The 55,119-nt window shown below is 71.8% G+C and carries 51 protein-coding genes, 1 tRNA gene and 2 pseudogenes (1 of these 54 cut by a window edge); 22 read left to right on the forward strand and 32 right to left on the reverse strand.

The window, feature by feature from the left end:
• A protein-coding gene (locus LQ326_RS29620; protein WP_234542118.1) for a S8 family serine peptidase crosses the window boundary here: on the reverse strand, positions 1 to 729 show its beginning. 1,017 nt of this gene lie to the left of the window's left edge; 729 of the gene's 1,746 nt are visible here — the first part of the coding sequence; it begins with the start codon at positions 727 to 729; the stop codon falls past the left edge of the window.
• 133 nt (positions 730 to 862) lie between these two features.
• Entirely contained in the window at positions 863 to 1,354 is a 492-nt protein-coding gene (locus LQ326_RS29625) for a hypothetical protein (protein WP_234542119.1), read from the reverse strand.
• 383 nt (positions 1,355 to 1,737) lie between these two features.
• On the opposite strand from LQ326_RS29625, the gene LQ326_RS29630 reads away from it, so the two are divergent.
• A tRNA-Gln gene (locus tag LQ326_RS29630) sits at positions 1,738 to 1,809 on the forward strand.
• An 84-nt stretch (positions 1,810 to 1,893) separates the two neighbouring features.
• Here the strand turns inward: LQ326_RS29630 and LQ326_RS29635 are convergent.
• The 5 genes from LQ326_RS29635 to LQ326_RS29655 form a co-directional block, all read right to left on the reverse strand.
• Entirely contained in the window at positions 1,894 to 2,508 is a 615-nt protein-coding gene (locus tag LQ326_RS29635; RefSeq protein WP_234542120.1) for a Uma2 family endonuclease, read from the reverse strand.
• Between the two features lie 158 nt (positions 2,509 to 2,666).
• The gene (locus tag LQ326_RS29640) at positions 2,667 to 3,890 is read right to left on the reverse strand and encodes an MFS transporter (protein WP_234542121.1); all 1,224 of its coding nucleotides are present in this window, start codon (positions 3,888 to 3,890) and stop codon (positions 2,667 to 2,669) included.
• Between the two features lie 148 nt (positions 3,891 to 4,038).
• Positions 4,039 to 5,091, reverse strand: a complete 1,053-nt coding sequence (locus LQ326_RS29645; RefSeq protein ID WP_234542122.1) for an endonuclease/exonuclease/phosphatase family protein — start codon at positions 5,089 to 5,091, stop codon at positions 4,039 to 4,041.
• Positions 5,092 to 5,275: 184 nt separating this feature from the next.
• Entirely contained in the window at positions 5,276 to 5,905 is a 630-nt protein-coding gene (locus tag LQ326_RS29650; RefSeq protein WP_234542123.1) for a TetR/AcrR family transcriptional regulator, read from the reverse strand.
• Positions 5,906 to 6,075: 170 nt separating this feature from the next.
• A complete protein-coding gene (locus tag LQ326_RS29655; RefSeq protein WP_234542124.1) occupies positions 6,076 to 7,674 on the reverse strand; it encodes an MFS transporter in 1,599 nt (532 codons plus the stop codon).
• A 227-nt stretch (positions 7,675 to 7,901) separates the two neighbouring features.
• On the opposite strand from LQ326_RS29655, the gene panB reads away from it, so the two are divergent.
• Positions 7,902 to 8,777 (forward strand): 3-methyl-2-oxobutanoate hydroxymethyltransferase, encoded by an 876-nt coding sequence (gene panB, locus LQ326_RS29660; protein ID WP_181806308.1) that lies wholly within the window; start codon positions 7,902 to 7,904, stop codon positions 8,775 to 8,777.
• Positions 8,778 to 8,895: 118 nt separating this feature from the next.
• Here the strand turns inward: panB and LQ326_RS29665 are convergent, their stop codons facing one another.
• Complete coding sequence (locus LQ326_RS29665) at positions 8,896 to 9,417, reverse strand: GNAT family N-acetyltransferase (RefSeq protein WP_234542125.1); 522 nt, start codon at positions 9,415 to 9,417, stop codon at positions 8,896 to 8,898.
• Between the two features lie 116 nt (positions 9,418 to 9,533).
• Here LQ326_RS29665 and LQ326_RS29670 point away from each other — a divergent pair, with 116 nt between their 5' ends.
• Together LQ326_RS29670 and LQ326_RS29675 are read left to right on the forward strand one after the other, a co-directional pair.
• Positions 9,534 to 10,541 carry an ATP-binding cassette domain-containing protein gene (locus tag LQ326_RS29670; RefSeq protein ID WP_234542126.1) on the forward strand — a complete coding sequence of 336 codons (1,008 nt, stop codon included), beginning with the start codon at positions 9,534 to 9,536 and terminating at the stop codon, positions 10,539 to 10,541.
• Complete coding sequence (locus LQ326_RS29675) at positions 10,538 to 11,356, forward strand: ABC transporter permease (protein WP_234542127.1); 819 nt, start codon at positions 10,538 to 10,540, stop codon at positions 11,354 to 11,356. The genes LQ326_RS29670 and LQ326_RS29675 overlap by 4 nt, the downstream gene beginning before the upstream one ends.
• Before the next feature lie 32 nt (positions 11,357 to 11,388).
• On the opposite strand, the gene LQ326_RS29680 is transcribed toward LQ326_RS29675, so the two are convergent.
• Positions 11,389 to 14,667, reverse strand: a complete 3,279-nt coding sequence (locus tag LQ326_RS29680; RefSeq protein ID WP_234542128.1) for an AfsR/SARP family transcriptional regulator — start codon at positions 14,665 to 14,667, stop codon at positions 11,389 to 11,391.
• A gap of 206 nt (positions 14,668 to 14,873) precedes the next feature.
• On the opposite strand from LQ326_RS29680, the gene LQ326_RS29685 reads away from it, so the two are divergent.
• Positions 14,874 to 15,674, forward strand: a complete 801-nt coding sequence (locus LQ326_RS29685) for a site-2 protease family protein (protein WP_234542129.1) — start codon at positions 14,874 to 14,876, stop codon at positions 15,672 to 15,674.
• A gap of 87 nt (positions 15,675 to 15,761) precedes the next feature.
• On the opposite strand, the gene map is transcribed toward LQ326_RS29685, so the two are convergent.
• Entirely contained in the window at positions 15,762 to 16,619 is an 858-nt protein-coding gene (map, locus tag LQ326_RS29690; RefSeq protein WP_234542130.1) for a type I methionyl aminopeptidase, read from the reverse strand.
• 58 nt (positions 16,620 to 16,677) lie between these two features.
• Here map and LQ326_RS29695 point away from each other — a divergent pair, with 58 nt between their 5' ends.
• A complete protein-coding gene (locus LQ326_RS29695; protein ID WP_234542131.1) occupies positions 16,678 to 16,911 on the forward strand; it encodes a hypothetical protein in 234 nt (77 codons plus the stop codon).
• A 58-nt stretch (positions 16,912 to 16,969) separates the two neighbouring features.
• Here LQ326_RS29695 and LQ326_RS29700 read toward each other — a convergent pair whose 3' ends face one another.
• Positions 16,970 to 17,569 (reverse strand): hypothetical protein, encoded by a 600-nt coding sequence (locus LQ326_RS29700; protein ID WP_234542132.1) that lies wholly within the window; start codon positions 17,567 to 17,569, stop codon positions 16,970 to 16,972.
• 80 nt (positions 17,570 to 17,649) lie between these two features.
• Here LQ326_RS29700 and LQ326_RS29705 point away from each other — a divergent pair, with 80 nt between their 5' ends.
• From LQ326_RS29705 to LQ326_RS29715, 3 genes are all read left to right on the forward strand, one after another.
• Positions 17,650 to 18,729, forward strand: a complete 1,080-nt coding sequence (locus LQ326_RS29705) for a sialidase family protein (protein ID WP_234542133.1) — start codon at positions 17,650 to 17,652, stop codon at positions 18,727 to 18,729.
• Positions 18,730 to 18,766: 37 nt separating this feature from the next.
• A complete protein-coding gene (gene npdG, locus LQ326_RS29710; RefSeq protein WP_234542134.1) occupies positions 18,767 to 19,486 on the forward strand; it encodes an NADPH-dependent F420 reductase in 720 nt (239 codons plus the stop codon).
• Positions 19,487 to 19,549: 63 nt separating this feature from the next.
• Positions 19,550 to 19,732: a hypothetical protein gene (locus LQ326_RS29715; protein WP_234542135.1), complete on the forward strand. Its 183-nt coding sequence runs from the start codon at positions 19,550 to 19,552 to the stop codon at positions 19,730 to 19,732.
• Here LQ326_RS29715 and LQ326_RS29720 read toward each other — a convergent pair.
• Positions 19,722 to 20,393, reverse strand: coding sequence for a PhzF family phenazine biosynthesis protein (locus LQ326_RS29720; protein ID WP_234542136.1), 672 nt, complete (start codon positions 20,391 to 20,393; stop codon positions 19,722 to 19,724). The genes LQ326_RS29715 and LQ326_RS29720 overlap by 11 nt on opposite strands.
• A gap of 149 nt (positions 20,394 to 20,542) precedes the next feature.
• Here LQ326_RS29720 and efeO point away from each other — a divergent pair, with 149 nt between their 5' ends.
• From efeO to LQ326_RS29740, 4 genes are read left to right on the forward strand one after another with little or no spacing between them, the layout of a single operon-like run.
• Complete coding sequence (gene efeO / locus LQ326_RS29725; protein ID WP_234542137.1) at positions 20,543 to 21,679, forward strand: iron uptake system protein EfeO; 1,137 nt, start codon at positions 20,543 to 20,545, stop codon at positions 21,677 to 21,679.
• Positions 21,680 to 21,689: 10 nt separating this feature from the next.
• On the forward strand, positions 21,690 to 22,985 hold the full coding sequence (gene efeB, locus LQ326_RS29730; protein WP_234542138.1) for an iron uptake transporter deferrochelatase/peroxidase subunit: 1,296 nt from the start codon (positions 21,690 to 21,692) through the stop codon (positions 22,983 to 22,985).
• A gap of 3 nt (positions 22,986 to 22,988) precedes the next feature.
• Positions 22,989 to 23,894, forward strand: a complete 906-nt coding sequence (gene efeU, locus LQ326_RS29735; protein ID WP_234542139.1) for an iron uptake transporter permease EfeU — start codon at positions 22,989 to 22,991, stop codon at positions 23,892 to 23,894.
• Entirely contained in the window at positions 23,821 to 24,843 is a 1,023-nt protein-coding gene (locus LQ326_RS29740; RefSeq protein ID WP_491074090.1) for an SCO2278 family lipoprotein, read from the forward strand. Before efeU ends, LQ326_RS29740 begins: the two co-directional genes overlap by 74 nt.
• Before the next feature lie 118 nt (positions 24,844 to 24,961).
• Here the strand turns inward: LQ326_RS29740 and LQ326_RS29745 are convergent, their stop codons facing one another.
• From LQ326_RS29745 to LQ326_RS29760, 4 genes are all read right to left on the reverse strand, one after another.
• Positions 24,962 to 25,702 carry a bifunctional DNA primase/polymerase gene (locus LQ326_RS29745; protein WP_234542141.1) on the reverse strand — a complete coding sequence of 247 codons (741 nt, stop codon included), beginning with the start codon at positions 25,700 to 25,702 and terminating at the stop codon, positions 24,962 to 24,964.
• Positions 25,703 to 25,875: 173 nt separating this feature from the next.
• A complete protein-coding gene (locus LQ326_RS29750) occupies positions 25,876 to 26,862 on the reverse strand; it encodes a small ribosomal subunit Rsm22 family protein (RefSeq protein ID WP_234542142.1) in 987 nt (328 codons plus the stop codon).
• The gene (locus LQ326_RS29755) at positions 26,859 to 28,049 is read right to left on the reverse strand and encodes a serine hydrolase domain-containing protein (protein ID WP_234542143.1); all 1,191 of its coding nucleotides are present in this window, start codon (positions 28,047 to 28,049) and stop codon (positions 26,859 to 26,861) included. Before LQ326_RS29755 ends, LQ326_RS29750 begins: the two co-directional genes overlap by 4 nt.
• A complete protein-coding gene (locus LQ326_RS29760) occupies positions 27,992 to 29,320 on the reverse strand; it encodes a multidrug effflux MFS transporter (RefSeq protein WP_234542144.1) in 1,329 nt (442 codons plus the stop codon). The genes LQ326_RS29755 and LQ326_RS29760 overlap by 58 nt, the downstream gene beginning before the upstream one ends.
• Positions 29,321 to 29,450: 130 nt before the next feature.
• On the opposite strand from LQ326_RS29760, the gene LQ326_RS29765 reads away from it, so the two are divergent.
• Positions 29,451 to 30,449 carry a Gfo/Idh/MocA family protein gene (locus tag LQ326_RS29765; RefSeq protein WP_234542145.1) on the forward strand — a complete coding sequence of 333 codons (999 nt, stop codon included), beginning with the start codon at positions 29,451 to 29,453 and terminating at the stop codon, positions 30,447 to 30,449.
• A gap of 140 nt (positions 30,450 to 30,589) precedes the next feature.
• Positions 30,590 to 31,348 (forward strand): SDR family oxidoreductase, encoded by a 759-nt coding sequence (locus LQ326_RS29770; protein WP_234542146.1) that lies wholly within the window; start codon positions 30,590 to 30,592, stop codon positions 31,346 to 31,348.
• Between the two features lie 239 nt (positions 31,349 to 31,587).
• On the opposite strand, the gene LQ326_RS29775 is transcribed toward LQ326_RS29770, so the two are convergent.
• Positions 31,588 to 32,799 carry a D-alanyl-D-alanine carboxypeptidase family protein gene (locus LQ326_RS29775; RefSeq protein WP_234542147.1) on the reverse strand — a complete coding sequence of 404 codons (1,212 nt, stop codon included), beginning with the start codon at positions 32,797 to 32,799 and terminating at the stop codon, positions 31,588 to 31,590.
• 199 nt (positions 32,800 to 32,998) lie between these two features.
• Between LQ326_RS29775 and LQ326_RS29780 the strand changes: the two genes are divergently transcribed.
• Together LQ326_RS29780 and LQ326_RS29785 are read left to right on the forward strand one after the other, a co-directional pair.
• Positions 32,999 to 34,465 carry an ABC transporter permease gene (locus tag LQ326_RS29780; protein ID WP_234542148.1) on the forward strand — a complete coding sequence of 489 codons (1,467 nt, stop codon included), beginning with the start codon at positions 32,999 to 33,001 and terminating at the stop codon, positions 34,463 to 34,465.
• 83 nt (positions 34,466 to 34,548) lie between these two features.
• Positions 34,549 to 35,220 (forward strand): annotated as a pseudogene (locus LQ326_RS29785) (ABC transporter ATP-binding protein); the annotation flags it as partial.
• A gap of 183 nt (positions 35,221 to 35,403) precedes the next feature.
• Here the strand turns inward: LQ326_RS29785 and LQ326_RS29790 are convergent.
• Together LQ326_RS29790 and LQ326_RS29795 are read right to left on the reverse strand one after the other, a co-directional pair.
• A complete protein-coding gene (locus LQ326_RS29790) occupies positions 35,404 to 36,465 on the reverse strand; it encodes an aldo/keto reductase (RefSeq protein ID WP_234542149.1) in 1,062 nt (353 codons plus the stop codon).
• A gap of 43 nt (positions 36,466 to 36,508) precedes the next feature.
• On the reverse strand, positions 36,509 to 36,835 hold the full coding sequence (locus LQ326_RS29795) for a nuclear transport factor 2 family protein (protein WP_234542150.1): 327 nt from the start codon (positions 36,833 to 36,835) through the stop codon (positions 36,509 to 36,511).
• Positions 36,836 to 36,968: 133 nt separating this feature from the next.
• Between LQ326_RS29795 and LQ326_RS29800 the strand changes: the two genes are divergently transcribed.
• Positions 36,969 to 37,514, forward strand: coding sequence for a DoxX family protein (locus tag LQ326_RS29800; protein WP_234542187.1), 546 nt, complete (start codon positions 36,969 to 36,971; stop codon positions 37,512 to 37,514).
• A 143-nt stretch (positions 37,515 to 37,657) separates the two neighbouring features.
• Complete coding sequence (locus LQ326_RS29805) at positions 37,658 to 37,972, forward strand: MazG-like family protein (protein WP_234542188.1); 315 nt, start codon at positions 37,658 to 37,660, stop codon at positions 37,970 to 37,972.
• A 520-nt stretch (positions 37,973 to 38,492) separates the two neighbouring features.
• On the opposite strand, the gene LQ326_RS29810 is transcribed toward LQ326_RS29805, so the two are convergent.
• The gene (locus LQ326_RS29810; protein ID WP_234542151.1) at positions 38,493 to 39,488 is read right to left on the reverse strand and encodes a hypothetical protein; all 996 of its coding nucleotides are present in this window, start codon (positions 39,486 to 39,488) and stop codon (positions 38,493 to 38,495) included.
• Positions 39,489 to 40,010: 522 nt separating this feature from the next.
• On the opposite strand from LQ326_RS29810, the gene phoU reads away from it, so the two are divergent.
• Positions 40,011 to 40,676 (forward strand): phosphate signaling complex protein PhoU, encoded by a 666-nt coding sequence (phoU, locus tag LQ326_RS29815; RefSeq protein ID WP_234542152.1) that lies wholly within the window; start codon positions 40,011 to 40,013, stop codon positions 40,674 to 40,676.
• A gap of 336 nt (positions 40,677 to 41,012) precedes the next feature.
• Here the strand turns inward: phoU and LQ326_RS29820 are convergent, their stop codons facing one another.
• The 3 genes from LQ326_RS29820 to LQ326_RS29830 all read right to left on the reverse strand — a co-directional run bounded on the left by LQ326_RS29820 (position 41,013) and on the right by LQ326_RS29830 (position 44,298).
• Positions 41,013 to 41,621, reverse strand: coding sequence for a hypothetical protein (locus tag LQ326_RS29820; protein ID WP_234542153.1), 609 nt, complete (start codon positions 41,619 to 41,621; stop codon positions 41,013 to 41,015).
• A 401-nt stretch (positions 41,622 to 42,022) separates the two neighbouring features.
• Positions 42,023 to 43,495, reverse strand: coding sequence for an APC family permease (locus LQ326_RS29825; protein ID WP_234542154.1), 1,473 nt, complete (start codon positions 43,493 to 43,495; stop codon positions 42,023 to 42,025).
• A gap of 68 nt (positions 43,496 to 43,563) precedes the next feature.
• Entirely contained in the window at positions 43,564 to 44,298 is a 735-nt protein-coding gene (locus tag LQ326_RS29830; protein ID WP_234542155.1) for a FadR/GntR family transcriptional regulator, read from the reverse strand.
• 217 nt (positions 44,299 to 44,515) lie between these two features.
• Here LQ326_RS29830 and LQ326_RS29835 point away from each other — a divergent pair, with 217 nt between their 5' ends.
• The gene (locus LQ326_RS29835) at positions 44,516 to 45,967 is read left to right on the forward strand and encodes an amino acid permease (RefSeq protein ID WP_234542156.1); all 1,452 of its coding nucleotides are present in this window, start codon (positions 44,516 to 44,518) and stop codon (positions 45,965 to 45,967) included.
• Between the two features lie 57 nt (positions 45,968 to 46,024).
• Here LQ326_RS29835 and LQ326_RS29840 read toward each other — a convergent pair whose 3' ends face one another.
• The 4 genes and pseudogenes from LQ326_RS29840 to LQ326_RS29855 form a co-directional block, all read right to left on the reverse strand.
• A complete protein-coding gene (locus LQ326_RS29840) occupies positions 46,025 to 46,840 on the reverse strand; it encodes an SAM-dependent methyltransferase (RefSeq protein ID WP_234542157.1) in 816 nt (271 codons plus the stop codon).
• Positions 46,841 to 46,973: 133 nt separating this feature from the next.
• A complete protein-coding gene (locus LQ326_RS29845) occupies positions 46,974 to 47,510 on the reverse strand; it encodes an AMIN-like domain-containing (lipo)protein (protein ID WP_234542158.1) in 537 nt (178 codons plus the stop codon).
• A gap of 173 nt (positions 47,511 to 47,683) precedes the next feature.
• Positions 47,684 to 47,887 (reverse strand): DUF397 domain-containing protein, encoded by a 204-nt coding sequence (locus LQ326_RS29850; protein WP_234542159.1) that lies wholly within the window; start codon positions 47,885 to 47,887, stop codon positions 47,684 to 47,686.
• Positions 47,884 to 48,138: pseudogene (locus tag LQ326_RS29855) on the reverse strand (Scr1 family TA system antitoxin-like transcriptional regulator); the annotation flags it as partial. The pseudogene LQ326_RS29855 and the gene LQ326_RS29850, both read right to left, overlap by 4 nt.
• Positions 48,139 to 48,323: 185 nt before the next feature.
• Here LQ326_RS29855 and LQ326_RS29860 point away from each other — a divergent pair.
• A complete protein-coding gene (locus tag LQ326_RS29860) occupies positions 48,324 to 49,550 on the forward strand; it encodes a cytochrome P450 (RefSeq protein WP_234542160.1) in 1,227 nt (408 codons plus the stop codon).
• A gap of 146 nt (positions 49,551 to 49,696) precedes the next feature.
• Here LQ326_RS29860 and LQ326_RS29865 read toward each other — a convergent pair whose 3' ends face one another.
• The 5 genes from LQ326_RS29865 to LQ326_RS29885 form a co-directional block, all read right to left on the reverse strand.
• Positions 49,697 to 50,959, reverse strand: a complete 1,263-nt coding sequence (locus tag LQ326_RS29865; RefSeq protein ID WP_234542161.1) for a cytochrome P450 — start codon at positions 50,957 to 50,959, stop codon at positions 49,697 to 49,699.
• On the reverse strand, positions 50,956 to 51,570 hold the full coding sequence (locus LQ326_RS29870) for a GTP-binding protein (protein WP_234542162.1): 615 nt from the start codon (positions 51,568 to 51,570) through the stop codon (positions 50,956 to 50,958). Before LQ326_RS29870 ends, LQ326_RS29865 begins: the two co-directional genes overlap by 4 nt.
• Positions 51,551 to 51,907: a DUF742 domain-containing protein gene (locus LQ326_RS29875; RefSeq protein ID WP_181805518.1), complete on the reverse strand. Its 357-nt coding sequence runs from the start codon at positions 51,905 to 51,907 to the stop codon at positions 51,551 to 51,553. The genes LQ326_RS29870 and LQ326_RS29875 overlap by 20 nt, the downstream gene beginning before the upstream one ends.
• Positions 51,904 to 52,323 (reverse strand): roadblock/LC7 domain-containing protein, encoded by a 420-nt coding sequence (locus tag LQ326_RS29880; RefSeq protein ID WP_234542163.1) that lies wholly within the window; start codon positions 52,321 to 52,323, stop codon positions 51,904 to 51,906. The genes LQ326_RS29875 and LQ326_RS29880 overlap by 4 nt, the downstream gene beginning before the upstream one ends.
• Before the next feature lie 117 nt (positions 52,324 to 52,440).
• Positions 52,441 to 54,231: a sensor histidine kinase gene (locus tag LQ326_RS29885; protein ID WP_434056960.1), complete on the reverse strand. Its 1,791-nt coding sequence runs from the start codon at positions 54,229 to 54,231 to the stop codon at positions 52,441 to 52,443.
• Positions 54,232 to 55,119 lie beyond the last annotated feature (888 nt).

Here is a 55,119-nt window from a genome sequence, read left to right on the forward strand (position 1 = left end):
GGTGACCAGGTTGTCCTGGGTCGCCGAGAGTTCGGGGCGGTGGATCCAGCGGTCCGTGTAGCCGCCCTCGGGCCGGACGTACAGTGCCTGCACGGACTGCGCGGTCTCCGTCGCAAGCGTGAGGGTGACCTTCCCGTCGGGGCCGGTGACGCCCTGGCTCGGCCATGCCGCCCCGATCAGGAACACGCCCGCACCGGCCAGCGGTTCGGCGTCCGGACCGCAGACACTGATCGAGACCTCCAGGGGCTTCTCCAGCGGCATGACCAGCCCCGGGTCGCGCAGCGGCAGCAACCCCGCGGCCGGCATGGCGACGGGTACACCCGTGGCCAGCGGCAGATCCGGCTCGATGTGCACATGCAGCGACCGCATCGCCGGCACCTGGGCTTCGGCGGCCTCGACGACCACGAGTTCGGGGCAGGAGGGCTGCACTCCCGCCGACTGAAGTTTGTCCGACGGGGTGAGTCTGCGGACCACCGTGACCTCGGGCATCCGCTCCAGGTGGTCGCACACCGCGTCCATGCCGAGTTCGGGCACTCCCACGGGCAGCAGCTGCTGCGGCAGCGGGGTCACCATGTAGCGGGACCGGCGCGGCTGTACCGCGATCGGCGACGATCCGCCCTTCTTGCGTGGCGTCGTTTTCTCCTCGGGGCCCGGCCCGCCGGCCCCCGCGCCCTCGGATTCGCTCTGGCGGCTGCTCCTGGGCTTGCTTCCGGGCCTGTCCTTGACCATTACATCCACCTCAACCATGCCTACGTCGGTTTCCGCGCTTCTGATCCGTCTGACGGGCGGCTCGTGCCTTCCGTGGCTGTGCGGTGTGCCCGGGAACCAGTCCCGGGCACACCGCACAGGGCACTGCCTCGCGTCAGCCGATACCGAAGTGCTGACCCATCGGGCCGAAGCCGTAGCCGGGCTGCTGGTACTGCTGCGGGTACTGCTGGCCGTACGACTGCTGGCCGAACCCGCCGCCCCACTGCTGCTGGCTCTGCTGGCCCTGCTGACCCTGCTGACCCTGCTGGCTCTGCTGAACCAGCGTCAGGATCGCGGTCGGCAGCGCCTGCTGCACGGACTGCTCAACGGCGCTGCGCACGCCCTGCACCAGGGAGTGGTGCAGCGCGACGGCCAGGTAGGGGTGGGCGTGGTGGGCGATGCCCTGCTGCTGCAGCTGCTGCTGGACCTGCTGGATCTGCTGCAGCGTCTGCTGCATGCGCTGCGCGATCTGCTGGCTCGCCTGCTGGCAGGCCTGCTGGATGGACTGCTGGACGACCTGCGCGAGCTGCTGCGGCCCGGCGTACTGCTGCTGGCCGAACTGCTGGCCGAACTGCTGCAGGGGCGGGGTACCGGTCATCACCGACATGAATGCTCCGTTTCGATGTCACAGGAAGGCAAACATAAGACACACTGTTTACCTTTTCGGAATATTTCCGACATGCCGAAGTTATGGCCGCACCACTCCGTCCCGCAATCGGGCGAGCCGATCGGCGCGAGGAATCCCCCGATCGGCTCCGGTGACCGGCGAACCGGCCCCGGACACGGCAGGATGGGTTTCTGCCCGAAGGCGCCGAACGGGTCGAAGCCCGCGCGTGGTCCGGGAGGAGAGCACGGCCAGGACTCCGGCCGACACACCCCTCGCGCCTCACGGCGGACCGCGCAGCGCGCGGATAGGTTGGGCAACGCCCTACAGCGACACGCGGCAGGGCGACGCCCGGCCGACCGAGCTCCCGCGGTCTTCGGTGCGAATGGGATATGGGGTAATTGGCAGCCCGACGGTTTCTGGTTCCGTTAGTTCAGGTTCGAGTCCTGGTATCCCAGCAAGCGCGGACACCGCCCCTCCGGGACAGGAGGGGCGGTGTCCGGTGCACGACGTGCGGCTCGTCGCCGCAGAGGCGGACGCGGTCAGGTGGCCTTCTTCTGGGCGGCCTTGAGGATCTGGTCGACATCGAGGACGACCCGGGCGCCGATCGACTGGGGCAGCGTGACGGACTCGCCCGGCGAGTACGGGCGGTGGTGCTCGTACTGCTCCCCGCTGGGATCGGTGAGCACGTGGACGCGCTGGTGCTTGCGGTCGACGATCACGTAGACCGGCACCTTGGCCTGGGCGTACGCGACGGCCTTGGTCTTCAGGTCGTCCTTCCAGTTGCTGGAGGTGACCTCCAGGACGAGACGGAAGCAGACCGGGTCGTAGGCGTTGTTCTCGACGAGGTGGTCGTCGATGTCGGCGTCCACGATCGCGAGGTCGGGGATGGCGTAGTCCTCGGCTCCGGCGGGCAGCCAGAGGCCGACGTTCTGGAGGACCTCGGTTTCCTCTCCGTGCAGACCGGCTGCGATGAAGGGAATCATCAGGCCGGTCAGGGCACGGGCGTGAGGGGCATCCGGTGATGGGGTCACGAGGAGGTGGCCTCCGATGATCTCGACGCGGTAGCCCGGATGGCGCTCCATGATCTCGTCGGCGATGGCCGTGAGCGAGAACGGCTCGTCGTCGAAGGGCTGCTCGATGGCTGCGGCGGACATCGCGTGCCTCCCAGGGGCTGGTGTCGAGAGCATCATCGTAGGCAGATCGGGCCGTCGGCGTCCCGTCCGAACCGCTTCACCCGAAGGTGACCACTCCCCCTGCCGGTTGACGGCCGGATGCGCGGCGCACACCAGCGGGCCTGCCGGGAACCGGGCGGTCAGGCGGAGTGCACCGGCTCCGCGGGCTGTGGAACGTGCGAGGCGACCACCCGGTCACGGACCGGTGCCGGAACGTCCCGGCGCCGGTCCACCGCGTGCGCCACGCTCGCCACGCCCAGGCCCAGGACGGCGAGGGCCGCGCCCGCCAGCGCCGGGGACGTGACGCCGAAGCCCGCGGCCAGGGCCACGCCGCCGATCCAGGCGCCGCCGGCGTTGGCGAGGTTGAAGGCCGCCTGGTTGGCGGAGGAGGCGAGGGAGGGGCCCGCGGCCGCCCGCTCCATGACCATCAGCTGGAGGGGCGAGCCGGTGACGAAGGCCGCCACGCCCAGCAGGACGACCGCGAGGGCCGCGCTCCACTCCGTCCGCATCAGGACCGGGAAGAGGAGCAGCACCGCGACCATCGACACCAGGCCGCCGAACAGCGTGCCGCGCATCGTGTGGTCGGCGAGGCGGCCGCCGGCCAGGTTGCCGATGGTGGCGCCGACGCCGAACAGGGCGAGGAGCAGGGTGACGTTCGAAGCGGCGTAGCCGGCGGCGTCCGTCAGCATCGGCGTGATGTAGCTGTACGCGGAGAAGAGCGCGCCGAAGCCGACCACCGTGGTGGCGAGGGCCAGCCAGACGGGCAGGGAGCGCAGGGCGGAGAGTTCGCCGCGCAGACCGGACGCCGGGGCCGGGGTGTGCGTGGGGTGGATCAGGAAGAAGACGGCGGCCATCGCGGCGACGCCGATCAGGCTCACGCCCAGGAAAGTGGCCCGCCAGCCGAGGTGCTGGCCCATGAGGGTGGCGACCGGGACGCCCGCGATGTTGGCGACGGTCAGGCCCATGAACATCAGGGAGACGGAGCGGGCCTTGCGCTCCGGTGCCACCACGCTGGTGGCGACGACCGCGCCGACGCCGAAGAAGGCGCCGTGCGGGAGGCCGCTGAGGAAGCGGGCGGCCAGAAGGGAGTCGTAGCCGGGAGCCAGCGCGGAGAGCGCGTTGCCCGCGACGAACAGGGCCATCAGGGAGATGAGGACCGTGCGGCGGGGCAGGCGCGCGGTGAGCGCGGCCAGCAGCGGGGCGCCGATGACGACGCCCAGCGCGTACGCCGAGACCAGGTGGCCGGCGGCGGGGATCGAGATGTGCAGGTCGTCGGCGACGTCGGGCAGCAGGCCCATCATCACGAACTCGGTGGTGCCGAGACCAAAAGCGCCGACGGCCAGGGCGAGCAGGGCCAGGGGCATGAAGGGCGCTGCCTTTCGGGGAGCAGGGTTCCGTGCGTTCTAAGTTCAGCTACGGAACAAAGTCTCCCAGGCCGAGTATTCCGCAAGGTTACGGCGCAGTGTCCGGTTGTCCTCACAAGGCCGATGGCAAGCGGTTGACCAGCGGTTTCTACGAACCCGATGTGGTGAGGTTCACCCGTGCGGCGACCGGGAGGTGGTCGCTGCCGGTCCTCGGGAGGGTCCAGGAGCTCTCCGGCTGCACGCCCCTGACCATGATCTGGTCGATGCGCGCCATCGGGAACGAGGCCGGCCAGCTGAACCCGAAGCCGCTGCCCGCCGCGCCCTGCGTGGAGCGCAGCTGCGAGGTGACGGCGTTGAGGGAACGGTCGTTCATCGTGCCGTTGAGGTCGCCGAGGAGGATCACCCGGGGCAGGCTCTCGTCGACGATGGCCTCGCCCAGCGCGTCCGCGCTCGTGTCGCGCTGCCGGGCGGTGAAGCCGGCGTTCATCTTGACCCGGACGGAGGGGAGATGGGCCACGTAGACGGCGAGGGGGCCGTCCGGGGTGGCGACGGTGGCCCGCATCGCACGCGTCCAGCCGAGCTTGATGTCGACGGCCTTCACTCCGGTGAGGCGGTACTTGCTCCACAGTCCGACGGTGCCCTCGACCGCGTGGTACTTGTACGTCGACGCCAGCGCCTTCTCGTACGTCGGCACGGCCGACGCCGTCAGCTCCTCCAGGGCCAGCACCTCGGCGCCGGAGGAGGCGAGCTGAGCGGCCGTGCCGGTCGGGTCGGGGTTCTCGGCGTTGACGTTGTGGGTGGCCACCATGAAGTCGCCGCCGGTGGCCTGTTTGCCGGTGAGCAGTCCGCCGAACATGTTCAGCCAGACGATCCCCGGGAGCAGTACGGCGATCAGCGCGGTCGCCGACCTGCGCACCAGGCCGAGCAGGAGCAGCACCGGGATCAGCAGGCCCAGCCAGGGCAGGAAGGTCTCGGTGAGACTGCCGAGGTTGCCGATCCGGTTGGGGATGCGGGAGTGCAGCAGCATCACCCCGGCCAGGAGCAGCGCCACCACCGCGGTGACGACGCCCCGGCGCCAGATGCGTGGATCGTCGCGCCAGCCGGACAGCAACCGGTTCACCAGGCGCCGGAACCGGTCTCCCCGGCGCTCGGGTCCCGAGCCTCCGTTGTCCGTCTCCGTCATGTACGCCTGCTGCGCCATACCGTCTGCCTCACAACCTGCCGTGCACACCGTCGTCCCCCGGATACGACCCTAGGGGATGATCGGCTCCTCTCCCGCCGTCCCATGACGGCCGTACGGAAGACGAGGACGAACGGGCCGAGGGGAGGAGTTCCGGTTACCGGCGGGTCGGCGGGCACTGTGACGAAACGCGAACACTCCCCGCTCACGGCTCCGGTGCGGCGACGGGCCCGAGACCCGCCAGCACGGCGTCGACGATCTGTTCGGCCAGGCCCTCGGGGAGATCCGCCTCCGGGCGCAGGATCGCCCTGAGCAGCATCGGGCCGGTGAACATGTCGTTGGCCAGTTCGATGTCGATGTCGGCGCGGAGTTCGCCGTTGCGCTGGCCCCGGCGCAGCACTTCCCTGCCCAGTTCGCGCCGGGGGTTGACGACGCTGGTGTGGTAGGCGTTCCAGATGCGGGGGCTGCTCTTCATCTGGGCGTACACGTTGTGCAGGATCGCCGACGAACGGTTCATCAGTCCCCGTTGCCGCAGCGATTCGAGGAGCACCACCAGGTCGTCGCGCATGGAGGTGCCGGGGAGTTCGGGGTCGGGGGGCTCGGCGGCGCGCATGACGTCGACGAAGAGCTCCTCCTTGCCGTTCCAGCGGCGGTAGATGGTGGCCTTGCCGACGCCGGCGGTCCGGGCGATCCGCTCGATGGACAGCTCGCCGAGCGGTACGCCGTCCTCCAGGAGTTTCATCACACCCTCCACGATGGCGACTTCCACCGCCTCGCTCCGGGGGCGGCCCCGGGCCGGAGCCATCGACCGCGGGCCGCTGTCGGCAAGCGTCACGTCATACCGTCCTCTCACTGACCACGGGAATCCTCCCGCAGCCGAAGCCTCCCCCCGTTGTCGCCACGAGGCTTCCCTCGTGGGCCCCCCGTACCCACGGTCCCCACCGTTCCCGCGGCGCCCGGGGTCCGGGGGCCGTCGCCCTGCCGGTGCCGGGCTTCAGCCGTTCGTCATTCCGCCGCTACGACCAACTCCTGTTCGCGGTCGTCCTGCTGACCCGCCGGTGCTTTTCCCGGGAGGAAGAGGGCCACGACCACGGCGCCGATCAGTGCGACCACCGCGCCGCACAGGGCGGTGGTGTGCATGGCGTGCAGGAAGGCGTCGTTGGCGGGGGTGACCAGGCCCTTGCCCTGCGCGCCGAGCTTGGCGGCGACGCCGAGCGTGGCCTCGATGGACTCGCCGGCGGTGTCGCGCAGCCCGGGCGGCAGCGCCCCGAGCTTGCCCTCGATGCCGTTGCGGTACGCCGTCGAGAGCACCGAGCCGAGCACGGCGATACCGAGGGCGCCGCCGACCTGGCGGAAGGTGTTGCTGAGCGCGGACGCGGAACCGGCCTTCTCGCGGGGCAGGGCCTGCATGATGACGACCGAGGTCGGCGTCATGATGTGCGCCATGCCGAAGCCCATCAGGAAGAAGACGATCTCAAGGATCCAGATCGGCGTGTCGGCCTCGAAGGTGGCGAAGGCACCCAGGGTGACGGCGATCAGCACCAGGCCGCCCGCGGTGGTGGCCTTGTTGCCGAACCGCTGCACCACCAGCCGGGCCCGCGGCGCGAAGATCATCTGCGCGACGGCCAGCGGGAGCAGCAGCAGACCGGACTGCAGGGGCGAGTAGCCGCGCACGCTCTGGGTGTAGAAGACGGAGAAGAAGGTCACGCCCATCAGCGCGAAGAAGACCAGCGCGATGGCGGCCATGGCGGCCGAGAAGACCTTGTTCTTGAAGTAGGTGACGTCCAGGGACGGGTGGTCGCTGCGCTTCTCGAAGATCACGAAGGCGGCGAGCACCACGAGGCCCGCGGCGATGGTGGCGAGCACCTTGGCGTCCGTGAAGTCGGCGAGTTCGCCGCCCTTGATGATGCCGTAGACGAGGAGGACCAGGCCCACGACGGAGAGGACCACGCCGACGGGGTCGAGGCGGCCCGGGCGCGGGTCGCGTGAGTCCGGCACCAGCCAGAACATCAGGGCGAGCGCGATGATCACGATCGGTACGTTGACGAGGAAGACCGAGCCCCACCAGAAGTGGTCCAGCAGCACACCGCCGGTGATCGGGCCGATGGCGATGGCGAGGCCGACACCGCCGGCCCAGATGCCGATCGCCTTGGGCTGCTCCTCACGCTCGAAGACGTTCATCAGGACGGCCAGGGTGGCGGGCATCACGAAGGCGGCACCGAGGGCCATCAGGGCACGGAAGGCGATCAGCTGGTCCGCGGAGCCGGACTCGGCGGCGAAGGCCGACCCGACACCGAAGACCAGGAGGCCGCCGACGAGCACTTTCTTGCGGCCCAGGCGGTCGCCGACGAGGCCGGCGGTGAACAGCAGGCCGGCGAAGACGAGGGTGTAGGCGTTGATCGCCCACTCCAGCTGGCTCTGGGTGGCACCGAGGCCGACCGGAGCCGGGGTGGAGATGGTCTTGACGGCGACGTTCAGGATCGAGTTGTCGAGCACCACGATCAGCAGGCTCAGCATGAGCACGCCGAGGATGGCCCAGCGGCGCCGGTGCACCGCCTCGGATATGCGCGGACCGGATGGTGCGCGGTCGGCAGGAGTTGTCATACCGACGAGCCTAGACCCATTTCAATACGGCACCGTCTCGTATCTGAATCACTTTACCCGAACCTTACATAACGCGACAGGGTGACGCGGGGCCGGGGGGCGGCCGGGGGTGGTGCCCGATGGATCACACGGAGGCACTCTGGCCGAGGACGGCACGAGGTGCCACCATGGGAGGGATCCGGGGACACCGTGAGGGTGCCACGAGATGACTTGAAGGAGCCGTTGTCATGACGCAGCTTTCGGCTGCCCAGACTGTGCAGAACAGCCCCTCCGACGGCAGCAAGGCGCTGTACGGGGGTAAGGGCACTCGCCGCATCACGGTCCGCGACCTCGCCCTCGCCAAGGAACGCGGCGAGAGGTGGCCCATGCTCACCGCCTACGACGCGATGACCGCCTCCGTCTTCGACGAGGCCGGCATCCCGGTACTCCTGGTCGGCGACTCGGCCGGCAACTGTCACCTCGGCTACGAGTCGACGGTGCCCGTCACCCTGGACGAGATGACGATGCTGTCGGCGGCCGTGGTCCGCGGCACCCAGCGCGCCCTCATCGTCGGCGACCTCCCCTTCGGCTCCTACCAGGAGGGCCCGGTGCAGGCGCTGCGCTCGGCGACCCGGCTGGTGAAGGAGGCGGGCGTCGGCGCCGTCAAGCTGGAGGGCGGCGAGCGGTCGTACGAACAGATCCGGCTGCTCGTCGAGTCCGGCATCCCGGTGATGGCGCACATCGGCCTGACCCCGCAGTCCGTCAACGCGATGGGCTACCGGGTGCAGGGCCGCGGCGAGGAGGCGGCCCAGCAGCTGCTGCGCGACGCCAAGTCGGTGCAGGACGCGGGCGCGTTCGCGGTCGTCCTCGAACTGGTCCCGGCGGAGCTCGCGGCCGAGGTGACCCGGGTGCTGCACATCCCGACCGTCGGCATCGGCGCCGGTCCCGAGACCGACGCGCAGGTCCTGGTCTGGACGGACATGCTGGGCCTGACCTCGGGCCGGGTCCCGAAGTTCGTGAAGAAGTACGCGGACCTGCGCCAGATCATGGGCGACGCGGCCAAGGCCTACGCCGAGGACGTCGTCGGCGGAACGTTCCCGCAGGAGGAGCACTCCGTCCACTAGCCCCCCCCCAGAGCCACTGCGGCAACACCAAGGACAGCCCGCCGATCTTCCCCCGTCGGCGGGCTGTCCCGCGTCGTGAGGGACATCGCCGGACCGCGGTGGGCCTCGGCGGAACCGCTCAGGCCGGCGCCGTGCCCGGAGCTGTCGGGCGGTGCCAGCGGAGTTCGCCGTCCTGCCGTATGCCGGTGGGGACCAGCCCGGCGGCCCTGGCCACCGCGGCGGAGGCGTGGTGGTCGGGGTGGATGTGGGCGATCACGCCGGCCGTCGGCCGGCGGGTGAGCCAGTCGACGAGAGCGCGGGCGGCCTCGGTGGCGATGCCTCTGCCCTGCCAGGGGGTGCCCACCACCCAGGCGATCTCGGCGACCGGGCCCCGCACCGTCGCCTGGACGTAACCCGTCAGGCAGCACTCGGCCCGGAGCCGGATCACCCAGTTCAGCCAGGAGACGGCCGGGTCGCCGGAGCCCGCGGTGATCCGGCGGTAGCGCGAGCGCAGTTCCCCGGCGGTGTCCGGCGTGCCGCCGGTGAAGGCGTGCAGCGCCGGGTCGGACAGCACCTCGGCCATCTCCTCGGCATGCCCGGCCCGCAGTGGCAGCAGGTCGAGCCGCCCGGTGCTGATGGCCTCGGCCACGAGTGGGGTCACGCCCGGCAGCGTACGCCCCGGTGTCGGCGGTCCCGGCGACGGCCTGTCGGCGGGCTGTCGGCAGGGGTCGGCGGCCTGTCGGTGGTTTGTCGGTGGGGCCTGGCACGGTTCCTGCCATGACGCGAATCGACAACAACGCCGTGTCCGTACGGGGGCTGGTGAAGCACTACGGCGACACCAAGGCACTCGACGGAGTTGATCTGGACGTCCGCCAGGGCACCGTGATGGGCGTGCTCGGACCGAACGGGGCGGGCAAGACCACTTTGGTGCGGATCCTGTCCACGCTGCTGCGGCCCGACGCGGGAGAGGCGACCGTCGCCGGGTACGACGTGCTGCGCCAGCCCCGCCGGCTGCGCCGGGTGATCGGGCTGACCGGGCAGTACGCCTCGGTGGACGAGAAACTGCCGGGCTGGGAGAACCTGTACATGATCGGCCGGCTGCTGGACCTGTCGCGCAAGGACGCGCGGGCCCGGGCCGACCAACTGCTGGAGCGCTTCTCCCTGACCGAGGCCGCCAGGCGGCCGGCGAGCACCTACTCCGGTGGTATGCGGCGCCGGCTCGACCTCGCCGCCTCGATGATCGGGCGCCCCCAGGTGCTCTTCCTGGACGAGCCGACCACCGGTCTCGACCCGCGCACCCGCAACGAGGTGTGGGGCGAGGTCAAGGCGATGGTCGGCGAGGGCGTGACCGTGCTGCTGACCACCCAGTACATGGAGGAGGCCGAGCAGCTCGCCTCCGAACTGACCGTCGTGGACCGCGGGAAGGTCATCGCGAACGGCCGGGTGGAGGAGCTGAAGGCGAAGGTCGGCGGCCGGACGCTGCGGGTGCGGCCCGTCGATCCGCTGCAGGTCCGGCCGTTCGCCGCCTTGATCGACGAGCTGGGGATCACCGGGCTCGCCGGTACGACCGTGGACGGCGAGAACGGCACGCTGCTGGTGCCGATCCTCAGCGACGAGCAGCTGACCGCCGTGGTCGGCGCCGTGACCGCCCGCGGTATCACCATCAGCTCCATCACCACCGAACTGCCCAGCCTGGACGAGGTGTTCCTGTCCCTCACCGGCCACCGCGCCAGTGCCCCGCAGGACGCCGTGCCCGCCGACGACCGTCAGGAGGTCGCCGTATGACCGCCACCGCAACCGCCCCTGTCCCCATGGCCGACACGCCGATCTCGGTGCGCGCCCATCTGCGCCACACCGGCGCGCTCGTCCGCCGCAACCTGCTGTGGATCCGGCAGGACCCGGAGTCGATGTTCGACGCCATCCTGTTCCCGGTGATCTTCACCCTGCTGTTCGTGTACGTCTTCGGCGGCTCCATCGGCAAGTCGCTGGGCGGCGGCCAGCAGGCCTACGTCCAGTACGTGGTCCCCGGCCTGATGGCCATGATGGGGATGAACATGGCCCAGGGGGTGGGCACCGGTTTCAACACCGACTTCAACTCCGGTGTGATGGACCGCTTCCGGTCCCTGCCGATCGGGCGCGGCTCCGTGCTGTTCGCCAAGATCGCGGTGGAGCTGATGCGGATGCTGTTCGCGACCGCGGTCCTGATGGTCGTCGCCGTCCTGGTGGGCTTCGACATCACTCACTGGTCGGGCCTGCTGGCCTCGGTGGGACTGTCGGCGGTGTTCGGCTCGGCCCTGATGTGGGTCTTCCTCACCCTCGGGGTGGTGATGAAGAGCGCGCAGTCGGTGCAGGCGATGGGCTTCCTGGTGCTGATGCCGCTGCAGTTCGGCTCCTCGATCTTCGCACCGACGAACTCGATGCCGGGCTGGCTCCGGGCCTTCACCGACTACAACCCGCTGTCCGCGCTCGCCGACACCGCGCGCGGGCTGATGCTCGGCGGTCCGGTGACGCACAGTCTGTGGATCACACTGGCCTGGTCGGTCGGGCTCACCGCGGTCGCGGCACCGTACGCGATCTACAAGTTCCGTACGAAGAGCTGACGTTCGCCAGGAGGCGCACGCGGAAGACGACGTCAGAGCAGGGCGGTGGCCTCCGCGCGGGAGAGGCCGCCGCCCTCGGCGTACGCCGACTCGTAGGCACCGTCGTCGGCGACGGCGGCCCGGACCCGGGCCTCCGACCGGTCGCGTGCGGTGCGCTCCAGTCCGACCTGGAGGTGGCCGGGCGGCAGCAGGGCGTCGGCGGCGCCCAGGCAGCGGGCGGCGTCCAGGGCACGCGCACCCCCGTCGAGGCCGGACAGCGCGACCGCGGCGACGGTCAGGCACAGGGAGGTCAGGTGCGGGGTGATGGCCTCGCTCAGCGGGTCGGCGGCGAGCCGCAGCGCGTTCCGGAGCCTGTCCAGGGCCTCCGCGGGGCGGTCGTCGAGGGCGTCCACCCAGGCCTCCTGGGTGAGGATCAGGGCGTCGAAGACGAGGAAGTGGGAGATCTTGAACTCGCTGCGCACCAGCCGGACCTGCTCACGGGCCTCGGCGACGCGGCCGCTCAGCAGGAGCCAGGTGGTGAGGAAGAGCCGGGCGGCGGGCATGGCCTCGTTGTTCAGGCCCTCGTGGTCGGCGACGACCTGGCGCAGCAGCCGTTCCCCGCGCTCGGTCTGGCCCGACTCGATCAGCACGCTGCCCAGGCGTGCGTGCAGCACGGCGGCCTGGGCGCGGGCGCCGAGGCGGCCGGCCCGCTCGATGGCGGCCTCGTAGTCCGCGGCCGCCGCCAGGTAGTCGCCTTTGCGCTCCCGGGCCTCGGCGCGCCCGGAGAAGGCCTCGGCGGTGCCCCAGTCGTCCCCGAGGCGCCGGAAGATCTCCAGTGCCTCGTCGGCGTCCCGGGTGGCGTCGCCCGCCCAGGCGGCCCGGTTGGCGAGCAGGTTGGCGCGCATGGCGAGAGACCCGGCCAGCTCCCATTCGTAGCCGGGCGTCTCACGGCAGGTGCGGACGGCGGCGTCGAGGATCTCGCGCAGCCGGTCCATGCCGCCGGTCAGCATCACGGCGAAGAACCAGAACATGCCCGGGGCCCGGCAGGTCTGCGGCAGGCCGGGCTCGTAGATCTCGGTGACGGCGCGCAGTCTGGCCTGCGCCTGAGGTGTCTGCCAGGCCTCCAGTTCGGTGTCCATACAGGCCAGATGGGCCAGGTGCACGCCGCGCCAGGCCTCGGCGAGGAGCTCGCCGGTGTACGGCGGCGGGGTGTCGGTGCAGCGCTGCCACACCGGTTCGGCCCGGCTGAGCGGTGCGGTGAACGGGTCGGGGCCGAGGGCCATGACGTCGGCGCACCAGGTGCGGGTCTCGATGCGCTGGTCGTGCAACTGCCAGTACCAGAAAAGGGAGTGGAGCAGGCAGAGCGCCTCGTGCTCGTCCCGGGCGGCGATGGCGTGCCGCAGCGCGGTGCGCAGGTTCTCGTACTCCAGCTGAAGCCGTGCGATGGCGGCCCGTTGGCCGGGTCCGCGCAGCAAGGGTTCGTTGGTGCGGGCGAGTTCGCGGTAGTACGTCAGATGGGCGCGCTCGGCGGCGGCGCGCCCGCCGCTCTCGTCCAGGCGCTCGCCGGCGTACTCGGCGACGGTCTCCAGGAGCCGGTAGCGCATCCCGTCGTGCTCGGCCTCGCCCGAAGGGGCCGCCACGACCAGGGACTTGTCGACCAGTGAGCCGAGCGCGTCGAGGGCGGCGGGGCCGCAGACGGCCTCCGCGGCGGCCAGGTCGCAGCCGCCCGCGAAGACCGACAGGCGGCCGAGGACGTCGCGTTCGCCGGCGTCGAGCAGGTCCCAGGACCAGTCGACGACCGCGCGCAGGGTCTGCTGGCGGGGCAGCACGGTGCGGCTGCCGGAGGTGAGGAGGCGGAACCGGTCGTCCAGCCGGTCGGCTATCTGCCGCGGAGTCAGCATCCGCAGCCGGGCGGCGGCCAGTTCGATGGCGAGGGGCAGTCCGTCCAGGCGGCGGCAGATCTCGGCGCAGGCCGCCGCGGTCTCCTCGTCGGCGTCGACCGTGAAGCCGGGGCGGGCCGCGGCGCCCCGGTCGGCGAGCAGCCGCAGCGCCACCGGCTCGGGCAGCGGCTCCACCGGGCGCAGCAGCTCCCCCGGCACGCCGAGGGGTTCGCGGCTGGTGGCCAGGATCGTCAGGTCCGGGCAGCTTTCCAGGAGCCGGACCGCGAGGCCGGCCGCCGCGTCGACGACGTGCTCGCAGTTGTCGAGGACGAGCACCATCCGGCGCCGGGCGCAGTGGTCGACGAGCCGCTCGACCGGATCGTCGTGCCGGTCGGCGACGGCCCGCATGGCCTCGGCGCCGCCGCCGTACAGCACGGCCTCGCGGGCGCCGAGCACGCTGAGCACGGCCTCGGGGACGTCGGCCGGGTCGTCGACGGGGGCCAGCTCGGCCAGCCAGACGCCGTCCGGGGCGTACCGCACGGTCTCGACGGCCTCCTGCGAGAGACGGGTCTTGCCGGCCCCGCCCGGTCCGAGCAGGGTGACCAGCCGGGCGGCGGCCAGGTCGCCGCGGATGGCCTCGATGTCGGCCTCGCGCCCGACGAAGGAGGTGAGCCGGGCGCGCAGGTTGCCGGGCCGGGCCGGGCGCCCGGCGGACACCGCCGGCGCCGGGTCCAGCAACTCGGCGTGCAGGGCGCGCAGTTCGGGTCCGGGGTCGGAGCCGAGGCGGTCCGCGAGCAGGCGGCGTACGTCGTCGTAGGCGGCCAGCGCCTCGGCGCCGCGGCCGGTGGCACCCAGGGCACGCAGGCGCAGGGCCTGGAGGGGCTCGTCGAGGGGGTGGGCGTCGCACAGGGCGGTGAGCTCGGGCAGGGACCGCTCGGCCTCGCCGAGGGCGAGGGCGGCGGTGTGGCGGGCACGCAGGGCGTCCAGGCGGCGGACGTCGACACGGGCCGCCTCGGCGGTGCGGTCGGGCAGGTCGGCCAGGGCCGGGCCGCGCCACAGGGCGAGGGCGTCGTCGAGGACGCCGGCCGCCTTGGCCGGGTCGCCGTCGGCGAGGGCGCACAGGCCCTCGCCGGTGAGCCGCTCGAAGCGGTGCAGGTCGACCTCGTCGGGGGCGGCGGCGAGCCGGTAGCCGCCGTCGGTGGAGTCGACGGCGGCCGCGCCGAGCGCCCTGCGCAGCCGGCCGACCAGGGCCTGAAGCGCGCCGGGCGCGTCGGCGGGCGGGTCCTCGCCCCACACCTCGTCGACGAGCAGCCCGGCGGACACCGCGCGGCCCGGCCGCAGCGCCAGCACGGTCAGCAGGGCACGCAGCCGCGCCCCGCCCACGGGAACGGCCGTGCCGTCGGGGCGGAGGGCCTGGGTGGTGCCGAGGATCGCGTAGCGCACGGGGTCCATTGTCCCTGGGGACGCCCCGGCACCGCCGCAGGGTTTCAGTGCGCTCGGACTGCGCGGAGTCGAGGGTGACCGGGATCCCGCGCGGGGCACAGCGGCTCGGCTCGGTGCCGTGGAACCCACGGCCCTCCGCATGACGTTCTTCTCACGTCACCTGTACGGTCGACCCCGCACGCACCGTCTCCGAAGCGACCCGGGAGTCCCACCCCATGACCGCCACCACCACCCGCCCCAGTGACCGGCGGATCAGTCCCGTGTTCGTCGGGATCCTGGCCGTCACCGCGGTCACCGGGTGGGCCACCTGGTCCGGGTTCGCCGAGCAGCCCGGGGTCGCCGTGTTCCTGTTCGTGACGGCCGCCTGGATCGTCTCCCTTTGCCTGCACGAGTACGCGCACGCGCGCACGGCCCTGCACGGCGGCGACATCACGGTGGGCGCGAAGGGCTACCTGACCCTGAACCCGCTGAAGTACACGCACGCCCTGCTGAGCATCGTGCTCCCGGTGCTGTTCGTGATCATGGGCGGGATCGGTCTGCCGGGCGGCGCGGTCTTCATCGAGCGCGGCCGGATCCGGGGCCGCTGGCGGCACAGCCTCGTCTCGGCCGCCGGTCCGCTGACGAACGTCCTGTTCGCCGCCGTCTGTACGGCCCCCTTCTGGCTGGACGCGCTGGACGGCGTCCCGCGCGACTTCCGCTTCGCCCTCGCCTTCCTCGCCCTGCTCCAGGTCACGGCGGCGATCCTGAACTTCCTGCCGGTGCCGGGCCTGGACGGCTACGGCGTGATCGAGCCCTGGCTGTCGTACGGCGTCAAGCGCCAGGTGGAGCCGTTCGCGCCGTTCGGCCTGCTGTTCGTGTTCGCGCTGCTGTGGGTGCCGTCGGTCAACAGCGCGTTCTTCGACGTGATCGACGCGCTGCTGCGCCACCTGGGCGTCGGAGACCTGGACCAGTACTGCGGCCAGCGGCTCTACCGCTTCTGGCAGGGGACGGACGAGTACTGCTCGATCATCCGGTAGCGCGGGGGATCAGGCCGGCCGCGGGAACTCCTCGCCCGGGAAAGGCCTGCCCTCCGGGGGGAGAGGCCAGGCCTGGTCGGGCGGGAGTCAGGGAAGCGTGAGGATGTCCGCGCCGGTGTCCGTCACCACCAGCGTGTGCTCGAACTGCGCGGTTCGCCTGCGGTCCTTGGTCACGACGGTCCAGCCGTCGTCCCACATGTCGTACTCGTACGTCCCGAGGGTCAGCATCGGCTCGATCGTGAAGGTCATCCCGGGCTGCAGCACGGTCGTCGCGTGCGGGCTGTCGTAGTGCGGGATGATCAGCCCGGAGTGGAAGGACGCGTTGATGCCGTGCCCGGTGAAGTCGCGGACCACCCCGTAGCCGAAGCGCTTGGCGTACGACTCGATGACCCGGCCGATGATGTTGATCTGCCGGCCCGGCCGGACCGCCTTGATCGCCCGGTTCAGGGACTCCCGGGTCCGCTCCACCAGCAGCCGGCTCTCCTCGTCGACGTCCCCGACCAGGTAGGTCGCGTTGTTGTCGCCGTGCACCCCGCCGATGTACGCCGTCACGTCCAGGTTGACGATGTCACCGTCCTGGAGCACCGTCGAGTCCGGAATGCCGTGGCAGATGACCTCGTTGACGCTGGTGCACAGGGACTTGGGGAAGCCGCGGTAGCCGAGGGTGGACGGGTAGGCCCCGTGGTCGCACATGTACGTGTGCGCCACCTTGTCGAGTTCGTCCGTCGTCACACCCGGCGCGATGATCTTCGCGGCTTCCTCCATCGCCTGTGCGGCGATACGGCCGGCGATCCGCATCGCCTCGATGGTCTCCGGGGTCTGCACCTCGGGCCCGGTGTACGGGGCCGGCGCGGGTTTGCCGACGTACTCGGGGCGGCGGATGTTTCCGGGTACCGAACGGGTGGGAGAGAGCTCCCCTGGTACGAGCAGCGACTGGCCAGACATGGCAGCGAGTCTAACCAGCGGGCATGCGGGAACATGTGGATGGCGAAAGGAGCCGGTCATGGCCCTGTTCAAGAAGCGGACCGCCGCGAAGGCGGGCGAGTGGTACTACTGCCTGGAGCACCACAAGGTCGAGGAGGGGCCGGAGTGCCCCGCCAAGGACCGGTTCGGTCCTTACGCCAGCCGTGCGGAGGCCGAGCACGCGATGGAGACCGCCCGGGAGCGCAACCTGCAGTGGGAGAACGATCCGCGGTGGCACGACGCGCCGGCGGGTGACACCTCGGACGAGGACTGACCGGGCCGGTCGGGGCTGGGGGCTGGGCGGGGGCGGTGGCCGTGGGACGGGCCGGCCGTCACCACGGGGCCGGAGGCGGGGCCGTCACCGTCTCCACCAGACGGGTGAGGCGGTCGCGGAAGCGGCGGTGGGTTCTCGGGGAGGGGCCGTTCTCGCCGGCTGCCGCGCTGACCAGGTGCTGGACCGTGTCCAGGTCCAGTTCCGCGGTCTCGGGGACGGTCAGGGTCTCGTGGGCCATGGCGGTCAGCGCGTCGTCGGTGGTGGTGGACAGGGTCAGGACCGTCACGCCGGCGCGGCGGGCCGTGTGGACCCGCTCCAGCAGGGGTTCGGTGTCGCCCGGCGCCACCACCAGCAGGGTCTCGCCCCGGCGGGCCGTCTCGATGCGGGCGGGGCCGACCGCGAGGTGCGCCGGGTCGGTGGGCCGGGCGTCGTGCCGTACCAGGGTCGGCGCCAGTTCCGGCACCCCGGACCACGCCGCCTCGTCCACCAGGTGCGCGGCGAGATGCCACGGCTCGTACTCGGGGGTGCCGAGCAGGAGCAGTCCGCCGCCGTGGGCCACCACCGAGCCCCGGAGGACACCCGCGAATCTGCGCGTCGCGGTCAACCACTCGGTCCCGGCGAGCACTTCACGCAGCAACGCGACCCTCACGGCATCCATGCCTTCGCATACTGCCGCAATCGGGCACTCGTGACGTGGAGTTCACCCCGAATTCGCCCGACCCGGGGAGGAGACGGCGCATGAGCGACGCAGAGGCAAGCATTCCCTTTCGCGCGGGCGACGAGGGCTACGCCAGTTTCCGGATCCCTGCGGTGGTGGTCTCCCGGGCGGGCACCGTGCTCGCCTTCTGCGAGGGGAGAGTCGGCTCCGCCGCCGACTACGGGCACATCGAGATCGTGCTGAAGAGGTCCGGGGACGGCGGGCGCACCTGGGGAGCGCTCCAGGTCGCCGCCGCCAACGGGACCGATCTCGCCGGGAACCCCGCGCCCGTGGTCCTCGACAGCGGGCGGATCCTGCTCGTGCACGTCCGCAGTGCCGCCTCCGCCACCGAGGACGCCATCCTGCGCGGGCAGGTGCCGGAAGCCGACGGGCGGCGGGTGTGGGTGCAGCACAGCGACGACGACGGGATGACGTGGTCCGCGCCGAAGGAGATCACCCCGTCGGTGAAGAAGGCCGGATGGCGGTGGTACGCCACCACGCCCGGGCATGCCCTCCAACTGCGCTCGGGGCGGGTCGTCGTGGCCGCCAACCACACCCTGCCGCCCACCGGGACGGACAACGGCACCGAGGGCAGGTACAACAGCGGGCACTGCCTGCTCAGCGACGACCGCGGGGAGACCTGGTACCTCGGCTACCTGGACGAGAACACCGACGGGTACATCAACGTCAACGAGACCACCGCCGCCGAACTGCCCGACGGGCGCGTCTACTTCAACACGCGCAACGATTCCCCGGCGCCGGGGAACAGGGCCGACGCCTACTCGGCGGACGGCGGGCGCACGCTCGTGAAGCCGTTCCGGCCGCAGGCCGGGCTCACCGCCCCCGTCTGCGAGGCGAGCGTGCTCCAACTCCGCGATCCGGACCTGCTGCTGTACTCCGGCCCCGCCGACCCGGCGGCCCGCGCCCTGATGACGGTCCGCGTCTCCACCGACGGCGGTACCACCTGGCGCCCCGCGTACACGGTGGACGGACTGCCCGCCGCCTACTCCGACCTGACCCGGGTCGACGCGGCCACCGTCGGACTGCTGTACGAGACCGGTGACTTCGGCGCGTACGAGACGATCACTTTCCGCCGGGTGCCCCTGAACCGGCTCACCTGACCGGGTGCGGCCGCCGGCCCGGCCGTAGAGTCGGCCCATGACCTCTACCGACAGTGCACAGCAGCCGCCGGCCGAGAAGGCCCCCGCCAAGGATCCCTGGGACCTGCCCGACGTCTCCGTTCTGGTCGTGGGTGTGCTCGGCGGCACCGGCCCGCAGGGCAAGGGCCTCGCCTACCGGCTGGCGCGGGCCGGCCAGAAGGTGATCATCGGTTCCCGGGCCGCCGAGCGCGCGCGGGCCGCCGCCGACGAGCTCGGACACGGTGTCGAGGGCGCCGACAACGCCGAGTGCGCGCGCCGCAGCGACCTGGTGATCGTCGCCGTCCCGTGGGACGGGCACGGCAAGACGCTGGAGTCACTGCGCGGGGAACTGGCCGGCAAGCTGGTCGTGGACTGCGTCAACCCGCTCGGCTTCGACAAGAAGGGCGCCTACGCGCTGCGGCCGGAGGAGGGCAGCGCGGCCGAGCAGGCCGCGGCGCTGCTGCCGGACTCGCGGGTCACGGCCGCCTTCCACCACCTTTCCGCGGTGCTTCTCCAGGACCCGGAGATCGAGGAGATCGACACCGACGTGATGGTGCTCGGGGAGGTGCGGGCCGATGTCGAGATCGTGCAGGCGCTGGCCGGGCGCATCCCGGGGATGCGCGGCGTCTTCGCGGGGCGGCTGCGCAACGCCCACCAGGTGGAGTCCCTGGTCGCGAACCTGATCTCGGTCAACCGCCGCTACAAGGCACACGCCGGACTCCGCCTCACGGACGTCTGAGCGGATGGGGGACACTGGTGGTCGCCGCCAGTGTCCCCGACCGATCCGAAAGCGACTCGCCTCATGCCCCGCCTCGCCCGCTACGCCCTGGCCGTCTGCGTCCTGGCCGTCATCGCCGCTGTCATCTCCTTCGTCCAGGGCAGCTGGCTGATGGGTGTGGTCTGGGTGCTGCTGACGGGTCTGTCGTCCAACATGACCTGGTACTACGCGAGGCGCGCCCGGCAGGACAAGCCGGTCACCGGCTGATCCGGGGCTGCTTCTCCTCGCCCTCCAGCAGGACCCGACCGCCGATCTCCACCCACCCGTAGGGCTGGGGTGCGGTGAGGATCTGCGAGCCCCTGCCCTGGGTGATGTTCAGGGCCCGGCCCAGCTGCGCGGTGAGCAGCAGCGCCGCCGCGCCGGTCGCCTCGTCCTCGTCGATGCCGTCGTCACGGCCGGGAAAGGCGCGGGCGCGCACCCGGCCGGCCGACTCGTCCTCCCACGCCCAGGCGTAGATCCACTCCCCCGGCGGCGGCACCGGCAGCGCGTCGACCTCGGCGGCCGTGGCGTACCGGCGCAGGGTGCGCGGCGGTACCCACTCCGGGAGCGCCTCGATCCAGCTGAACTCGCCGTCCAGCCGGGCGCCCACCACACCGGCCGGGGTGACCAGCTCGGGTACGTCCAGCAGCCAGGCCGTGCCGACGCAGGGGTGCCCGGCGAACGGCAGGCGCAGGGTGGGGGTGTAGATGTCGACGGCCCCGCGCTCGGGGTCGTCCACGAACACGGTCTCACTGAACCCGAGTTTCGCGGCCAGCGCCTGCCGGTCCTCCCGGTCGGGCAGCACGGAGCCGTCCCGGACGACCCCGAGTTCGTTGCCGTACCCGCCGTTCGCCGCGCAGAAGACACGCAGCACGTCGTAATCAGTCACTCCGGCATTGAAGCACTCACAGCGCTCTTTACTTTTCCTTTACCATTATCTCTCCCTGTCTGGCATGTCACGCCCCCTCCCGGTAAAAGTAAGGTAAGCCTGGGGTAACTTAGGACAGCCTCACCAATCCATCTCCGCTTGGAGCCTGCATGCGTGCCCTCCGACTCACCGTCACCGCCGCCGCCACGGCGGCCGCCTTGACCGCCCTCTCGGCCTGCACGGCGAAGAGCGACGCCGAGGGCGCGGGCGCGATCAAGGTCACCGCCGCCGACTCCACGTGTGCGACGTCCACGAAGTCGGTCCCGGCCGGGCACGTCACGCTCGCCATCGAGAACACGGGCTCCAAGGCCACCGAGGTCGAGATCCTCTTCCCGGACGACCGGATCGTCTCCGAGAAGGAGAACATCGGGCCGGGGACCAGGTACACGCTGACGGCCGAGGTGAAGGCCGGGTCGTACGAGATAGCCTGCCGGCCCGGGATGAAGGGGCACGGGGTGCGGCAGAAGCTGACCGTCACCGGCTCCGGGACCGTCGCCAAGCGCAACCCGGCGCTCGACAAGGCCGTCGCCGACTACCGCGAGTACGCCCAGGAGCAGGCCGACGCCACCGTCCCGCTCGCCCGGACCTTCGCCGACGCGATCAAGGCCGGTGACCTGGAGGCCGCCAAGAAGGCCTACGCCCCCTCGCGGCTCGGCTGGGAGCGCACCGAGCCGATCGCCGAGTCCTTCGGTGACATCGACCCGAAGACCGACACCCGCGCCGACGGCCTGGAGGAGGGGCAGAAGTGGACCGGCTGGCACCGGCTGGAGAAGGCCCTCTGGGCGGACCGGAAGACCGGTGCCACCGAGGCGGCCCTCGCCGACCGGCTCGTCGCCGACCTGACCGACTGGCGGGAGCGGGTCGGCAAGGCCGAGATCACCCCGACCTCCATGGCCAACGGCGCCAAGGAACTCCTCGACGAGGTCGCCACCGGCAAGGTCACCGGCGAGGAGGACCGTTACTCCCACACCGACCTGGTCGACTTCAAGGCCAACGTCGAGGGCGCGCAGAAGGCGTACGAGCTGCTGAAGCCGGTCGCCGCGAAGAACGACCCGGCGCTGACGGGCGAGCTGGACAAGCAGTTCGCCGCGCTCGACACCCTGCTCGACAAGTACCGCGCGGACAGGACGTCCTACGACTTCGTCTCGTACGACAAGGTCACCGGGGACCAGCGCAAGGAGCTGTCCGACGCGGTCAACGCCCTCGCGGAGCCGCTGTCCAAGCTCGCCGCGGCCGTGGCCAAGTAGGGGGCGGGACATGGGTGAGAGAGTCAATCCGTCGCGTCGGGCGCTGATCGGATGGGGCGGGGCCGGGCTCGCGCTCGGGGCCGCCGTGGCCGGGGGCGCGGTGGCGATGGCCGAGGCCGGTGACGACGTCGGCCCCGCCGCCGAGGCCGGGGGCGCGGTGGCGTTCCACGGCGCCCACCAGGCCGGGATCGCCACGCCCGTCCAGGACCGGCTGCACTTCGCCGCGTTCGACGTGAAGACCGACGACCGGGCCGAGTTCGTGCGGCTGCTGAAGGACTGGACGGCCGCGGCCCGGCGGCTGACCGCGGGCAGGGCCGTGGGCGAGGGCGCGTACGGCGGGCTCGCCGAGGCGCCGCCGGACGACACCGGCGAGGCCCTCGGGCTCAGGCCGTCCCGGCTGACGCTGACCATCGGCTTCGGGCCGTCCCTCTTCGAGAAGTTCGGCCTGGCCGGGCAGCGGCCGGCCGCGCTCGTCGACCTGCCCGGGTTCCCCGGGGACAACCTCGACGCCTCCCGTACCGGGGGCGATCTGTGCGTGCAGGCCTGTGCCGACGATCCGCAGGTCGCCGTGCACGCCATCCGCAACCTCGCCCGGATCGGCTTCGGCAAGGTCGCCGTCCGGTGGTCCCAACTCGGTTTCGGGAAGACCTCGTCGACGACCCCGGACGCCCAGACGCCGCGCAATCTCATGGGGTTCAAGGACGGCACCCGCAACATCGCGGGCACCGAGGCCGGCCGCCTGGAGAAGTTCGTGTGGGTGGGAGACGGGGACGGGCCGGACTGGATGACGGGTGGGTCGTACCTCGTCGCCCGCCGTATCCGCATGAACATCGAGACCTGGGACCGGACTTCGCTCCAGGAGCAGGAGGACGTCTTCGGGCGGGACAAGGGCGAGGGTGCCCCGGTCGGCAGGGCGAAGGAGCACGACGCTCCGTTCCTGAAGGCGATGAAGCCCGACGCCCACGTCCGGCTGGCACACCCGGACTCCAACGGCGGGATCACCATCCTGCGCCGTGGCTACTCCTTCACCGACGGGACCGACGGACTCGGGCGGCTCGACGCGGGGCTGTTCTTCCTGGCCTACCAGCGCGACGTGCGCGAGGGATTCATCCCGCTGCAGCGCAGGCTGTCCGCGTCCGACGCGCTCAACGAGTACATCCAGCACGTGGGTTCGGCGGTCTTCGCGATCCCGCCCGGGGTCCGGGACACGGACGACTGGTGGGGCCGGACGCTGTTCACCGAGTCCTCCGGATCCTCCAGCTCCACCAAGTCCTCCGAGTCCGCCAAGTCCTCCAAGGGGGCGTGATCCGTGTTCTCCAACTACCTGATCGGTCTGCGGGAAGGCCTTGAGGCGTCGCTCGTCGTCTGCATCCTCATCGCCTACCTGGTCAAGACCGGGCGGACGGACGCCCTGAAGCCGATCTGGACCGGTATCGCGGTGGCGGTGCTGATCGCCATGGGCTTCGGGTGCGCGCTCGAATTCGGCTCCCAGGAGCTGACGTTCGAGGCACAGGAAGCGCTCGGCGGATCCCTGTCCATCGTGGCCGTGGGGCTGGTGACGTGGATGGTGTTCTGGATGCGGCGCACCGCCCGGCACCTCAAGTCGGAGCTGCACGGCAAGCTCGACGCGGCCCTGGCGATGGGCACCGGCGCGCTGGTCGCCACGGCCTTTCTCGCCGTCGGCCGGGAGGGACTGGAAACCGCCCTGTTCGTGTGGGCGTCCGTGCACGCGGCCAGCGACGGCACCCCGCGCCCGCTGATCGGCGTGGCGCTGGGCCTGGCCACCGCGGTCTTCCTGGGCTGGCTGTTCTACCGGGGCGCGCTGCGGATCAACCTCGCCAAGTTCTTCACCTGGACCGGCGGCATGCTGGTCGTGGTCGCGGCGGGCGTCCTCGCGTACGGCTTCCACGACCTCCAGGAGGCCGACTGGATCCCGGGCCTGACCCACCAGGCCTTCGACATCAGCGGCACCGTCCCGCCGGACAGCTGGTACGGGACACTGCTGAAGGGCGTCTTCAACTTCCAGCCGGACCCGACCGTGCTCCAGGTCACGGTGTGGCTGCTGTACCTGGTCCCGACGCTCGTCCTCTTCTTCGCCCCGGTAGGGTTCGGCTCCGGGAAGGGGAAGGTGAAGGCATCTGATGAGGCATCTGAGGACGCATCGGACGACCGGGGACCGCAGCCCTCGGCGGCTCCGCGGACTCCGCAGGCGTGACCGGAGCGCACTCATAGCGGTCTCGCTGACCGCCATGTCGCTGACGGTGAGCGGATGCGTGGTGGTGCACGGGGAGCGCGAGGTGCTCCCCACCACCACCCGCGCCGAGGCCGCCAAGGCGCTGCGGCAGTTCACGGACGCCTACAACAAGGCCGACAAGGCCTACGACAGCTCCCTGGACGCCGACTACACGACCGGCGCCCTGGCCGACATCGACTCCGCGCGCCTGAAGGCCGGGCACGTCAACAGTCCGGGCGGCAACTCCGGCCACTCGCCTCTGGAGTTCGACGACGTCACCTACACCATCCCGAAGAAGGCCGGCTGGCCGCGCTGGTTCCTCGCCGACGCGCACGGCAACAAGGGCGGCGACGAACGGTGGCTGCTGGTCTTCACCCGCAACGGCCTCTCCGACCCGTTCCAGGTGGCGTACCTGACGCTGGTCGCGCCGGGCGACGTACCGAAGTTCACCACCGACAAGAACGGCTGGGCCGAGGCCGTACCGGCGAACAGCGCCCAACTCGCCGCCTCCCCCGCCGGCCTCGGCCAGGACTACGCCACGTACCTGAAGAGCGGCGGCACCGTCTTCGCGGACGGCCCGCACACCAGCGGCTGGCGCACGGACCGCAAGAAGTCCACCAAGCCGGGCCTGGCCACCCAGTACATCGACGAGGCGCTGACCGGCGGCGACTACGCGCCGCTCGCGCTGCGCACCGCCGACGGCGGCGCGATGGTGTTCTTCACCACCCGCTACTACGCCAAGCAGACGGCGGCCGCGGGCACCTCCGTGCCGACGCCGAACCAGGACGTCAAGGCGCTCACCAAGGGTGAGATCAAGCAGTCGCTGACGATGCAGTTCGTCTCCAACCAGGTCGCCCTGGACCCGGCGGGCACCGGAAAGGTCTCGATCCTGGGCCGCATCCAGGGCCTGACCTCGGCACAGGGTTCCTGAACAGCGCCCAGAAAACAGCGCCCCGAAGGGGCGCGGGGAACTGCGCGACCAGCCACAACGGCGCCGCACCCGACCGACGACCCCGCACCCCCCGACCCGGCGCCCCCCGACAAGGCGCTCAGCGCCGCAGCGGCCAGGCGGCGCCCACCTGGTCGGCCTCTCCGCCGTCGTACCGGGCGCACGCGTCGGTGAGGGTCTCCAGCAGGCTCAGCGGGTCGGGCAGCGCGTGCTCGGGGCCGCGTACCCAGTGCACCCGCCGGTCGTCGTCGCCGGGCAGCCGGGCGGGCGGTACCAGGACGTAGGAGCCCCGGCAGTGCCAGCGCAGGCCCGGGTGCTCGTCCATGGTCTCGGGGTGGCAGTCCAGCTCGCAGGGCCACCACTCGTCCTCGTCCTCGGGGGTGCCGCGAGTGAGGGTGAAGAAGAGCATGCGGCCGTCGTCGCTCTCGGCGACCGGGCCGACCTCGACGCCGCCCGCGAGCAGCCGTTCCAGCGCCTGCCGGCCCGCCTCCAGGGGCACGTCCAGGACGTCGTGCGTCATGCCGGTCGCGGTGATGAAGTTGGCCTGCGGCTGGTGCCGGGCCCAGCGCTCGATCTGGGCGCGGTCGGTGGTGGACTGCGTCTGCCAGGCGAAGGACACCGGGTGCCGGGCCGGGGTGGGACAGCCGACGCGGTCGCAGGAGCAGCCGTAGCCGGGGGCGGGGTGGGCGGCGGGGGCCAGCGGGAAGCCCGCCTCGGCGGCGGCGAGCAGCAGGGCCTCGCGGCCCGGGTCGGCGGCGGCCGTCTCCTTCGGGCGGCGTCCGCGCAGCCACCGGGAGAGTCTGCCCTGCCGGCCGCTGGGGCCGCCGAACGTCGCGCTCATCTATCGCCTCGCCTCGCTGTGGTCCGGCCAGGATGCCTTATGGCCCCCTCTGGGTGCGAAGCGGGGGGTACGGGGTGTGTGTCACGGGCTGCGTCACGTGCGGTGTTACCGGCTGTGTCACGGGTTGTGCCACCGGTTTCACGGGGCCGTGCCACCGGTTTCACGGGGCTGTGTCACCGCGGCGGCCAGGTGTCTCCCCAGTCCGCGTCCCGGGCCGCCTTGTACAGGTCGCCGTGGCGTTTGGTGACCGTCGTCCGGCGCAGCTGTTCGTCGTTCTCGCACAGGTCGAGCAGGACCTGGCCCTTGCGGATCTGGGGGCGGCGGACCACCCGGGCCGGGGCCGGGGCGGGCGGGAAACGGGTGGCGGCCACGTAGCTGAACTTCTCGTCCTCGTAGGGCAGTGACCCGCCCTTGACCTGGCGGTGCAGGGAGGAGCGGCTGACCCGGGCGGAGAAGTGGCACCAGTCCGTGCCGGGGATGATCGGGCAGCCGGCGCTGTGCGGGCAGGGGGCGGCGATGTGGAAACCGGCGCCGATCAGGCGGTCCCGGGCCTCGATGATCCGGGCGTAGCCGGCGGGGGTGCCGGCCTCGACGAGGACGACGGCCTGCGCGGCGGCCGCGGCGGCGCCGACGAGGGCGGCACGGCCGGCCTCGTCGAGCTCGTTGAGGACGTACGACACCGTGACGAGATCAGTGCTCTCGATGGTGAGCCCCGCTCCGATCCGAGAGCGCTGCCACTTCGCGTCCCGCAGGGCCGGGTTCGCCGCGGCGATCTCCCGGCCGAGGGCCAGCGCCGGCTCGGCCCAGTCGAGGACCGTCACCGGCCGCGCGCCCTCCCAGGTGTCGGTCACCGCCCAGGTCGCCGCGCCCGTGCCGCCGCCGACGTCCACATGGCTGCCCGGCACCCATTCCTCGGGCACGGCGTCGGCGAACGCGGCCAGCACGGACCGTACCGCCTCGAAGGTCGCCGGCATCCGGTACGCGGCGTACGCCACGACGTCCGCCCGGTCCCGCAGGATCGGCGCGTCGGTCGGGGTGGCCCCGCGGTAGTTGGCGATCAGCCGCTCGACGGCGCCGGCCGCCTGCTTCGGGGGCAGGCCGCCGAGCAGGTCGGTGAGGGTGGCGCGGAGCCGGTCGGCCGGTGGGGTGGGGTGGTTCACCCGGCGATTGTATGGACAGCCCTGGCCAGGCGGGTCGCCGCCGCCGCCCGCGGAGCGCTGTCGCCGGGGCGGCGGCGCGGATGCACGGTGTTGGCCAGCAGCACCAGGAACGTGTCCGTCGCCCGGTCCAGGACCAGGGACGTCCCGGTGAACCCGGTGTGGCCCGCCGCGCCGTGTCCCGACAGTTCGCCCATGAACCACGGCTGGTCCACCAGGAAGCCCAGGCCGGGCGGGCCCAGCAGCAGGTCCACGAAGTCGGGGCCGAGGATGCGCGCGGTGCCGTACGCGCCGCCCGAGAGCAGGGCGCGGCTGAAGACCGCCAGGTCCCGGGCGGTGGAGAAGAGGCCGGCGTGCCCGGCCACCCCGCCCAGTGCCCAGGCGGTCTCGTCGTGCACGACGCCCCGCAGCATCCCCCGGTCGGCCTTGGCCCACGGCCGCCGCTGGTCCTCGGTGGCCGCGGCCCCCGGGCAGGGGCCGAAGTCGGTGGCGGTCATGCCGAGCGGGCGGGTGATGCCGTCGCGGACGAGGACGTCGAGAGGGCGGCCGGTGATCCGCTCCAGGACGTGCTGGAGGAGGAGCATGTTGAGGTCCGAGTAGCGGTAGGCACCGGGTGCGCTGCTCGGGGTCTCCGCACGCAGCAGGTCGAGCCGGGCCGCGTCGTCGGGGCAGTCGTAGAGCGGGAGTTCGGGGCGCAGGCCCGAGGTGTGGGTGAGGAGCTGGCGGACGGTGATGCCGTGGGCGGCGGCCCCGCGGAAGTCGGGGAGGTAGGCGCCGACGCGGGCGTCGATGCCGAGGGTGCCGCGCTCCAGCTGCTGCACGGCGGCGACCGCGGTGCACAGCTTGGTGAGGGAGGCCAGGTCGAAGGGGGTGTCGACGGTCATGGGGACCCGGGCGGCGGGCGGGAGTTCGACACCGGCGTCGGTCGCGGGGTCGTACGCGGAGTAGCGCACGGCCCAGCCGGCCGCCTCCTGTACCGCGATCACGGGTCCGCGTCCGGCGACCACGACGGCCCCGGCCGCCCAGGGCCGCTCACCGGTGGTGAGGTCGCGCACCTCGCGGACCAGGTGCCTGAGTTGCGTGGGGTCGAGACCGGCCCGTTCCGGTGTCTCGACGCGCAGTCTCGGTACGCTCAGCGCTCTGCTCCCTCCGCGCTCGCACGGGTGTTCCCGCGTGCCCAGGGACGGCACATTCCCACGAAGCAGGCCAGCGCCACCAGTGCCCCCGCCAGTTGGACGATCGCCATGGGCACGGCGGTTCTCTCCCCGGCGATCCCGACCAGCGGCGAGGCGACCGCGCCGACGAGGAACGAGGAGGTCCCGAGCAGCGCGGACGCGGACCCGGCGGCGTGCCGGGTGCGCAGCAGGGCGAGGGACTGGGCGTTGGGGAGGGTGAGGCCCATCGCGGACATCAGGACGAAGAGGGCGGCGGCGACCGGGGCGAGGCCGACCGGACCGAGGAGACCGGCCGACATCAGCAGCAGGGCGGTCGCGGCGAGCACGGTCACGACCAGGCCCGTGCCCAGCACCTTGTCCAGGCTGACCCGGCCGACCAGCACCTTCCCGTTGACCTGCCCGGCGATCACCAGTCCGACCGAGTTGAGGCCGAAGAGGAGGGAGAAGGTCTGCGGGGAGGCGCCGTAGATCTCCTGGATCACGAACGGCGAGGCGCTGATGTAGGCGAACAGCGCGGCGAAGGCGAAGCCGCCCGCGAGCATGTAGCCGGTGAAGGGCGGGTCCGCGAGCAGGGCGCGCATGGCGCGGACGGCGGCGGCCGCTCCCCCGGCGTGCCGGCCGGCCGGCGGCAGCGTCTCCGGGAGCCGCACCCAGACCAGCGCGGCGAGCAGTGCTCCGACGACCGTGAGGACGACGAAGACGCCCCGCCAGTCCGTCACCCGCAGGATCTGCCCGCCGATCAGCGGTGCGACGACCGGGGCGACCCCGGAGACCAGCATCAGGGTGGAGAAGAACCGGGCCATGGCGACCCCGTCGTAGAGGTCGCGTACGACGGCTCGCGCGATGACGATCCCGGCCGCGCCCGCGAGGCCCTGCGCGAGGCGGACGGCGACCAGGGTCTCGGCGTCCGGCGCGAGGGCGCACAGCGCGGTGGCGACGACGTAGACGGCGAGGCCGGTCAGCAGCGGGCGGCGGCGGCCCCAGCGGTCGCTCATCGGGCCGACGACCAGCTGCCCGAGGGCCATGCCGGCCAGGCACGCGGTGAGGGTGAGCTGGACGGTCGCGGCGGGGGCGTGCAGGGAGCGGGTGACCTCCGGCAGGGAGGGGAGGTACATGTCCATCGCCAGCGGGGGCGTCGCGGTGAGGCCGCCGAGGACCAGTACCAGCAGGAGACCGGCCCGGCGGGCCGCGGGCGGGGCGGGGCGGTGCGCCACGGGGGCGGCGGTGTCCCGCGCGTCCCCCGCGCCCTGCGCGCCCGGTGTCGACGGCGCCGGCTGCTCTGGCATGTGTCCCCCGTCTGTCTTCGTCGGTCTCGCGGTCCGGTCCGCTCTTGATGGACACCGGTGGCCCCCACATATGCTCTCAGCTCGTACAGACTGCCGGGAAACACATGAGCGAGGGTGGGGCGGCCGGGACATGGCTGAGCAGAGCGTGCGGTGGGGGATCCTGGCGACGGGCGGGATCGCGGCCGCGTTCACGGCGGACCTGGTCGATCTGCCGGACGCGGAGATCGTGGCGGTGGCCTCGCGCTCCCCGGAGTCCGCGGCGGGGTTCGCGGAGCGGTTCGGGATCGGGCGGGCGTACGGGGACTGGGAGTCGCTGGCCCGGGACGAGGACATCGACATCGTGTACGTCGCCACTCCGCACTCGGCGCACCGGGCGGCCGCCGGGCTGTGCCTGGAGGCCGGGCGGAACGTGCTGTGCGAGAAGCCGTTCACGCTCAACGTCCGCGAGGCCGGGGAACTGGTCGCCCTGGCCAAGGAGCACGACCGCTTCCTGATGGAGGCGATGTGGATGTACTGCAATCCGCTGATCCGGCGGCTGACGGCGCTGGTCGCGGACGGGGCGATCGGCGAGATCCGGACCGTGCAGGCGGACTTCGGCCTGGAGGGACCGTTCCCGCCGGCGCACCGGCTGCGGAACCCGCTGCTCGGCGGGGGCGCGCTGCTCGACCTGGGGGTGTACCCGGTGTCGTTCGCGCACCTGCTGCTCGGTGAGCCGGACGGGATGTCGGCGCGAGCGGTGCTCTCGGACGAGGGCGTCGATCTCCAGACGGGTGCGCTGCTCTCCTGGGAGAGCGGTGCTCTCGCAGCGTTGCACTGCTCCATCGCCGGCGGCACCGGCACCACGGCCTCGGTCACCGGCGCGAAGGGCCGGATCGACATACCGGACGGCTTCTTCAACCCCGAGCGCTTCGTGCTGCACCGCGACGGCCGCGACCCGGAGGAGTTCGCCCTGACCCCGGAGGACGGCCCCCGCGATACCTTCCGCCACGAGGCCAGGGAGGCCATGCGCGCCGTCCGCGCCGGCGAACAGGAGTCCCCCCTCGTCCCCCACGCCGGCACCCTGGCCATCATGCGCACCCTGGACGGCCTGCGCGACCTCATCGGCGTCCGCTACCCGGGCGAGGCGTAGAAGCGCAACGCGCCCCAAAGGGGCGCGGGGCTGTATTTGACATGCGGCTCCGCCGCGTGGGCGCGCCCAGCCCCCCACCCGCAGCCGAACGACGGCCGAACAGTCGGCCCTCCCCAGCGGAGCGCCTACGCTGCGACCCCATGAACACCAAGCAACCAAAGATCGCCGTGGTCACCGGCGCCGGTTCCGGTATCGGCCGCGCCGTGGCCACGGAACTGCTGCGGGCCGGCTGGTCGGTGGCGCTGGCCGGCCGGCGCCCTGCGCGGCTCGCGGAGACGGCGGCGCTGGTGCCCGAGGGCGCCTCCGTCGCGGTACGGACCGACGTGTCACGGCCCGACGACGTGACCGCGCTGTTCGCGGCGGCCGTGGAGCGATTCGGGCGGGTGGACCTGCTGTTCAACAACGCGGGGACGTTCGGGCCCGGCGGGGTGGCCGTGGAGGACCTGCCGTACGAGGCGTGGCGGCACGTCGTGGACACCAACCTCAACGGGGCGTTCCTGTGCGCGCAGGCGGCGTTCCGGCAGATGAAGGAGCAGGAGCCGCAGGGCGGCCGGATCATCAACAACGGGTCCGTCTCGGCGCACACGCCCCGCCCGCGCTCCGTCGCCTACACCGCGACCAAGCACGCGCTGACCGGGCTGACCAAGTCCTTGTCCCTGGACGGGCGGCCGTACGGCATCGCGGTCGGGCAGATCGACATCGGCAACGCGGCGACGGACATGACGGCGGGCATGCGGACCGGGGCGCTGCAGGCGAACGGGGAGGTGGCCCCGGAACCGGTGATGGACGTGGCCGACGTGGCGCGGACCGTGCGGCACATGGCCGAGCTGCCGCTCGCGGCGAACGTGCAGTTCGCGACGGTACTGGCGACGGCCATGCCGTACGTGGGCCGGGGCTGAACGGCCGTTCAGCCGGGCCATCCACAATCTGCACAAGCGGAATTCCGGCATCCGAGGTATTGCGGCCGGTAACGGGCCTATGCTCAACTCTTCTCCACCAGAACTTCACACTTGAGACTCTGGTGTTCCGCCGACCACATCGAGGGGGGAGGCGGCAGCCGTTCCACCGGACCGGGTGGGGGTGGATCCGTGGGACGCCGCGGGTACGCACCGGTGGGTGGGGCGGCTGCCGCGAGACGTCAACTCGCCGGGGTGTCAGCCGAGTCGACCGCAGTGTCACCCGGACCGGAGGCGGCCGCGGCACCGGCCGGCCGCCGTCGCCGGCGCAGCGCCCACGCCCCCGCGCCCAGCAGCGCGAGCGTGCCCGCCCCGCCCTCCGCGAGCCGCCACGGCGACGGCCCGGACGTCCCCGAACCGGCCGCCGCCCCCGTCCCGGACGCGCCCGCGGCCCCGTTGCCCTTCGACGTCGCCGGACTCGCGCTCGCCCCGCCCTCACTGAGCGGATCGACCAGCACCCCCACCGGCTGCGCCGAACTCCCCTTCCCGAAGCCCCAGTCGAGCAGCGCGGCGGTCTGCTCGTACACGGCGTTGGTGGCGGGGTCCGGATGCATCACGGTCACCAGCAGGGTGCGGCCGTTCCGGGTGGCACCGCCGGTGAAGGTGTTGCCCGCGTGGCTGGTGTAGCCGTTCTTGACGCCGAACAGGCCCTTGTAGACGCCGAGTCCCCAGGCACCGGTGAGCAGGCGGTCGGTGTTCTGGATCTGGAAGGTCTTCTTGCCGCCGGCCGGGAAGTCCGCGGTACGCGTGCCGCAGTAGCCGCGGAAGTCGTCGTCCTTCAGCCCGTGCCGGGCGAAGAGGGTCAGGTCGTACGCCGACGACAGCTGGCCCTTGTGGTCGAAGCCGTCGGGGCTGACCACATGGGTGTCCAGGGCCTGCAGGTCCGCCGCCTTGGCCTGCATCTCGGCGACGGTCCTGGCGATCCCGCCGTTCATGTGGGAGAGCACGTGCACGGCGTCGTTGCCGGAGCGCAGGAAGACGCCCTGCCACAGCTGCTCGACGGTGTAGGTGAGGCCGGGCTTGATGCCGACCAGGCTGGAACCGGCCGGGACGTCGGAGATGTCGGAGTCCTTGACCCGGTACCGCTCGGTGCGCTCGAACTTCTTCAGCACGGTGTCCGCGAAAAGCATCTTCAGGGTGGAGGCGGGCGGCAGCCGCCGGTGCGCGTTGTACGAGGCGAGCACCTCACCGCTGTCGCAGTCGGCGAGCAGCCACGCGCGAGCAGTGATCTTCTTGGGCAGGCCGGTGGCCCCGCTCACCTGTATACCGCCACGGGCCAGCCGGTCGCCGCCTATGACGGTGGCGGCGAAGGCTGGGGCGGCCGCGGACACGGGAAGGGCGGCGGCCGTCAGTCCGAGGACGGCACGCCGGGTCAGCCGAGAGGAAGCACGCATCCCGGGACCGTACACCGCACCCGACAGCGGTCTGCCGGGAGGACCCCAACCCGGCAGATGAATTTGCTGTCTTATGAAAGTTTGCTGAGACATCCCCGTTTCTCAGCTCTGACACATCTTTTACCCAGTGTGGCTCAAAGGTTCCTCCCTAGCTTGAGCTCGCGTCCACAGCGGGCGCCAAGAACCTTCGAGGAACGGGATGTTTGGCATCTATCTCAAGCGCGAGCTGGGCCGCAGAAAGAAGGCGGCCCTGGTCATCGCTCTGGGTCTGGCGCTCGGTATCGCGCTGGTCATCACGGTCAACTCGGTGTCGGCCGGCATGACCCAGGCGCAGGACAAGGTCCTCAAGTCGCTTTACGGCCTCGGGACCGACATGACGGTCACCAAGGCCCGTACCGCGCCGGCCTCGGGCAGCTCCGGCGGCCCGAACTTCAAGTTCGACGCCAAGTCCAGCAGCAGCTCCACGCAGAGTTCGGACCGGGTGCAGACTCAGGGTGGTCAGGCCCTGAAGTCGTCCCTGGTCACCAAGGTCGCCGGCCAGAAGGGTGTGGAGAGCGCGGTCGGAGCGCTCTCCCTCGACGTCACCAAGGTCGACGGCTCCTTCACCCAGGGCAAGGCGAAGTCCTCCAGCGGCAGCAGCACCAGCGGCAGCACCAGCGGTCAGGGGCAGCCGGGCGGCAGCAGCAGCTCGGGGGGCGCGCCGCAAGTCCAGGGCGGCGGCGCCAACTTCAACGTCAACAGCTACTCCGTGGTCGGCGTCGACGTGGCCCACCAGGGCCTCGGCCCGCTGTCCACCATGAAGATCACCACGGGCCGGACCTTCACCTCCGCGCAGACCGGCGCCAAGGCCGCGGTGGTCAGCAAGTCGTACGCCAAGGAGAAGAAGTACAAGGTCGGTTCGACCTTCAAGATCTCCGGCACCAAGTTCACGGTCATCGGCATCGCCACCCCGGACAGCGGCGAGTCCGACACCGACGTGTTCGTCCCGCTGAAGGTCGCGCAGGCCCTCGGCGACGCCAAGAACCAGGTCACCACGATCTACGTCAAGGCGACCGACTCCCAGCAGATCTCCGCTGTGAAGAAGGAGATCACGGCCAACATCTCCGGTACGACGGTCACCACCTCCGCCGACCTGGCGTCCACCGTCTCCGGTTCCCTCTCCACCGCCTCCAGCCTCGCGACCAGCGTCGGCAAGTGGCTGTCCATCGCGGTCCTGGCGGCGGCCTTCCTGGTGGCGGCCCTGCTGACGTCGTCCGCGGTCTCCCGCCGGGTGCGTGAGTTCGGCACCCTGAAGGCGCTCGGCTGGCCGTCCCGCAACGTGACCCGCCAGGTCGTCGGCGAGTCCATGGTCAACGGCCTGATCGGCGGCGCCCTCGGCATCGCCCTCGGCGTGGGCGCGGCCTACGCGGTCACCGCGATCAGCCCGAAGCTCACCGCGCAGCTGGGCAACACCGGCGGTGGCGGCGCGGGCGGCGGCCCGGGCGGCGGCCCCGGCCGGCAGGCCTCCCAGAACACCCTGGAGATCGCACTGTCCGCGCCCGTCTCCCTCACCACCATCGCCCTCGCGGTCGGCCTCGCGGTCACCGGCGGTCTGATCGCCGGTGCGATGGGCGGCTGGCGCGCCTCCCGGATGCGCCCGGCCGACGCCCTGCGCAGCGTCGCGTAACACCCCGCCCCCAAGCCGGGGCGCCGCTTCCACTCCCCCCGGGACGCGGCGCCCCCACCCCCTTACCAGCCAGTGGAGATCCCATGTACAGACTCACCGGAGTCACCAAGCGCTACACGCGGGGCAAGGAGACGGTCGAGGCGCTGCGCGGCGTCGACCTGACCATCGAGGACGGCGACCAGCTCGTCATCCAGGGCCCGACCGGCGGCGGCAAGTCGACCCTGCTCCAGATGATCGGCGGCCTGGACCGTCCGACCGAGGGAAGCGTCGAACTGGACGGCGTCGACCTCGCCCGGATCAGCGAGACCAAGCTGACCCGGCTGCGCGCCGAGAAGATCGGCATCATCTTCCAGTCGTTCAACCTCATCCCGACCCTCACCGCTCAGGAGAACGTCGAGACGGCCCTCGTCCCGCTGGGCGTCAAGCCGGCCGAGCGCCGTGAGCGCGCCGCCGAGGCCCTGCGCTCGGTGGGCCTGGGCGAGCGCCTCACGCACGCCCCCTCCGAGCTCTCCGGCGGCCAGCAGCAGCGCGTCGCGATCGCCCGCGCGCTGGTGAAGAAGCCGAAGGTGCTGCTCGCCGACGAGCCGACCGGCAACCTCGACGAGGGCACCCGCGACGACATCATGGCCCTCCTGGAAGGTCTGTGGCACGAGTACGGGCTGACCTTCGTGATGGTCACCCACGACTCCTCCATCGCCCGCCGCGCCCCGCGCCTGGCCACCATCAAGGCCGGCCGGATCACCCTCACCGAGCAGGGCGGCGGCCAGCGGTACGCACACGCACAGCAGGCGGCCGCGCACAGCACCCAGCCGCAACAGGCGGCCGCGCACACCGCCGCCCAGCCGCAGCAGGCGGCACACGGCCGGCAGCCTTACGTGGAGCAGCAGTACGGCGGCGGCCAGGGCCACTGAGTTCCGCGCCCGGGCCTCCGGGGCCGCTCAGCGCCCGAGGAGACGGTCGATCTCGGCCATCTGCCCGGCGGTGAGCGGCCCCTTCGCCATCGCGCCGGCGTTCTGCTCGGCCTGGGCGACGGACCGGAAGCCGGGGATCGGGATCGTGCGCGGGCTGCGGGCCCAGATCCAGGCGAGGGAGCCCTGGGCGAGGGTCCGCCCGTCGCTGGTGAGGACCTCGCGCAGGGAGTCGATCCGCTCGACCCACGCGGGGTCCGCGCCCGCGCCGTCCCCGAACCCGGGCAGCCAGGCCGGCGGCCTGCTGCGGATGTCGCCCGCCGCGGCCCCCGCCCGCCGGCCGCCCAGCAACCCCATGGCGAGCGGGCTGCGGTTGACGGCCGCGAGCTCCGCCTTCTCGGCGAACGCGAGGAGCCGCGGAGCGTCCTGGAGCACGTTGAGGGTGTGCTGCACGGCCGTGCAGTGCGGCCCCTCGGCGAAGACGGCGGCGCGGGCCGGGTCGTCGGTGCTCCAGCCGTAGGCCCGGATCAGTCCCTCGCCCACCAACTCCTCGCACGCGTCCCGGAGTTCGGCGGCGCGGGCCGGGTCGGCGTCGGAGATGTGCAGCTGGTAGAGGTCGACGTGGTCGGTGCCGAGGCGGCGCAGGGACGCGGTGAGGGCGCGGCGGACGTGGGCCGGGGAGTCGTCACGGCCGGTGAGGGTGCGGGTCTCCTCGTCGAAGACGTTGCCCCACTTGGTGGCGACGACGACCTCGTCGCGCCGCTTGCCGAGGGCGCGGCCGAGAACCCGCTCGCTGTGACCGGCGCCGTAGGTGTCGGCGGTGTCGAAGAAGGTGACGCCGAGGTCGAGGGCGCGGTGGATCGCCCGTACCGACTCCTCGTCGTCGACCTTGCCCCAGCCGAGCGGCTGCCCGGTGGCGTCCTGCCACTCACCGCCGATGGCCCAGCAGCCGAAGCCGAGCGCGCTGACGCGGATGCCGGAACGTCCCAGAGTCCTGGTGACGCCGCCGGTTGCCGTGCCTTCCGCGGCCGTGCCTGCGCTTGCCGTGCCTGCGCTTGCCGTCCCTTTGGTTTCCGTCCTTTTGGTTTCCATGGTTGAGGACGCTAGGAGTTGAAGCGCACACGAAGGCAAGGCTTCATGCCTGTCCGGTCTCGAAGCGGGAGATGCGGCCGTCGTCCGCGACCGTGAAGTCCCAGCGGGTGACCATCTCGCCCCAGGCGTCGTTGCGGTAGTGGGCGAGCAGGGAGCGGCCGCCGTTGGACTCGTTGTCGACGTCGAGGTGGCCGTTGGAGGAGAAGATCTCCCGGTCGATCCAGTCGTCCAGGTCCCGGTCGGAGCCGTCGTCCGCCATGGTCGCGTCCGGCGTGAGGAGATCCCGGAAGCGCTCGCGGTCGTTGGAGTTGACGGCGGTGACGAAGGCCCGCACGGCCGGGTCGCTGAGCTTGGCTGTCTTGATCGTCATGGCAGTCAGCGTCACATCGGTCCCGACGGCCCGCCACCCGCCCGCCACCCGAACGGCGGCGCGGACGGGCCGATCGGGTGTGCCGGGTGCGACGGTGGAAACCCGCGATCCGTTGCCGCCGATGGGAGTTCCTGTGACCTGCTACGACCGACGTGACGTGGGCCTGCTGCTGCTCCGGCTGGGCACCGGCGGGGTACTGGCCGCGCACGGCGCGCAGAAGCTGTTCGGCTGGTTCGGCGGGGGCGGGGTCAAGGGCACGGGCCAGTACATGGAGTCGGTCGGGTACGCGCCGGGCAGGCAGAGCGCGCTGGCGGCGGGGCTGGCGGAGGCGGGCGGCGGGACGCTGCTGGCGCTGGGCCTGGCGACGCCGGCGGCCGGCGCCGCGGCGGCCGGCTCGATGGCGGGCGCGACCGCCCTGCACAGGCCGAACGGCTTCTTCGCCCAGGAGGGCGGCTACGAGTACGCGGCGACCCTGGGCCTGGCCACCGCGGGCCTCGCCGTCACCGGCCCCGGCCGGCTCTCCCTGGACCACGCGCTGGGCCATGTCCTGGACCGCGGCTGGATGGTCCCGGCGGCCCTCGGCGTGACGGGGGCGGTGACGGCCGTGGTCATCGGGGCCCGGAACCGGCGGGTGCGGCGGGCGAAGGAGGGCGAGCAGGAGGCGCTCTTCGAGGAGTAGTGCGGGGTGGGGCGGCGTGGGGGTGGGGCAGGCTGTCCGCCATGACGGAACAGGAACAGGAACAGGAACAGGGACTGCGGACGACACCGCCTGCGAACCCCCCGGCCACCTCGGACGCCCCGGACGCCCCCGGAGCCCCGGACATGTGGGACTCCGTCGAGGACCTCTGGACCTGGCTGGACGCCAACCGCCGGCACGGCGGCGAGACGGGCCTCGTGCTGCGCATGCTCAAGCTCACGGAGGAGGTGGGCGAGGTCGCCCAGGCGGTGATCGGCGCGACCGGCCAGAACCCCCGCAAGGGCGTCACCCACAGCTGGGAGGACGTCCAGGGCGAACTGTGCGACGTGGTGATCACGGCGCTGGTGGCGCTGCGGACGCTGACGCCGGACGCCCGCGAGGCGTTCGAGCGCCATCTGGCGCGGGTGACGGAACGCTCGCTGGGCACGACCGCGCCGTAGGACACCCGGCGCCGGGGCCGTGCGGGCGCGGGCCCGTTCGCGATGTCCGCGCCGGCCACCACGGCCCCGTCGGGTGCGACATGTCTGCGGGCGGCTTGCGTTCATGTGCTGTCGGTGCCGCGGAGGTGATGTGTCTCCGTCGGTCCGGCCCAGAAATGTCCGGCCCAGACACATGTCTCCCGGCCGGCATGGGAGGTCGGGCACCGGCACTCAGCCGGTGGCCAGTACCCGGGGGCGGCGTCCTTGAGCCGGGTCGTGAGCCATTTGATCTGGGTGAGGGTCTCCTTGTGGAGGGCGGTGACCTCGTCGAGCAGGTCCGGGTCGCGTACGGCCTGTGCGAGCTGGCCGAGCAGGATCCAGTGGACGCGGGGCCCGGTGAGGCGTGGTCTGCGGCCGCTTCCTGACCGCGCACGGTCTGCGTCTCGGCGTCTCCCCCTCTTTGGGCGCCGCGCTCGGCACCGGGTATCCCGTGAGGCACAACTCGTGTGCCGCGGGCCGGAACTGACGCTCCGTAAGCCTGTCAGTTGCGCAGGCGGCGCACGGCCTGGGCCTCGGCGCGTTCCACTGCGCTGCGACCGTGGGTGTGCACCAGAGCCAGGTGGAACAGGGCGGGGGCGACCGGAGCCCAGCGACGGACGCGGTCCGGGCGCAGGAGGTAGCGCACCACATCCGCCGGGCGGAACGGCACGTACTCGATACCCTGGTGTTCCCACCGGTCGGCGACGCCGCGCGAGATACGGTCTCGCAGCGCGTCGCCGGTCAGGCCGGCCAGGTGCGCGGTGAAGTGGGCGCACCACTGCCGCCGCTCGACGTCCAGGACGAACGCCAGCATCGTGAGCGTGAACTCGTGCGGCTCCAGGGACAGTTCCTCGCGCATGCCACGCCGCGCGACGTCGTGCAGATCGGGTGCGCTGCGGCCGGCGGAGTCGATGTGCCGGGACAGCCCCTCGTTCACCGAGGAACCCCACAGGCCGGCCCCCGAGCGGACGTTGGCGGCTCGCTGGCTGACCACGAGCAGATGGTCGGCGGTGACCACAGCCACGTTCACGCCGAAGCTGCACTGCAGGAAGGCCGGGGCGTCCAAAGGCTTGTCCGGGTCGAGATAACGCCCCCTGGGAGTACTCCCGTCGAGCAGCCGGCGATCGAGCTGCTGGGCCGCGAGGAAGGTGAAGTAGTCCGTGGGGCGCAGCCGCAGTCGGACCTCTGGCTGTTCCTCGAGCGCGGTGCGGGAGATCTCCAGGCTCTCCACCGCGTACCGGGGGCCGTTCCAGGTGCGAACTCGGATGCCGTTTGTCTCCGCCTGTTCCTCCGCCTCCGCGATTTCCGCACGCCACGGCGCCATCTCCTCCGGGAGGACCACCTCCCCCTCCAGCACCTGGACCCGGACCGACTCCGGCGCGATGGCCTGCTCGCCGTCGCCCTCGACGATGAGCGCCGACGTCTGTAGCGGCCCGATCGAGAATGTCGACCACGTGGAGAGCGCAGCGCCGTCCGCACGGTAGGTCAGGCTGCGCACAGCAGTAGCGGATCGGCGGCGGATCCTGAACCAGGCATCCTGGAGCGGCTGCTGGAAAAGTATGGTGAAGAGGATGCCGATGACGGCCCCGACTATCCCATTGACAAGATCGATCCCGGTCACAGGGCCGCAGCGTATAGCCTCCCCTCCCGGCTCTGGGGTGTTTCCGCTCGCGGCCAGGGGTGCCCCGTGGCGTGGTTGGGCTCGAGGATCCAGTCCGGCGGCCTCGTCCGGCACTCCGGAACCTTGATCACCTGGGCCGTGATCACCAAGGCCCGGCCCGCGCGTAACCGGCCGGGCTCATCGGCAAAGGTCTGGGCCACATCACTGGCTGTGACCTCCGCATTTCGAGCCTACGCCCGCCCTGGCCGGGCCATGACCACTCCCGGCCACCGGCCGCGCCGCCCGAAGCCCCGCAGGCCCCCCTGACGTCCGGCGTGACGCCGATGTCCCTGCTCGCGCGGGGTGTGTGGGATTCTGGCAGAGACGGGGACCGGGGACAGACACAGGGAGTGGGCTCGTATGCGCGGGGCTTACCACGAGGAGCTGGCCTCGATCGGCGAGGCCCTTGTGGACATGGCGAACCTGGTCGGTTCGGCCCTGGGCCGGGCCACCAGCGCGCTGCTGGACGCAGATCTCCAGCTCGCGGAAAGCGTGATCTCCGCCCACGCCAGGATCGATGACCTGCAGCGCGACCTGGAGGACCGGGCGATCGCGGTCCTGGCACGCCAGCAGCCGGTCGCCACCGACCTGCGCCTGGTGGTCACCTCCCTGCGCATGAGCGCGGACCTGGAACGCTGCTCGGTCCTGGCCCAGCACGTCGCCAAACTGGCCCGGCTGCGCTACCCAGGGCATGCCGTGCCCCAGGACCTGCGCCGCACCATCCTGGAGATGAGCCAGCTCGCCCAGCGTCTGATGGCACAGGCCGCCGACGTCCTCGTCACCCACGACCTCGACGCCGCGGTCCAGATGGAGCAGGACGACGACCGGATCGACGAACTGCACCGCTCGGTATTCCAGCACCTCATGGACGATCGCTGGCACCACGGAGTGGAGACCGCCGTCGACGTCACCCTGCTCGGCCGCTACTACGAACGCTTCGCCGACCACGCCGTCTCCGTAGCTCGCCACGTGGTCTTCCTGGTCACCGGCGAACACGTCGCCGAGCTGACAGCGACACATCCATGACCACATGTGCCACGGCGCCGCGACCGCACACGACGACCGTGCTGACCGTCAAGCGCCGGCTCAGAGGGAAATGGCCGGGTCACGTAGGGCATCGTCACTGATGCGCTGCCCGGCCTGGGCTGTCAGCCGGCCCGCCTGCCGACCGCGTCCAGATCCACTCCTGCCTCCCGACCACCCCCTCCCCGTAAGTCGATTTTGTCACTATTTGATCGGGCATGGACCGAGTGTGGTCCCAGGGCCACGCGGTCGGGGGTGCGTGAGCCGGGAACAGGGACGACGCAGTCCTTCTTCGCGAGCGGCCGGGCCAGGTGCCGGCGGAAGCCGTCGGCCGCGTGGCTAGGCCTCGGCGTCCGCGTCGGCCTCCGGTGCCTGGGGCTCCCGCGACGCCTTGAGCGTGTAGGAGACGGCCCTGCCCTGCTTGGTGCGCCAGGCCCGGTTCTTGGCGACCAGGTTCTCCAGGGTCGTGCGGATCACCGTCGTCTTGATGGCGCGGCCGGGCTGGGCCGCCCTGATCGCCTCGGCGACATCGGTCACGGACACCGGTTCCCGCTGCTGGGCGAGGTAGGTGTGCACGGCCTCGACGAGGCTCGGTTTCGTCTGCGCGGGGCTCGGCTTCGCCGAGGCACGGCGTTTCGCCGCGGACTCGGTCCGCTGGTGCGGCACGGCGGCCGCGACGGCATCGGTTGCTTCGGCCGGTCCGGCCGGTCCGTCGGTCCCGGACGAGGAGGCCGTGGCCGAGCCGGATGCGGGGGCGGTGGCCTGCGGGGTGAGCGCCTGCTGGAGCCGCTCCAGCACCACCCTGTTCTCCCGTACCGCGCGCAGCTGTTCCTCCAGGGCGGCGATCTCGGTGGCGAGGCGGTCCTGTTTCTCGGCGTTGAGTTCGAGGTCCTGCGCGATCCGTGCGCTGTACTCGGACGCCAGCTCGGTGCCGGGTGACTCGGACATGCGATCGGACCTCTCGTCGATGTGCTCCGCGCGATGTCCATGTGTCGCGCGCGGGGACACAGCCTACGCACATAGGCCGTCCCACGGACGTGACTTGGGCCGACAGGTGTCTCAACCGGCGGCGCCGACACCTTCGATGACACCTACGACCGTCTCGGGCCGCGCCACATGGCCGACCTGGCCGTCGGGCGCCCCGCCGACCGTGGCGCCCGCGCGCTCGGCCGCCGGGCCGACGGCGGGCTCGTCCGGTCCCCGGCCCCGACCAGGCAGCGACCGGGCAGCAGCTGGGTACGTCGGCGCGGGCCGGTCAGGTCCGCGCGGGCGGGGACGGGGCCGCGCACGGCGGCTCAGCGGGAACGCCCGGCGCTCCCCGCCGGGCCGGGGTGGCGGCGGACCGGAGGTCACTCCTCGTCGGCGACGACGGAGCCGACCCGGTCGGCCAGCTGGGGGTCGCGGCGGACCAGCACCGTGGCGTAGCAGACGGCCGCCAGCAGGGCGGCCAGGGCGGCGTACGGGAACCAGCTGTACGGGGCGGGCTGGCCGGGCTTGGTGAGGTAGTAGAGCGGAACCAGGATCGCCAGGGCGCCGGTCGCCGGCAGGACGAGATGCCGCACGGTCCGGAACTCCTGCGGCCGGTACCTGCGGTAGTACAGCGGCAGGGCGATGTTGGAGGCCAGGTAGACCAGCAGGATCAGGATCGTGCCCAGGCTGGAGGACTCGGTGAAGAAGACCACCGGGTCCATCGGACCGCCGTCGGCGCCCAGCAGGTGCCCGAGCCCCCAGCCGCCGATGATCAGCAGGGCGGTGACGGCGAAGGTGACGATCGCGTTGTTCGGCGTACGGCGGGTGGGATGGACGTAGCCGAAGAAGGACGGCAGCAGCCCCTCGCGTCCGGCGTTGAAGATCAGCCGGGCCTGGGAGTTGATGCCGGCGATCAGCACGCCGAGGGTCGAGGTCAGGCCGCCGACGTAGGCGAGGACGGCCAGCGCGCCGAAGGTGTTCTGGGCGAGGTCGACGAAGGGGATGGGTGAGTCGCCGAGCCGTTCGACGTCATAGCCGAAGCCGGTCACCGTGGCGTAGGCGAAGAGGATGTAGCTCACCGTCATGATGGCGACGGAGGAGAACACCGCGCGGCCGACGTTGCGCCGGGGGTTCTCGGTCTCCTCGGCCAGCGCCGCCGAGTTCTCCCAGCCGACGAACAGGTACACGGCGAGCGGGAAGCCCGCGGCCAGCCCTCTGACGCCGTGGGTGATGTGACCGGGCAGGAACGGTGCGGCGGACAGACCGCCGCGGTGCTCGGCGAGCGCCACGGCCGAGACCACGACGAGGACCAGCATCTCCACGGCGAAGAAGTACCCGGCCCACTTGGTGGAGACCACGATCCCGCGCAGCATCAGCACGACCGCCAGCCCCGTCAGCAGCAGCGTCCAGATGATCCAGGGCACGTCGAGGCCGGTGTAGTGGTGCAGGGTGATCTGCACGAAGCCGCCCGAGATCGCGATGACGGAGGCCATCGCGATGATGTAGCCGAGTCCGGCGAGCAGGGCCGTGGTCACCGCGCTGACCGGCCCGAAGGTCCGGCCGACGAAGGTGATGAAGCTGCCCGCGGAGGGATGCGCCCGGGAGAACTCGGCCAGGGTGTTGCCGAGCAGCGCGACGGCGACGCCGGCGGCGGCGATGGTCAGCGGGGAGGCGACGCCCGCGGTGGTGGCCAGGAAGGCGAAACCGAAGAAGAAGCTCATGGCCGGACCGACGTTGGCCATGGTGGCGGCGGCGATGTCGGCCATGCCGAGGACACCGCCGCGCAGCCGCTGGGGCGCGGATCCGGCGGGGCCCGGTGTCGGCGGCGGTCCGGCGGCTGCGGGGTCGGGCATGGCGCCAGCTCCTTAAGCGGATGGTGGGGTCGGGGCGAGGCGGTCGTCGGGGACGGCGGGGGCCGGCGTCAGGCCGGTTCGGTGTCCCGGTGGGCCTTCACCGCGGCCACCGCCTCGGCCATGGCTCCGCGGGCCAGTCGGTCGAGCAGGTCGGCGTGGTGGTGGTTGCGCGCCCGGACGGCTTCGGGCGCCGGGGCCGGCACCAGCAGGCACTGGCGGCCGAGCAGGTCGGCGGCGAACTCGCGGATGCCGGGGCCGCCGAGCGCCTGGGCGAGGTCGAGGTGGAAGCGGGTCTCCAGTTCGAGCAGCCGGGCCGGCGCTTCGGACCGGTCCATCTCCTCGACCAGCGCCCGCAGCCCGTCCAGCCCGCCGTCCGGGAGCTCGCCCACCGCGTGGGAGACCAGGCCGCACTCCAGGAGCACATGGACGGCGTCCAGTGCGGCCGCCTCGGCGGGATCGTGCAGCACGGCGACGACCGTGTCCCACTCCCCGGCCACGAACGTGCCGCCGGACCGGCCCCGGCGGCGGTCGAGCAGGCCGTCCTGGCACATGCCCTCCAGCGCGCGGCGCACGGTGATCTCACTGATCCCCAGTTCCTCGGCGAGCACCCCGGCGTCCGGCAGCCGGTCTCCGGGCGCCGCGGACCGCAGCCGCACCCGCAGGGCGATCCGCGAGCGGACGAGTTCCGCTCCCGTCAGCCCCCGGCCGGGCAGGACACGGGCGGCCAGGGCCCCGGCACCCGGCGCGGGCCGCCCGGGACCCGGCTGGCTGTAGGGGCCGAATTTGCCCGCTGTGTTCACCACGACGCCACCCTAACGGCGACCACGCTGCTGCTACGTGCATGAGTTCCCCTCAGGGCCGGAACACGGGGGGACGGGGCGACGGCCGCACCCGGAGGGCATGGCTCTACGCTGAACGGAAAATAGAGCAACATGAACATTTAAACAAGACTGTTTTTTTAGATCCTACTGAACTAATTTCCGTGACGCCCTGGTCCGCACCCCCTCCATGGATGGCGAGATGACCACCACCCTGCCCGCAAGCCCACCCACCGAGCCCGGTCTGAAGGCCGGACTCAAGAGCCGCCACCTGTCGATGATCGCCATCGGCGGCGTCATCGGCGCCGGCCTGTTCGTCGGCTCCGGCTCCGGCATCGCCGCCGCGGGCCCCGGCATCCTGATCTCGTACGCGCTGGTCGGCGTCCTCGTCGTCCTGGTGATGCGCATGCTCGGCGAGATGGCCGCGGCCAACCCCAGCTCCGGCTCGTTCTCCGCCTACGCCGACCGCGCCCTGGGCCGCTGGGCCGGCTTCACCATCGGCTGGCTGTACTGGTTCTTCTGGGTCGTGGTGCTCGCCGTCGAGGCCACCGCCGGCGCGAAGATCCTGGCCGGCTGGATCCCGGCGGTCCCGCAGTGGGGCTGGGCACTGATCGTCATGCTCGTCCTCACCGCCACCAACCTGGCCTCGGTCAGCTCCTACGGCGAGTTCGAGTTCTGGTTCGCCGGCATCAAGGTGGTCGCCATCGCCGCGTTCATCGTGATCGGCGGCCTCGCCCTCTTCGGCCTGCTGCCCGGCTCCGACCACCCGGCGTCCGGCTTCACCAACCTCACCGCGCACGGCGGCTTCCTCCCCCACGGCCCCGGCGCGATCCTCACCGGTGTCCTGATGGTGGTCTTCTCCTTCATGGGCAGCGAGATCGTCACCCTGGCGGCCGGCGAGACCGCCGATCCGAGGGCCGCGGTCACCAAGGCGACCAACAGCGTCATCTGGCGCATCGCCGTGTTCTACCTGGGCTCCATCCTGATCGTCGTCTCCCTGCTGCGCTGGGACGACCCGGCGATCCTCAAGGACGGCTCCTACGTCGCCGCGCTCAGCTCCATCGGCATCCCGCACGCGGCCCAGATCATGAACGCCATCGTGCTGACGTCCGTGCTCTCCTGCCTCAACTCCGGCCTGTACACGGCCTCCCGCATGGCGTTCTCCCTGGGCGGCCGCAACGACGCCCCGGCCGCGTTCGCGCGGACGACCGGCCGCGGGGTGCCGCGGGCGGCCATCCTCGCCTCGGTCGTCTTCGGCTTCGTCGCCGTCGCCTTCAACTACCTGTGGCCGGACACGGTCTTCCAGTTCCTCCTCAACTCCTCCGGTGCGATCGCCCTGTTCGTGTGGCTGGTCATCTGCTTCTCCCAGCTGCGGATGCGCCGCGTCATCGAGCGCGAGGCGCCGGAGAAACTGGTCGTCAGGATGTGGCTCTACCCCTACCTGACCTGGGCCACCATCGGCCTGATCACCTTCGTGCTCGGCTACATGCTCACCGACACGAGCAACGGCGGCGGCCGCGACCAGGTGGTCCTGTCCACCCTGGTGGCCCTGGCCGTCGTCGTCTTCGCCCTGGTCCGCCAGCGCGTCTCCGGCCGCGCCGGGGCACGCGACACGGCACGGGAGGCGGCACCGGAGACGGCCTCCCTCTCCTGACCCGCGCCGCGCGAGGGGAGCGGGTCGGTGCCGCACCGACCCGCTCCCCTCGCGCCGTCAGGGCTTCCGCGCGAGTCCGCCGTGCTCGGCGACGACCTCCGGAGTACCCGAACCGGGCTCCGGCCGCCACCGGGTCACCGGCACGACACCGGGTTCGACGAGTTCCAGGCCGTCGAAGAACGCGGTGATCTCATCGACGCCGCGCAGGTTGTAGGGAACGGCGCCGCTGTTGTTGTAGGCGTCCTGGGCCTGCTCGAAGACGGGGTCGATGCCGCGCGACCCGTCGTTGACCGAGAGGTGGCTGCCCGAGGGCAGCGCGTCCATCAGCCGGGTGACGATGGAACGGGCCTGGTCGTGGTCGGCGACGTGGCCGAGGATGTTGCTGAGGATGAGCGCGGTGGGACGACCGAGGTCCAGCGTCCTGGCGGCGGCTTCGAGAATCCGGTCCGGGTCCGTCACATCGGCGTCGATGTAGGCGGTCGCACCCTCCTCGGTGGAGGTGAGCAGCGCCCGGGCATGCGTGAGCACCATCGGATCGTTGTCCACATAGACGATCCGCGCCTCGGGAGCGAGCCGCTGGGCGACCTCGTGGGTGTTCTGCGCGGTCGGCAGTCCGGTACCGATGTCCAGGAACTGCCGGACACCGGCCTCGGAGACGAGATACGTGATGGTGCGCCGCAGGAAGGCCCGGCTGGAGCGGGCGATGGTGACGATCCCGGGAAAGACATCGGTGTACGCGTCACCGGCCGCCTCGTCGACGGGATAGTTGTCCTTGCCGCCGAGCCAGTAGTTCCAGATCCGGGCGGAATGCGGCACCGACGTGTCGATCTTCTGCCGCTCGGCCGGCTCGGGCGTGGTCACGGCGTCGTCCATGGGCCGGGTACCTCCTTCGGCGGGGCGGGGATCGTTCGCGGCCCATCCTACGATCGAACTCCGTTTCCCTGCCTGCGAGTTCACGTCCTGCGTCAGCCGGGGGCACGCCCAACGCGCCCCCGGCCGCACGGGGTCACCAGGTGTGCGCCACGTCCACCACGAGATGGTTGGCCGTCTGGAAGACCCGGAACGGCAGCCGGGCCCGGACGCCCAGTCCGGCCTGGGTGTAGCCCTCGGATCCACCGGTGAACTTGAACTCCCGGAAGGTCCGGTACCCGGTGACGTCGACGGACGGAAGCGGCGGGTAGGGCTGTCCGGTCGCCGGGTCGTAGCGCGGGGAGAACAGCGAGATCTCCAGAATGGCTCCGCCCTTGACCGGAACCACCTCGTCGCTCGGGTCCTGGTGCAGCACGTCGACGTAGCGGACGCGGTAGCCGATCGGGTCGGCCCCCGTGCCCTCGGCGTCGAGGACCAGCCGGTCGAAGCACTCGTGCTGCCCGGCCCGCACGCCGCTCAGTCGCCTGGAGGCAGCCGCGTCACCGGACTTGTCCAGGCTCCCCCACGTCACGGCACAGTCCACGGCCGTCGGCGCGGCCACCGCCGGAACCGTGCCGGCCAGCAGGCCGCCGCCCGCCAGCACCATGGCGGCCAGTGCAGTACCTATTCGCATGACTACCCCCAGTAGTTCGCGTAGGTGTGTGCCTGTTCAGACCGGCGGCCTCCCGGAAGGTTGTGCGTGCTGGAGCAGTCCATTACGGCGCAGGGGGCCCGTCCGCAACAGCTGCCTCGTGAGGCCACGGCCCTTCCGGGCTCCGTTGGGGCGTGCGCAGGGCCCTGCCCCTGTCAGAGTGCCGCGAACCCGACGAACGCGGTCCACGCCGCGGGTTCCACGGTCAGCGCGGCGCGGGCCGTGTCCTTCGAGTCGCGGACGTGGACCGTGCCGGGGGAGGCGGCGACCTCGACGCATTCGCCGCCGTTGCCGGCGCTGTGACTGCTCTTGAACCAGGCCAGTTCGTCCAGGCCTCGGCTGGCCTTTTCCCCGCTCATCTCTCTCCCAACAGCTTCTCGATCAACGCACGTGATTCTGCCGGAGTGCGGGCCTGCGCGCGCAGAGTCCCGTACGTACGTTCAAGCTCCCGGACCCTCTGGCGCTCCATGTGCACACGGCTGTCGCCTTGTACCTCCGCACCGGCGATCCTGCGCCCATCCTTCATCTCCATCAAGGTGAAGGGACCAGCCAGTCCCGCGTGTTCCTGACGGGAGAGCGGCATCACCTGGATCTCCACATTGCGCTTCTGGCCGGCCGCTCCCGGCAAGACCGTATGGGCGAAGCTGCGCGTACCGACGGCCCACGACGGAAGCCAAAGGGCGATTTCCGGCCGATGCCCACTCCCGGAGTGGCCGGATCTCGCTCCCTCTGTCGCATCTGATGGTTGATCATTAACCTTGTCCGGTACGTGACACCATGATTCCAGGGAGCCACATGTCCACCGCACAGCAGGTGCCCGACATCCTCTCGGCCGAGTTCGCCGCGGCCCCCTATCCCGCCTACCAGGTCATGCGGGAGACCGCGCCCCTCATCTGGCACGAGGCCACCCAGAGCTACATCGTCTCTCGCTACGAGGACGTCGAGCGTGTCTTCAAGGACAAGGCCGGCGAGTTCACGACCGACAACTACGCCTGGCAGATCGAGCCTGTGCACGGCAAGACGATCCTCCAGCTCAGTGGCCGGGAGCACGCCGTACGCCGCGCCCTGGTCGCCCCCGCCTTCCGCGGCAGCGACCTGGAGCAGAAGTTCCTGCCCGTCATCGAGCGCAACTCCCGCGAACTGATCGACGCCTTCCGGCACACCGGATCCGTCGACCTGGTCGCCGACTACGCCACCCGCTTCCCCGTCAACGTCATCGCGGACATGCTGGGTCTGGACAAGGCCGACCACGCCCGCTTCCACCGCTGGTACACGGCCGTCATCGCCTTCCTCGGGAACCTCTCGGGCGACCCCGAGGTGACGGCGGCCGGTGAGCGGACCCGGGTGGAGTTCGCCGAGTACATGCTGCCGATCATCCGGGACCGCCGCGAGAACCTGGGCGAGGACCTGCTGTCCACGCTGTGCGCGGCCGAGGTCGACGGGGTGCGGATGAGCGACGAGGACGTCAAGGCGTTCTGCAGCCTGCTGCTCGCCGCCGGCGGCGAGACCACCGACAAGGCCATCGCCGGCATCTTCGCGAACCTGCTGGTCAACCCCGACCAGCTCGCCGCCGTCCGCGCGGACCGCTCGCTGATCCCGCGCGCCTTCGCGGAGACCCTGCGGTTCACCCCGCCCGTGCACATGATCATGCGGCAGTCGGCGACGGAGGTGAAGCTCAGCGGCGGCACCATACCCGCGGGGGCCACCGTCACCTGTCTGATCGGCGCCGCCAACCGCGACGAGAGCCGCTACCGCGACCCCGACCGCTTCGACATCTTCCGCGACGACCTCACCACCACGACCGCCTTCTCCGCGGCCGCCGACCATCTCGCCTTCGCGCTCGGCCGGCACTTCTGTGTCGGCGCGCTGCTGGCCAAGGCGGAGGTGGAGATCGGCGTCGGACAGCTCCTCGACGCCATGCCCGACGTACGTCTCGCCGACGGGTTCGAACCGGCCGAGCAGGGCGTGTTCACCCGCGGGCCGCAGAGCCTGCCGGTGCGGTTCACCCCCGTGCGGGACTGACCGCACCGATCGGCCACCGTCCGCCGGTCCACCGCCCACCGATCCACCGCCCACCGATCCACCGTCCGTCGTCCGCCATTCACCGATCCACCGCTCGCCGACGCGCGCCGGGGTCCGGGCCCCTCGCTGGGGCCCGGGGACCCGCGCTACTGCATCACCGGCGTGAACCGCACCGGAAGCGCCGTAAGGCCCCGCATCCAGATCGACGGACGCCAGCTCAGCTCCTCCGGCTCCACCGCCAGCACCAGGTCGGGCAGCCGCTCCAGCAGCGTCTCGACCGCCGTCCGCGCCATGACGTCCGCCAGCAGGGGAGCAGGATAGGGGCAGCGGTGCTCGCCGTTGCTGAACGACAGGTGCGCGGCGTTCTCCGCGCCCACGTGTCCCTCGGGCCAGATCTGCGGGTCGGTGTTGGCCGCGGCCAGCCCCAGCACCAGGCAGTCACCGGCCTTGATCTGCCGGCCGCCCAGCTGGACGTCCCGCGCGGCCCACCGCCCGATGAAGTTCTGCGTGGGTGTGTCCAGCCACAGCACCTCGTTGAGCGCCTCGCCGACGCTGAGCCGGCCACCCGACACGTTCACGGCGAACCGCTCGTCCGTGAGCAGCAGACGCAGCGTGTTGCAGATCCAGTTCGCCGTGGGCTGCTGCGCCGCCGCGATCACGGAGATCAGGTCCTGGACGATCTCCTCGTCCGTGAGGCCGGCCTGGTCGGTCAGCATGCGCGAGGTGACGTCCGGGCCGGGGGCGGCCCGCTTGTCCTTCACCAGCTGCCGCAGCCGCTCGCCCACGCGCCCGTACGCCGCCACGGGATCGTCGCCCTCCCCCGCGTCCAGGGAGGCCCGCAGGTCGTCGACGAGTTGGCGGGTGTCGTCGCCCGAGGTCGGCATCCCGCACATCTGCACGGCGGCCCGCATGGGCAGGGCGTGCGCGAACTCCGCCATCAGCTCCGCCTGGCCGCTGCCGGCGAACCGTGCGATGAGGTCGTCGGCGATCTCGCGGCAGTCGTAGGACAGCTCGAACTGGTCGACGCCCTCCAGCGCCTGGGTGATCACTCCGGCCCGCTGCCGGTGCTCCTCGCCCTCGGTGAACAGCACCGACGGCTGGTACCCGACGTAGGGCAGCAGCGGCCAGTCCCCCGGGATGTTCTCCCACTGGTTCCAGCGCCGCGAGTCGCGGGCGAACAGGTCGTCGTGGCTGGTCACATAGGTGACCTCGGAGTAGCCGAGGACCAGCCAGGCGGGGATGTCGCCGTCGAGCAGGACCGGCGCGACCGGGCCGTAGTCCCGGCGCAGCGACCGGTAGAGCTGTGACGGCGTCTGCTGGTACTCGAGCCCGCCCAGCCGTACCGCGTCGGCGTGGGCGGGGCAGCCCGGGGGCGCCGGGTGCGCGGAGGGGTAGCCGGAGTCGGTCACAGTGTCGCCTCCTGGGCGATGGCCAAGTCATGGAGGTGATTGACGAGGGTGATCAGCACGTCCTTGCCGGACTGCCGGGACCGTGCGTCGCAGTCGACCATCGGCACGTGGGCGGGCAGGGCGAGCGCCTGGCGGATCTCGTCCAGGGAGTGCCGGACACCGTCGTCGAACCGGTTGACGGCCACCACGAAGGGAGTGCGGTGGTGCTCCAGCCTGTCGATCGCGTACCAGGAGTCGTCCATCCGGCGCGTGTCCACGAGGACGACGGCGCCCAGGGTGCCGGAGAACAGCCGGTCCCACAGGAACCAGAAGCGCTCCTGTCCGGGCGCCCCGAACAGGTACAGCACCATGCTGTCGTTGAGGCTGATCCGCCCGAAGTCGAACGCGACCGTCGTGGTGGTCTTCGTCGCCACCGCGCCGTTCTCGTCGACGCCCACGCTCGCCTGGGTCATGACCTCCTCGGTGTTCAGCGGCCGGATCTCGCTGACGGAGCGGACCAGGGTCGTCTTGCCGACGCCGAACCCCCCGACGACGACGATCTTCAGGCCGGTCTCCGCGGTGTCGTTCAGCGGCGTGCGGTGGGAGGGCAGCTCAGAGGTTGCGGAGCCCATGGAGCACCTCTTGGAGTAGAGCGGAATCGGGCATGGCGGCGACGGACGGGGCCGCGCGCGGATGGCGGGCGGTGATGCGGCCCATGTCCAGCAGATCGCCGAGCAGGATCCGTACCACCGTGACCGGCAGCCCGAGTTCCGCGGCGATCTCGACGACGGCGGCGGGATGCCGGCACAGCTCCAGGATCCGGGCGTGCTCCGACTGCATCCCCGGCACCGGCCCGCTCTCGCTGACGATGAGGGTGACCAGGTCGAAGGAGTCGTCGGCGCGGCTGCGTCCACCGGTGATGGTGTAGAGCCGGTCGGGATCACCCGTGTCGACGGGTTTGCGCGTCACGAGGTGCCGCTCCCCGCGGCCTGCGCCCGCGGCTCGGCCCGCAGGTGCTCGCCGATCTGCTCGACCAGTTCCGTCATCTGGTGGCCGACGACCCCGGGATCGGCGTCCTCCCCGGCCACGACGGCGAGGTGCGCCCCCTGGCCGGCCTCCACGATGAACAGCAGGCCGCCGTGGAACTCGGTCATCGACTGCCGGACGCCGCCGGTGCCGTCGCCGAACTCCATGGAGGCGCCCTGGGCGAGGGCCTGGATGCCGGAGCAGATCGCGGACAGTTGGTCGGCCCGGTCGAGCGTCAGGTGCTCGCTCCAGCAGAGCTTCAGGCCGTCACGGGACAGGACGAGAGCGTGCCGCGCGCCGGGGGTCTGCGCCAGGAGACTGTGCAGGAGCCAGCTGAGGCTGTTGTCGGTGGTCTGCATGATGGGTGATGGGACGGTGGTGTCCGGCTGACCGGTCACCGGCCCGTTTCTCCTATCTCACGAACTCAAGCGGGACGGGGCGCCGTCGCCCCGGACGCCGTACGGGAAGAGCTGGGACTAGTGAGCCGTCGGCGGCTCGGCCTCGAAACGCGCGTCCGGTCCGGCGGTACCCGTTCCGGTGCCGTCTCCGGTGCCGTTCCCCGACTGCCGTGCGCGGTGGAAGGCACCGAACCGCGAGCCCGCGTCGCGTACGGGGTTCGGTGCCGCCGGTGCCGCCGGTGCGTCATCGGCCTGCCCGGACACCCGCTGCCGTTGCTCGCGTTCGCGCTCCGCCTCGGCCATGGTGCGGCCGGGGGCACGGACCGGCAGGCCGTTCGGCGTGGTGCCGTCGGGCTGCCGGAGCCGCGCGTGGCCGGGCAGCTCGGGCCGTGCGACGGGGCGCTCGGTGACCGCGGACGGTTCCGGTCCCGCCGCCGCCCTCGTGACAGCGGGGCGGACGGGGGTGTCGGGCAGCGGGCGCGGCGCGGGTGCCGCGGGTGCGGGGGCCGCGGCCGCTGCCGCGGGCCGGGGGGCGGCCGTCTCGTGCGAGACCAGGTCGCGCTGCTGGGCGAGCAGGTCCAGGGGCAGCAGGACGACGACGCCGGTGCCGCCGCGGGAGGAGGGACGGTAGTTGACGCTGATGCCGTACTTCACGGCGAGCCGCCCCACCACGGCCAGTCCGAGCCTGGTGCCCTGCAGCGAGGCGAGGTCCATGACCCGGCCGGCCACGGCCTCCTCGGCGCGCCGCATGGCCGCGTCGGCCATCTTCAGGCCGCTGTCCTCGATGGTGACGACGATGCCGGCGCTGCGGTCCTCGACGTAGACGTGCACCTCGTCGATCGGCGGGGAGAAGTTCGCGGCGTTGTCCATCAGCTCGGCGAGCAGGTGCATCACTCCCTCGGCGGCGAAGCCGGAGACCGCGGCGCGGGTGGAGCAGTGCAGGCGCACCCGCTGGTAGGCGGCGATGCGGCCGACGGCACCGCGCAGGATGCTCTCCATCACGATCGGCTTGTTCCAGGCGCGGCTGGACCTGCCGCCCATGAGCAGCGCCAGCCGGTCGGCCATCAGGCCGAGCTGGGACGTACTGTGGTCCAGCTTCAGCAGGTCCCCGAAGACCTCCGCGCCGTGCCGCTCCTGCATGTCCCGCAGGTCGGCGAGCATGCTCACGGCCTTGGCCTGGACGCGGCTGAGCGCCTTGGCGGAGGCGGCCTGGGCCGCGGCGGCGCGCCGCTCGCTGAGGGCGAGTTCACGGATGAACGATTCCGCCGGAGCACGCAGCGCGGGCAGCCGGGGCAGCTCGACCTCGGCGAGCACGGTACCGGCGGACCGGCCGTCGCGCAGCCGGGCGACCGAGGTAGGCAGCGTCTCCCGTACCAGCCGCTCCAACTCACCTACGGCCTGGTCGAGTTCGTGCCGGGCCTTGCGGTACTCGCCGTCCAGGGCGGCCGTCCTGTGCACGTCCTCCTCGACGACGGCGGCGAACGTGTGTGCCAGCCGCTGCAGTTGAGGGTCGGACGGCGGCGGCACGCTGCCCAGCACGTCGGCCGCGCTCGCGCCCTCCCGCAGCCGTGCGGCCACGGCGGGCAGCGTCACGCCGGCCAGGTGGGATATCTCGGCCGCACGCCGGTTGGCCTCCGCCCCGAGACGGCCCTTCTCCGCCTCCTGCTCGGCGGCCGCTCTCCGGGCCCGGCGGACGAGCCGGTGCCCGACGAGAACGGCGAAGGCCACGCACACCCAGGCGGTCACCACCACAGCCAGGGTCCATGCGAAGGTGCGGGACGGCGCCAAGGCGATCGCAACGCCGCCGGCGGCGGCGCTCGCCACCAGCACTGCCGCCGGTACGGCGAACGAGGTGCGCGGCACCCCCACCGGTTGACGCTGGCGGGGTGAAGCAGACACTGGCATGGAGCGGTCCCTCGGTCTGTGCGAACAGGGGAATCAGGACGGCGGCACGGTGCGCCGTGGGCCGGAAGGGAAGTCAGCCGGTGGGAAGGCGATCTTCCGACCACGCACGGGTCATGCTAGTCACGCCGCTGCGCGGGAAGCCGCCGACGACGGCCCAGCCCGTCGGCAACCCGATTTTCGTCGCGAAACCATCGCCTGCATGTCCCGTTGTGGTATGGGGTGAGACTCCGACGGGACACCACCAAAAGGCGGGAACCAGGAAAATCCCCCTGATGCGACGTCACATCTCGCTCAGGGGTGACCATACACTGATCCGATCAGCGTCACTAGCGATCGGTTATCAGCCAAACACACTCACAAGAAAGCCTGTTCGTACCGCGACCGCATCGACGACCGGGGCGCCGAGGTGCAGGAACGTCAATGATCGTGAAGGTTGCGTGAGGGTGGCCGCAGGGGCGGCAGCCGAGTCGGACGCGGGCCGCCAGGGCGGGCGCGGAGACAGGGGCGCACGAACGCGGAGCCGGTACGGAGCCAGTACGGACCAGGAAGGGCGGGCGGGCGGCAGCCGGTGACCGCCGGCTCTCGTCGACCGAACAGCATCCCCCATCAGGCGTTGTGGACGAGCCGGAAAGGACCAGAAGTGCGGGAATGGACCTGGCCCTTCCCGGCCGCCGCCCCATGGTGGGCCGTGAGGCGCCCGGCCCCGATAGGGCCTAACAGTCCCTTCCTTGGCCGCCGGTAGGGCCGAACGGCCCTTCTTCACACCGCCGAGCGGACAGGGACGACCGGCACGCCGCACGCCGTGCCGCGGCCACCCGTGGCTTTACCAGCCCATGACCAGATCAAGAGGTT

This window comes from Streptomyces shenzhenensis, from assembly GCF_021462265.1.
In the GTDB taxonomy this organism is placed as follows: domain Bacteria; phylum Actinomycetota; class Actinomycetes; order Streptomycetales; family Streptomycetaceae; genus Streptomyces; species Streptomyces shenzhenensis.

Bases quoted from the DNA above. Each gene is read 5' to 3' on its own strand.
- LQ326_RS29770 (WP_234542146.1), top strand. From the start codon at position 30,590: ATGAACACCAAGCAACCAAAGATCGCCGTGGTCACCGGCGCCGGTTCC.
- LQ326_RS29870 (WP_234542162.1), bottom strand. From the start codon at position 51,570: ATGGGCTCCGCAACCTCTGAGCTGCCCTCCCACCGCACGCCGCTGAAC.
- LQ326_RS29825 (WP_234542154.1), bottom strand. From the start codon at position 43,495: ATGCCCGACCCCGCAGCCGCCGGACCGCCGCCGACACCGGGCCCCGCC.
- LQ326_RS29625 (WP_234542119.1), bottom strand. From the start codon at position 1,354: ATGTCGGTGATGACCGGTACCCCGCCCCTGCAGCAGTTCGGCCAGCAG.
- LQ326_RS29645 (WP_234542122.1), bottom strand. From the start codon at position 5,091: ATGGCGCAGCAGGCGTACATGACGGAGACGGACAACGGAGGCTCGGGA.
- LQ326_RS29705 (WP_234542133.1), top strand. From the start codon at position 17,650: ATGAGCGACGCAGAGGCAAGCATTCCCTTTCGCGCGGGCGACGAGGGC.
- LQ326_RS29635 (WP_234542120.1), bottom strand. From the start codon at position 2,508: ATGTCCGCCGCAGCCATCGAGCAGCCCTTCGACGACGAGCCGTTCTCG.
- LQ326_RS29850 (WP_234542159.1), bottom strand. From the start codon at position 47,887: ATGAGCGGGGAAAAGGCCAGCCGAGGCCTGGACGAACTGGCCTGGTTC.
- LQ326_RS29880 (WP_234542163.1), bottom strand. From the start codon at position 52,323: ATGCAGACCACCGACAACAGCCTCAGCTGGCTCCTGCACAGTCTCCTG.
- LQ326_RS29740 (WP_491074090.1), top strand. From the start codon at position 23,821: ATGAGGCATCTGAGGACGCATCGGACGACCGGGGACCGCAGCCCTCGG.
- LQ326_RS29670 (WP_234542126.1), top strand. From the start codon at position 9,534: ATGACGCGAATCGACAACAACGCCGTGTCCGTACGGGGGCTGGTGAAG.
- LQ326_RS29760 (WP_234542144.1), bottom strand. From the start codon at position 29,320: ATGCCAGAGCAGCCGGCGCCGTCGACACCGGGCGCGCAGGGCGCGGGG.
- LQ326_RS29795 (WP_234542150.1), bottom strand. From the start codon at position 36,835: ATGACGATCAAGACAGCCAAGCTCAGCGACCCGGCCGTGCGGGCCTTC.
- LQ326_RS29765 (WP_234542145.1), top strand. From the start codon at position 29,451: ATGGCTGAGCAGAGCGTGCGGTGGGGGATCCTGGCGACGGGCGGGATC.
- panB (WP_181806308.1), top strand. From the start codon at position 7,902: ATGACGCAGCTTTCGGCTGCCCAGACTGTGCAGAACAGCCCCTCCGAC.
- LQ326_RS29805 (WP_234542188.1), top strand. From the start codon at position 37,658: ATGTGGGACTCCGTCGAGGACCTCTGGACCTGGCTGGACGCCAACCGC.
- efeO (WP_234542137.1), top strand. From the start codon at position 20,543: ATGCGTGCCCTCCGACTCACCGTCACCGCCGCCGCCACGGCGGCCGCC.
- LQ326_RS29675 (WP_234542127.1), top strand. From the start codon at position 10,538: ATGACCGCCACCGCAACCGCCCCTGTCCCCATGGCCGACACGCCGATC.
- LQ326_RS29695 (WP_234542131.1), top strand. From the start codon at position 16,678: ATGGCCCTGTTCAAGAAGCGGACCGCCGCGAAGGCGGGCGAGTGGTAC.
- LQ326_RS29640 (WP_234542121.1), bottom strand. From the start codon at position 3,890: ATGCCCCTGGCCCTGCTCGCCCTGGCCGTCGGCGCTTTTGGTCTCGGC.
- map (WP_234542130.1), bottom strand. From the start codon at position 16,619: ATGTCTGGCCAGTCGCTGCTCGTACCAGGGGAGCTCTCTCCCACCCGT.
- LQ326_RS29745 (WP_234542141.1), bottom strand. From the start codon at position 25,702: ATGAGCGCGACGTTCGGCGGCCCCAGCGGCCGGCAGGGCAGACTCTCC.
- phoU (WP_234542152.1), top strand. From the start codon at position 40,011: ATGCGCGGGGCTTACCACGAGGAGCTGGCCTCGATCGGCGAGGCCCTT.
- npdG (WP_234542134.1), top strand. From the start codon at position 18,767: ATGACCTCTACCGACAGTGCACAGCAGCCGCCGGCCGAGAAGGCCCCC.
- LQ326_RS29845 (WP_234542158.1), bottom strand. From the start codon at position 47,510: ATGCGAATAGGTACTGCACTGGCCGCCATGGTGCTGGCGGGCGGCGGC.
- LQ326_RS29655 (WP_234542124.1), bottom strand. From the start codon at position 7,674: ATGACAACTCCTGCCGACCGCGCACCATCCGGTCCGCGCATATCCGAG.
- LQ326_RS29860 (WP_234542160.1), top strand. From the start codon at position 48,324: ATGTCCACCGCACAGCAGGTGCCCGACATCCTCTCGGCCGAGTTCGCC.
- LQ326_RS29775 (WP_234542147.1), bottom strand. From the start codon at position 32,799: ATGCGTGCTTCCTCTCGGCTGACCCGGCGTGCCGTCCTCGGACTGACG.
- LQ326_RS29780 (WP_234542148.1), top strand. From the start codon at position 32,999: ATGTTTGGCATCTATCTCAAGCGCGAGCTGGGCCGCAGAAAGAAGGCG.
- LQ326_RS29790 (WP_234542149.1), bottom strand. From the start codon at position 36,465: ATGGAAACCAAAAGGACGGAAACCAAAGGGACGGCAAGCGCAGGCACG.
- LQ326_RS29700 (WP_234542132.1), bottom strand. From the start codon at position 17,569: ATGGATGCCGTGAGGGTCGCGTTGCTGCGTGAAGTGCTCGCCGGGACC.
- LQ326_RS29680 (WP_234542128.1), bottom strand. From the start codon at position 14,667: ATGGACCCCGTGCGCTACGCGATCCTCGGCACCACCCAGGCCCTCCGC.
- LQ326_RS29835 (WP_234542156.1), top strand. From the start codon at position 44,516: ATGACCACCACCCTGCCCGCAAGCCCACCCACCGAGCCCGGTCTGAAG.
- LQ326_RS29715 (WP_234542135.1), top strand. From the start codon at position 19,550: ATGCCCCGCCTCGCCCGCTACGCCCTGGCCGTCTGCGTCCTGGCCGTC.
- LQ326_RS29840 (WP_234542157.1), bottom strand. From the start codon at position 46,840: ATGGACGACGCCGTGACCACGCCCGAGCCGGCCGAGCGGCAGAAGATC.
- LQ326_RS29820 (WP_234542153.1), bottom strand. From the start codon at position 41,621: ATGTCCGAGTCACCCGGCACCGAGCTGGCGTCCGAGTACAGCGCACGG.
- efeB (WP_234542138.1), top strand. From the start codon at position 21,690: ATGGGTGAGAGAGTCAATCCGTCGCGTCGGGCGCTGATCGGATGGGGC.
- LQ326_RS29685 (WP_234542129.1), top strand. From the start codon at position 14,874: ATGACCGCCACCACCACCCGCCCCAGTGACCGGCGGATCAGTCCCGTG.